General features: G+C 68.1%; 47 protein-coding genes, 4 tRNA genes and 1 pseudogene (2 of these 52 only partly in view). 28 read left to right on the top strand and 24 right to left on the bottom strand.

From position 1 onward, the window contains the following. The 7 genes from purF to purM all read left to right on the top strand — a co-directional run. Window positions 1–196, top strand: partial view of an amidophosphoribosyltransferase gene (gene purF, locus GPX89_RS18645; protein ID WP_328601979.1) — the final stretch only. It extends 1,370 nt beyond the left edge of the window; the window shows 196 of its 1,566 coding nt (coding positions 1,371–1,566); the start codon falls outside the window, past its left edge; its stop codon occupies window positions 194–196. A 269-nt stretch (window positions 197–465) separates the two neighbouring features. Further along, window positions 466–2,052, top strand: a complete 1,587-nt coding sequence (locus GPX89_RS18640; protein ID WP_157388857.1) for an ABC transporter substrate-binding protein — start codon at window positions 466–468, stop codon at window positions 2,050–2,052. Between the two features lie 308 nt (window positions 2,053–2,360). Beyond that, entirely contained in the window at window positions 2,361–3,914 is a 1,554-nt protein-coding gene (locus GPX89_RS18635) for an ABC transporter substrate-binding protein (protein WP_157389170.1), read from the top strand. A gap of 83 nt (window positions 3,915–3,997) precedes the next feature. Further along, window positions 3,998–5,008 (top strand): ABC transporter permease, encoded by a 1,011-nt coding sequence (locus tag GPX89_RS18630; protein WP_198347508.1) that lies wholly within the window; start codon window positions 3,998–4,000, stop codon window positions 5,006–5,008. Further along, a complete protein-coding gene (locus tag GPX89_RS18625; RefSeq protein ID WP_157388856.1) occupies window positions 5,008–6,015 on the top strand; it encodes an ABC transporter permease in 1,008 nt (335 codons plus the stop codon). Before GPX89_RS18630 ends, GPX89_RS18625 begins: the two co-directional genes overlap by 1 nt. Next, entirely contained in the window at window positions 6,008–7,726 is a 1,719-nt protein-coding gene (locus tag GPX89_RS18620; RefSeq protein WP_157388855.1) for an ABC transporter ATP-binding protein, read from the top strand. Before GPX89_RS18625 ends, GPX89_RS18620 begins: the two co-directional genes overlap by 8 nt. Before the next feature lie 100 nt (window positions 7,727–7,826). Beyond that, a complete protein-coding gene (gene purM, locus GPX89_RS18615) occupies window positions 7,827–8,906 on the top strand; it encodes a phosphoribosylformylglycinamidine cyclo-ligase (RefSeq protein ID WP_157388854.1) in 1,080 nt (359 codons plus the stop codon). 295 nt (window positions 8,907–9,201) lie between these two features. On the opposite strand, the gene GPX89_RS18610 is transcribed toward purM, so the two are convergent. From GPX89_RS18610 to ygfZ, 4 genes are all read right to left on the bottom strand, one after another. Next, window positions 9,202–9,414: a DUF3073 domain-containing protein gene (locus GPX89_RS18610; protein WP_157388853.1), complete on the bottom strand. Its 213-nt coding sequence runs from the start codon at window positions 9,412–9,414 to the stop codon at window positions 9,202–9,204. 187 nt (window positions 9,415–9,601) lie between these two features. After that, entirely contained in the window at window positions 9,602–10,564 is a 963-nt protein-coding gene (locus GPX89_RS18605) for an asparaginase (RefSeq protein WP_157388852.1), read from the bottom strand. Between the two features lie 26 nt (window positions 10,565–10,590). Continuing rightward, window positions 10,591–11,256 (bottom strand): MOSC domain-containing protein, encoded by a 666-nt coding sequence (locus tag GPX89_RS18600; RefSeq protein ID WP_157388851.1) that lies wholly within the window; start codon window positions 11,254–11,256, stop codon window positions 10,591–10,593. Continuing rightward, complete coding sequence (ygfZ, locus tag GPX89_RS18595) at window positions 11,253–12,371, bottom strand: CAF17-like 4Fe-4S cluster assembly/insertion protein YgfZ (protein WP_328601978.1); 1,119 nt, start codon at window positions 12,369–12,371, stop codon at window positions 11,253–11,255. Before ygfZ ends, GPX89_RS18600 begins: the two co-directional genes overlap by 4 nt. Window positions 12,372–12,637: 266 nt before the next feature. Here ygfZ and GPX89_RS18590 point away from each other — a divergent pair, with 266 nt between their 5' ends. The 5 genes and pseudogenes from GPX89_RS18590 (at window position 12,638) to GPX89_RS18570 (ending at window position 20,216) form a co-directional block, all read left to right on the top strand. Beyond that, window positions 12,638–13,564, top strand: coding sequence for an aminodeoxychorismate lyase (locus tag GPX89_RS18590; RefSeq protein ID WP_157388850.1), 927 nt, complete (start codon window positions 12,638–12,640; stop codon window positions 13,562–13,564). 185 nt (window positions 13,565–13,749) lie between these two features. Then, window positions 13,750–15,225 (top strand): cytochrome ubiquinol oxidase subunit I, encoded by a 1,476-nt coding sequence (locus GPX89_RS18585; protein ID WP_157388849.1) that lies wholly within the window; start codon window positions 13,750–13,752, stop codon window positions 15,223–15,225. A gap of 9 nt (window positions 15,226–15,234) precedes the next feature. Next, entirely contained in the window at window positions 15,235–16,284 is a 1,050-nt protein-coding gene (gene cydB / locus GPX89_RS18580) for a cytochrome d ubiquinol oxidase subunit II (RefSeq protein ID WP_157388848.1), read from the top strand. 135 nt (window positions 16,285–16,419) lie between these two features. After that, window positions 16,420–18,126 (top strand): annotated as a pseudogene (gene cydD / locus GPX89_RS18575) (thiol reductant ABC exporter subunit CydD); the annotation flags it as partial. Between the two features lie 455 nt (window positions 18,127–18,581). Next, window positions 18,582–20,216, top strand: a complete 1,635-nt coding sequence (locus GPX89_RS18570) for an ATP-binding cassette domain-containing protein (RefSeq protein WP_157388846.1) — start codon at window positions 18,582–18,584, stop codon at window positions 20,214–20,216. Window positions 20,217–20,549: 333 nt separating this feature from the next. Here the strand turns inward: GPX89_RS18570 and GPX89_RS18565 are convergent, their stop codons facing one another. The 6 genes from GPX89_RS18565 to GPX89_RS18540 all read right to left on the bottom strand — a co-directional run bounded on the left by GPX89_RS18565 (window position 20,550) and on the right by GPX89_RS18540 (window position 24,824). Further along, complete coding sequence (locus tag GPX89_RS18565) at window positions 20,550–21,224, bottom strand: FABP family protein (protein WP_328602069.1); 675 nt, start codon at window positions 21,222–21,224, stop codon at window positions 20,550–20,552. A gap of 284 nt (window positions 21,225–21,508) precedes the next feature. Continuing rightward, window positions 21,509–21,814 carry a DUF1416 domain-containing protein gene (locus GPX89_RS18560; RefSeq protein ID WP_157388845.1) on the bottom strand — a complete coding sequence of 102 codons (306 nt, stop codon included), beginning with the start codon at window positions 21,812–21,814 and terminating at the stop codon, window positions 21,509–21,511. 5 nt (window positions 21,815–21,819) lie between these two features. After that, window positions 21,820–22,653 carry a sulfurtransferase gene (locus GPX89_RS18555; protein WP_157388844.1) on the bottom strand — a complete coding sequence of 278 codons (834 nt, stop codon included), beginning with the start codon at window positions 22,651–22,653 and terminating at the stop codon, window positions 21,820–21,822. A 73-nt stretch (window positions 22,654–22,726) separates the two neighbouring features. Next, window positions 22,727–23,221, bottom strand: a complete 495-nt coding sequence (locus tag GPX89_RS18550) for a DUF4395 domain-containing protein (protein WP_157388842.1) — start codon at window positions 23,219–23,221, stop codon at window positions 22,727–22,729. Window positions 23,222–23,478: 257 nt separating this feature from the next. Beyond that, window positions 23,479–23,940, bottom strand: a complete 462-nt coding sequence (locus GPX89_RS18545) for a thioredoxin family protein (RefSeq protein ID WP_328601977.1) — start codon at window positions 23,938–23,940, stop codon at window positions 23,479–23,481. Continuing rightward, a complete protein-coding gene (locus GPX89_RS18540) occupies window positions 23,937–24,824 on the bottom strand; it encodes an LmeA family phospholipid-binding protein (protein ID WP_157388840.1) in 888 nt (295 codons plus the stop codon). Before GPX89_RS18540 ends, GPX89_RS18545 begins: the two co-directional genes overlap by 4 nt. Before the next feature lie 246 nt (window positions 24,825–25,070). Between GPX89_RS18540 and GPX89_RS18535 the strand changes: the two genes are divergently transcribed. The 7 genes from GPX89_RS18535 to GPX89_RS18505 all read left to right on the top strand — a co-directional run bounded on the left by GPX89_RS18535 (window position 25,071) and on the right by GPX89_RS18505 (window position 32,640). Then, the gene (locus tag GPX89_RS18535; RefSeq protein WP_157388838.1) at window positions 25,071–25,823 is read left to right on the top strand and encodes a winged helix-turn-helix transcriptional regulator; all 753 of its coding nucleotides are present in this window, start codon (window positions 25,071–25,073) and stop codon (window positions 25,821–25,823) included. Further along, entirely contained in the window at window positions 25,823–26,719 is an 897-nt protein-coding gene (gene mshD / locus GPX89_RS18530; protein WP_157388836.1) for a mycothiol synthase, read from the top strand. Before GPX89_RS18535 ends, mshD begins: the two co-directional genes overlap by 1 nt. A gap of 230 nt (window positions 26,720–26,949) precedes the next feature. Next, window positions 26,950–28,068: a phosphate ABC transporter substrate-binding protein PstS gene (gene pstS / locus GPX89_RS18525; protein WP_328601976.1), complete on the top strand. Its 1,119-nt coding sequence runs from the start codon at window positions 26,950–26,952 to the stop codon at window positions 28,066–28,068. A gap of 114 nt (window positions 28,069–28,182) precedes the next feature. After that, window positions 28,183–29,154, top strand: a complete 972-nt coding sequence (gene pstC, locus GPX89_RS18520; RefSeq protein ID WP_157388834.1) for a phosphate ABC transporter permease subunit PstC — start codon at window positions 28,183–28,185, stop codon at window positions 29,152–29,154. Then, entirely contained in the window at window positions 29,151–30,050 is a 900-nt protein-coding gene (gene pstA, locus GPX89_RS18515; RefSeq protein ID WP_157388832.1) for a phosphate ABC transporter permease PstA, read from the top strand. The genes pstC and pstA overlap by 4 nt, the downstream gene beginning before the upstream one ends. 12 nt (window positions 30,051–30,062) lie before the next feature. After that, window positions 30,063–30,839: a phosphate ABC transporter ATP-binding protein PstB gene (pstB, locus tag GPX89_RS18510; RefSeq protein ID WP_157388830.1), complete on the top strand. Its 777-nt coding sequence runs from the start codon at window positions 30,063–30,065 to the stop codon at window positions 30,837–30,839. A gap of 184 nt (window positions 30,840–31,023) precedes the next feature. Then, window positions 31,024–32,640 carry an MFS transporter gene (locus GPX89_RS18505; protein ID WP_157388828.1) on the top strand — a complete coding sequence of 539 codons (1,617 nt, stop codon included), beginning with the start codon at window positions 31,024–31,026 and terminating at the stop codon, window positions 32,638–32,640. Window positions 32,641–32,737: 97 nt separating this feature from the next. Here GPX89_RS18505 and phoU read toward each other — a convergent pair whose 3' ends face one another. The 8 genes from phoU to GPX89_RS18465 all read right to left on the bottom strand — a co-directional run bounded on the left by phoU (window position 32,738) and on the right by GPX89_RS18465 (window position 40,757). Continuing rightward, on the bottom strand, window positions 32,738–33,409 hold the full coding sequence (gene phoU, locus GPX89_RS18500) for a phosphate signaling complex protein PhoU (protein WP_157388827.1): 672 nt from the start codon (window positions 33,407–33,409) through the stop codon (window positions 32,738–32,740). Window positions 33,410–33,519: 110 nt separating this feature from the next. Beyond that, window positions 33,520–35,532: an LCP family protein gene (locus GPX89_RS18495; protein ID WP_328601975.1), complete on the bottom strand. Its 2,013-nt coding sequence runs from the start codon at window positions 35,530–35,532 to the stop codon at window positions 33,520–33,522. Between the two features lie 218 nt (window positions 35,533–35,750). Next, window positions 35,751–36,866, bottom strand: a complete 1,116-nt coding sequence (gene dusB, locus GPX89_RS18490) for a tRNA dihydrouridine synthase DusB (RefSeq protein ID WP_268893333.1) — start codon at window positions 36,864–36,866, stop codon at window positions 35,751–35,753. Between the two features lie 105 nt (window positions 36,867–36,971). Continuing rightward, window positions 36,972–37,850, bottom strand: coding sequence for a hypothetical protein (locus GPX89_RS18485; RefSeq protein WP_157388823.1), 879 nt, complete (start codon window positions 37,848–37,850; stop codon window positions 36,972–36,974). A gap of 4 nt (window positions 37,851–37,854) precedes the next feature. Further along, a complete protein-coding gene (locus tag GPX89_RS18480; protein ID WP_157388821.1) occupies window positions 37,855–38,628 on the bottom strand; it encodes an alpha/beta fold hydrolase in 774 nt (257 codons plus the stop codon). Between the two features lie 138 nt (window positions 38,629–38,766). After that, window positions 38,767–39,750 carry an acyl-ACP desaturase gene (locus tag GPX89_RS18475; RefSeq protein ID WP_157388819.1) on the bottom strand — a complete coding sequence of 328 codons (984 nt, stop codon included), beginning with the start codon at window positions 39,748–39,750 and terminating at the stop codon, window positions 38,767–38,769. 210 nt (window positions 39,751–39,960) lie between these two features. After that, complete coding sequence (locus GPX89_RS18470) at window positions 39,961–40,551, bottom strand: DUF937 domain-containing protein (protein ID WP_157388817.1); 591 nt, start codon at window positions 40,549–40,551, stop codon at window positions 39,961–39,963. 133 nt (window positions 40,552–40,684) lie between these two features. Further along, window positions 40,685–40,757 (bottom strand) — tRNA-Lys (locus tag GPX89_RS18465). 1,118 nt (window positions 40,758–41,875) lie between these two features. On the opposite strand from GPX89_RS18465, the gene GPX89_RS18460 reads away from it, so the two are divergent. From GPX89_RS18460 to GPX89_RS18440, 6 genes are all read left to right on the top strand, one after another. Then, the gene (locus GPX89_RS18460) at window positions 41,876–42,541 is read left to right on the top strand and encodes a TetR/AcrR family transcriptional regulator (RefSeq protein ID WP_157388815.1); all 666 of its coding nucleotides are present in this window, start codon (window positions 41,876–41,878) and stop codon (window positions 42,539–42,541) included. Window positions 42,542–42,635: 94 nt separating this feature from the next. Further along, window positions 42,636–42,708 (top strand) — tRNA-Glu (locus tag GPX89_RS18455). Between the two features lie 36 nt (window positions 42,709–42,744). Continuing rightward, window positions 42,745–42,818 (top strand) — tRNA-Asp (locus GPX89_RS18450). 37 nt (window positions 42,819–42,855) lie between these two features. Then, a tRNA-Phe gene (locus tag GPX89_RS18445) sits at window positions 42,856–42,932 on the top strand. Window positions 42,933–43,033: 101 nt separating this feature from the next. Next, window positions 43,034–43,204, top strand: a complete 171-nt coding sequence (locus tag GPX89_RS43880) for a hypothetical protein (protein ID WP_198347491.1) — start codon at window positions 43,034–43,036, stop codon at window positions 43,202–43,204. 123 nt (window positions 43,205–43,327) lie between these two features. Further along, a complete protein-coding gene (locus tag GPX89_RS18440; protein ID WP_328602068.1) occupies window positions 43,328–44,029 on the top strand; it encodes a polyprenol monophosphomannose synthase in 702 nt (233 codons plus the stop codon). Here GPX89_RS18440 and GPX89_RS18435 read toward each other — a convergent pair. Both GPX89_RS18435 and GPX89_RS18430 read right to left on the bottom strand, forming a co-directional pair. Further along, on the bottom strand, window positions 44,026–45,546 hold the full coding sequence (locus GPX89_RS18435) for an HAD-IB family hydrolase (RefSeq protein ID WP_235947495.1): 1,521 nt from the start codon (window positions 45,544–45,546) through the stop codon (window positions 44,026–44,028). The two genes, GPX89_RS18440 and GPX89_RS18435, sit on opposite strands and share 4 nt — an antisense overlap. Continuing rightward, a complete protein-coding gene (locus GPX89_RS18430; RefSeq protein ID WP_157388812.1) occupies window positions 45,543–47,912 on the bottom strand; it encodes a glycerol-3-phosphate 1-O-acyltransferase in 2,370 nt (789 codons plus the stop codon). Before GPX89_RS18430 ends, GPX89_RS18435 begins: the two co-directional genes overlap by 4 nt. A 197-nt stretch (window positions 47,913–48,109) precedes the next feature. On the opposite strand from GPX89_RS18430, the gene GPX89_RS18425 reads away from it, so the two are divergent. Further along, window positions 48,110–49,492 (top strand): salicylate synthase, encoded by a 1,383-nt coding sequence (locus GPX89_RS18425; protein WP_157388810.1) that lies wholly within the window; start codon window positions 48,110–48,112, stop codon window positions 49,490–49,492. A 25-nt stretch (window positions 49,493–49,517) separates the two neighbouring features. On the opposite strand, the gene GPX89_RS18420 is transcribed toward GPX89_RS18425, so the two are convergent. Together GPX89_RS18420 and GPX89_RS18415 are read right to left on the bottom strand one after the other, a co-directional pair. Next, window positions 49,518–50,387 carry an oxidoreductase gene (locus tag GPX89_RS18420; protein ID WP_157388809.1) on the bottom strand — a complete coding sequence of 290 codons (870 nt, stop codon included), beginning with the start codon at window positions 50,385–50,387 and terminating at the stop codon, window positions 49,518–49,520. 23 nt (window positions 50,388–50,410) lie between these two features. Next, window positions 50,411–52,027, bottom strand: a complete 1,617-nt coding sequence (locus tag GPX89_RS18415; protein WP_328601973.1) for a (2,3-dihydroxybenzoyl)adenylate synthase — start codon at window positions 52,025–52,027, stop codon at window positions 50,411–50,413. Between the two features lie 132 nt (window positions 52,028–52,159). On the opposite strand from GPX89_RS18415, the gene GPX89_RS44690 reads away from it, so the two are divergent. Continuing rightward, on the top strand, window positions 52,160–56,218 hold the full coding sequence (locus tag GPX89_RS44690) for a non-ribosomal peptide synthetase (protein WP_235947492.1): 4,059 nt from the start codon (window positions 52,160–52,162) through the stop codon (window positions 56,216–56,218). Window positions 56,219–56,270: 52 nt separating this feature from the next. Here GPX89_RS44690 and GPX89_RS18395 read toward each other — a convergent pair whose 3' ends face one another. Then, the gene (locus GPX89_RS18395) at window positions 56,271–56,939 is read right to left on the bottom strand and encodes a disulfide bond formation protein B (protein WP_198347490.1); all 669 of its coding nucleotides are present in this window, start codon (window positions 56,937–56,939) and stop codon (window positions 56,271–56,273) included. Further along, window positions 56,936–57,100, bottom strand: coding sequence for a DUF5993 family protein (locus tag GPX89_RS43875; protein WP_198347489.1), 165 nt, complete (start codon window positions 57,098–57,100; stop codon window positions 56,936–56,938). The genes GPX89_RS18395 and GPX89_RS43875 overlap by 4 nt, the downstream gene beginning before the upstream one ends. 158 nt (window positions 57,101–57,258) lie before the next feature. Here GPX89_RS43875 and GPX89_RS18390 point away from each other — a divergent pair, with 158 nt between their 5' ends. Then, window positions 57,259–57,671: the 5' end (the start) of an oxidoreductase gene (locus GPX89_RS18390; protein ID WP_328601972.1), read on the top strand. 469 nt of this gene lie beyond the right edge of the window; 413 of the gene's 882 nt are visible here — the first part of the coding sequence; its start codon is at window positions 57,259–57,261; the stop codon falls past the right edge of the window.

Below are 57,671 nucleotides of genomic sequence, written 5' to 3'. Positions count from 1 at the left end.
GCTCGACTCCATGATCGCCGCCACCGAGCAGCCGCGTTCGCGACTGTGCGCCGCCTGCTTCGACGGCGACTACCCGATCCCGCTGCCGGTCGAGTCGGCCATCGGCAAGAACGTGCTCGAGGGCATGCTCACCGGGTCCACCGAGGCCGAGCTGCTGGCCGACAACGCCAACGCCTCGGCGCTGAGCCGCCCCTAGGCGCAAACGCCCCGAGCGTAAGAACTTTCGGTGCCCGTCCGCGTATCGCGGACGGGCACCGCGCTTTTCCGGGCCGAGGGGGGAAATGTTGTGGCGCAGTTGCGCCATCGGCGTGTGCGCGCGTTTGGCGCAAAAAATGTACCGATTGTCCAGAAACGCAACGCGGCGGTTATAACCGGTCGATACTGTGCCCAGCCAAAGGATGTCCACCGCGGCGCGGCGGGCCTAGACCCGGCCGCTTGCGCTGCGTTTCGAGAGCAGGGCAGTACATGCGCGCGAAAAGAGTTGCGGCAGTCGGGTTCGCCGGACTAGCCGTCTTTGCCATAGCCGGATGCGGTTCCGGCAAGACCGGCGGAGGAGGTGGGGAAGCGGGAATCCTGGTCGGCACCACCGACAAGGTGACCTCACTGGATCCCGCCAAGGCCTACGACAATGGTTCACTGCTGGCCGAAACCCAGGTCTACCAGTTCCTTTTGAACTTCCCCGCCGGCGACGCCACCCCGAAGCCGGACGCGGCCGAGAAGTGCGCGTTCACTTCCCCGACCGTCTACAGCTGCACGATGAAGGCGGGACTGAAGTTCGTCAACGGTGACCCCCTCACCGCGCAGAGCGTGAAGTTCTCCTTCGACCGCATGGTCAAGATCGACGATCCCCAGGGCCCGAAGGCCCTGCTGGACAACCTCGATCACACCGACGCCCCGGACGACAAGACGGTCAACTTCACCCTGAAGAAGGCCAACGACCAGACGTTCCCGGCCATCCTGCCGACCCAGGCGGCGGCCATCGTGGACGAGAAGGTCTTCCCGGCCGACAAGGTGCTGGCCGACGAGGACATCGTGAAGGCCAAGCCCTTCTCGGGCCCCTACACGATCTCCAGCTACGACAAGAACAAGCTGGTCGAGTACAAGGCCAATCCGGATTACAACGGCCTGTTCGGCAAGCCCAAGACCGACACCGTCACGGTGAAGTACTACGCCGAGGCGTCGAACCTGAAACTCGATGTGCAGCAGGGCAATATCGACGTGGCCTGGCACACGCTGTCCCCGACGGACCTGGATTCGCTCAAGACCAGCGACAAGGTGACCGTGCATCAGGCGCCCGGTGGTGACACCCGCTACATCGTGTTCAATCTGAACACCCAGCCCGGCGGCAATCCTGCCCAGAAGCTGGCCATTCGCAAGGCCGTCGCCACCGCCGTCGATCGCGACGCGCTGGCCAACGACGTCTTCAAGGGCACCTGGTCGCCGCTGTATTCGCCGGTGCCCAAGGGTGTTCCGGGCGCGACCGAGGCGCTCAAGGACATCTACGGGGCCAAGCCGAACAAGGACGCGGCCGCCAAGTTCCTCGCCGACGCCGGCGTGGCGACTCCGGTCGAGCTGAGCCTGCAGTACACCACCGAGCACTATGGCGCGGCCAGCTCGGAGGAGTACGCCGCGATCAAGAACCAGCTCGAGGCCACCGGTCTGTTCAAGGTGAACCTGCAGTCCACCGAGTGGGTCGCCTATCAGAAGGCGCGGTCCTCCGACGGTTACCCGGCGTTCCAGTTCGGCTGGTTCCCGGACTACCCGGACGCCGACGACTACCTGCGGCCCTTCTTCACCGAGGACAACTTCCTGCGCAACCACTTCGGCGATCCGAAGATCACCGCCGAGCTGAACGCCGAACTGACCGAGGGTGATCCGGCCAAGCGGGCCGCGGTGCTGGCCACCCTGCAGCACGACCTGATGGCGGACTTCCTGCCCATCGTGCCGCTGCTCACCGGTAACCAGATCGCGGTCGCGGGCAAGAACGTGCAGGGTGTGGACTCGACCCTGGACCCGTCCTCGAAGTTCCGATTCGGGGTGCTCAGCAAATAGACGGCAGAAGGCCCGCTCGGCGAGAGGGGCGGGCCTTCTGTTGGTAGTTATGCACTGTCTCTGGAATCTATTCAGTAGACAGAAAAATTTGCCGAAGTTTTGCCTGGTTATAACCAGTTTCGGCGACGCTCGATTTATTCATGTGTCCAAAAGCAACACGCTGGCAACAAACCGTCATTACGGTGCGCCAGGACACATCAAGCTATGGCGGTGCATGTCCGCGATCCGGACCAACACCGCCCGAAGTTCGAGAGTTGAGCACTATGGGTTCGAAGACGAACCGGGCGAGGACCTTCGCCGCGGTCGGCATGGCAGGTATCGCACTCGTCGCCGCGGGTTGCGGCTCGGGACGAACCGGGGACGGGGGCAGCGGCGGGGGAATCACGGTCGGCACCACCGACAAGATCTTCTCGCTCGACCCGGCACTCGCCTATGACAACGGCTCGCTGCAGGCGGAGACCCAGATCTACCAGACCCTGCTGAACTTCGCGCCCGGCAAGACCGTGCCCGAGCCGGACGCCGCCGAGAAGTGTGGCTTCACCTCCCCGACGGTCTACAGCTGCACGGTCAAGGCCGGTCTGAAGTTCGCCAACGGGAACCCGCTCACCGCCAAGAGCGTGAAGTTCTCGTTCGACCGCATCCTGAAGATCAACGACCCCAACGGTCCCGCGTCGCTGCTGGGCAATCTGGCGAGCACCGACGCGCCCGATGACCGGACGGTCAACTTCACGCTGAAGGTCGCCAACGATCAGACCTTCGCCTCGGTGCTGCCCAGCCAGGCCGGAATCATCGTGGACGAGAAGAGCTTCCCGGCGGACAAGGTCCTCCAGGACGAGGACGTGGTCAAGACCAACGCCTTCTCCGGGCCGTACACCATCACCAGCTACGAGAAGAACAAGCTGGTCGATTACAAGGCCAACCCGGGATACAACGGGCTGTTCGGCAAGCCCAAGAACGACGGCGTCTCGGTGAAGTACTACGCCGAGATGTCCAACCTGAAACTCGATGTGCAGAACGGCAATATCGACGTCGCCTACCGGAGCCTGAGCCCCACCGACGTCGACTCGCTGCGGAACGACAGCAAGGTCACCGTGCATGAGGGGCCCGGTGGAGAGCTGCGCTACATCGTTTTCAACATGAACACCATGCCCGGCGGCACCCCCGCCCAGAAGCTGGCCGTGCGCAAGGCCGTCGCTTCCAGCGTGGACCGCGAGGCGCTGGCCACCGGCGTCTACAAGGGCACCTACAAGCCCGCCTACTCCTCGGTCGTGCCCGGCGCCACCGGCGCGACCGAGCCGTACAAGGACCTCTACGGTGCCAAGCCGAACAAGGACGCCGCCGCCAAGTTCCTCAGCGATGCCGGGGTCGCCACCCCCGTCACGCTGAACCTGCAGTACAACTCCGACCACTACGGCGGCTCCAGCTCCGAGGAGTACGCGGCCATCAAGAACCAGCTCGAAGCCACCGGGCTGTTCAAGGTGAATCTGCAGTCCACCGAATGGGTTTCGTATCAGGATGAACGGGTGAAGGACTCCTACCCGCTCTACCAGTTCGGCTGGTTCCCGGACTTCCCGGACGCCGACAACTACCTGACCCCGTTCTTCGCACCGAACAACACGCTGCAGAACCACTTCGAGGATCCGCAGATCAACGCGCTGCTCACCGCGGAGACCACCGAACCCGACGCCGCCAAGCGTGCCGAGATCCTGAAGAAGGTGCAGTTCTCGCTCGCCAACGACCACCTGCCGATGCTGCCGCTGCTGGCCGGAACCAATATCGCGGTCGCGGGCAAGAACGTCCAGGGCGTCGCCGACACCCTCGACCCCACCTTCAAGTTCCGCTTCGGTGTGCTGAGCAAGTGACGGCCATCGAGGAGAAGGGCGCGCTGGTTCCGGCGCGCCCCGAGGGAAAGCGATCGCGCGGCAGCAATTCCCGCTACGGCGCGCTGCTGCGCTACCTGGGGGTGAGGGCACTGCTCATCATCCCGACCACCTGGATCCTGGTCACCCTGGTGTTCTTCCTCATGCGCGTGATCGGCGACCCGATCAGCGCCGCCATGGGCGGACGCCTCAGCCCCGAGCAGATTCGGGAACGCAAGGAGGCGGCCGGGCTCAACCGGCCCATCCTGACCCAGTACTGGGAGTACCTGTCCGGGCTGCTGAAAGGCGATTTCGGCCGCTCCCAGGACAATCGGGCGATCAGCGACGTCATCGTCACCTATGGCGCGGCCACGCTCGAGCTCGTGTTCTGGTCGCTCATCGTGGCCTTCGCGGTCGGCGTGCCGCTGGGCAGATACGCGGCCACCAAACGGGATTCGGCTCGCGATGTGAGCCTGCGGCTGTTCGCCATCCTGGTGTACGCCGCACCCGTGTTCTTCGTCGGCCTGCTGCTGAAGCTGATCTTCTCGGTCAAGCTCGGCTGGCTGCCCGTTGCCGGACGGGCCAGCACCAATGTCGAGCTGCAACTGCAGCACGTGTCGCCGAAGACCAACATCATGATCGTGGACGCGATCCTGTACGGCGACACGAGTTACATCGTCGACGTGCTCAAACACGCTGTGCTGCCCGCGATCGCGCTCGGTCTGCTCACCGCGGGCGTGTTCCTGCGCCTGGTGCGGATCAACCTGATCCAGACCCTGCGCTCCGGATACGTCGAGGCCGCTCGCGCGCGCGGTCTGTCCGACCGCGTCGTCACCGGGCGACATGCCTTCCGCAATGCCCTGATTCCGGTCGTGACCGTGATGGGCATGCAGATCGCCATGATGCTCGGCGGCGCGGTGCTCACCGAAACCACCTTCGAATGGAAGGGATTGGGCTACCAGCTCGCCTCCTACCTGCAGGCGCGGGACTTCGTGGCGGTGCAGGGCATCGTCGCGTTCATCGCCATCGTGGTGGCGGTCATGAGCTTCCTGGTGGACCTGATCGTGGCAATGATCGACCCGAGGGTGAGGTTCTGATGACCGTCATCGAAACGGGCGTCGAAGCGCCCGTCCCGCCCACCCGCAACAAGTGGCGCATCCCCGGAATGGCGTTGGTGCGCATGACCTCCGGGCTGCAGCGGTTCACGTTGCTGCTGGGGCTCGCGCTGGTGGCGGGCTTCATCCTGGTCGCCGTGTTCGCGCCGCTCATCGCGCCCTACGGGTTCGCGCAGAGCACCGCCGACGGCGTCGATTTCGTGCGCCAGCAAGCGCCTTCGGCGGCGCACTGGTTCGGCACCTCGGTGCGCGGCGAGGACGTGTTCTCCCGCGTCATCTTCGGTGCGCGCACCGCGTTGTCGGTCATCGCCGTGTCGCTGGTGCTGTCGCTGTTCGTCGGCGTGCCACTGGGTTTGGTGTCCGGCTACCTCGGCAGCTGGGTGGACCGCATCCTGGTGCTGTTCATGGACGCCATGTACGCGTTCCCGTCGCTGCTGCTGGCCATCGTGGTCTCGATCGTGGTGTCGGGCGGGCAGTCGTCGAGCTTCGGCGGCATCCTGTCCGCGGCCATCGCGATCACGGTCATCTTCGTGCCGCAGTACTTCCGGGTGGTCCGCAATGCCACCATCTCGGTGAAACAGGAACCGTACGTGGACGCCGCGCGGGTCACCGGCGCGTCCACCGCGCGAATCCTCTACCGGCACATCCTCGCCAACGTCACCCAGTCGCTGCCCGTGCTGATCACGCTCAACGGCGCGGAAGCGATCCTGACGCTGGCGGGCCTGGGCTTCCTCGGTTTCGGCATCGAACCGACCCAGGCCGCCGAATGGGGCTACGACCTCAACAAGGCGCTTTCCGATGTGTCCAACGGGATCTGGTGGACCGGCGTGTGGCCCGGCGTCGCCATCGTGCTGGTCGTGCTCGGCATGACCTTGGTCGGCGAGAGCCTCAACGAGGTCCTCAACCCGCTGCTCCGTACCCGCCGCGCCGCCACCGCACCCGCGGCCGAACCCGCTCCCGAGACCGCGAAGGAGGCAGGCGATGCCTGATCCCGTGCTGTCCTTCGAGGCCCTGACCGTCACCTTCGCCACCGACGCCGGGGCGGTCACGGCCGTGAAAGACGTTTCCTACCAGGTGTATCCGGGCGAAGTGCTGGCCGTGGTCGGCGAATCCGGCTCCGGTAAATCGGTGAGCTCCCGCACCGCCATGGGACTGCTGCCGCCCACCGCCAGCGTGCGCGGCACCGTCGTGCTGGGCGCGAAGGCCGTCACCAAGATGAGCGAGCGCGAACTCACCGCCTTGCGCGGCGGGGCCATCTCCATGGTGTTCCAGGAGCCCGGCGCGGCGCTGGACCCGCTGTTCACCGTCGGCTTCCAGATCGGGGAGGCGCTGCGCGCGCACTCGGGCATGAAGCGGAAAGCGGCCCGCGCCAAGGCGATCGAGCTGCTGCGCGCGGTCGGGCTGCCCGATCCCGAGGCGCGGGTGGACTACTACCCGCACCAGCTCTCCGGCGGCCAGAAGCAGCGCGTGGTGATCGCCATCGCCATCGCCTGCGAGCCCAAGGTGATCATCGCCGATGAGCCCACCACCGCGCTCGACGTCACCGTGCAGGCCGAAATCCTGGAGCTGCTGCGGGATCTGCGCGACCGCATCGGCGCGGCCATCGTCCTCATCACCCACAATATGGGCGTCGTCGCCGACCTCGCCGACCGTGTGGTGGTGATGCGCGAGGGCCACATCGTCGAAGAGGCCACGGTCGACAAGCTCTTCGCCGACCCGCAGCACGAGTACACCCGCGCCCTGCTGGCGGCCGTGCCGAAACTGCATGTGCTGCCGGACAACTGGGAAGGCGACGAAGACAGTGCCTCGGTGGCCGGTGCAGCGCTGACGAAGACCATCGTCCGCGAACCCGTCCCGGCCGACGCCGAGACCGTGCTCGAGGTCTCGAACCTGGTCGTCGAATTCCCCGCCCCGCTGGGCCGCCCGTCCTTCCGGGCCGTCAACGAGGTGAGCCTGACCCTGCGCCGCGGCGAAACCCTCGGCCTGGTCGGCGAATCCGGCTCCGGCAAGTCCACCATCGGCCGCTGCGTGGCCGCCCTGCAACGCCCCACCGCGGGCAGCGTGCGGGTGCTCGGCACCGATATCGCCGGGCTCTCCGAACGCAAGCTGCGGCCCATCCGCCGCCGCTTCGGCTTCGTCTTCCAGGACCCGGCCACCTCCCTCAACCCGCGCCTCACCATCGGCGAGTGCGTGGCCGAACCGCTGCTGGTGCACGGCGAGGCCAAGGGCGCGGCCGCCCGCGACCGCGTCCGCCACCTCCTCGACGACGTGCAGCTCCCGGCCGGGGTGGAAAAGCGCTATCCGCACGAGCTTTCCGGCGGCCAGCGCCAGCGCGTCAGCCTGGCCCGGGCGCTGGTGCTGAATCCGGACCTGCTGGTGGCCGACGAACCGACCAGCGCCCTGGACGTCTCGGTCCAGGCGCGGGTGCTCGAGCTGTTCGCCGAACTCCAGCGTGAGTGCGGCTGGGCGTGCCTGTTCATCAGCCACGACCTCGCCGTGGTGGATCAGCTGGCGGACCGGATCGTGGTGCTGCGCAACGGGACAGTCGTCGAGCAGGGCGACAATGACGACATTCTGCGTCGTCCGCGCGAGGACTACACCCGTCGCCTGGTCGCGGCCGTTCCCGTCCCGGATCCGGTCGAGCAACGCCGACGCCGGACCGAAACCGCGACATTGTTCGCGGGGGCGGGCACGCCCTGACACCCGGCAGGCACCGTAGCGAGTGCAAGCGCGTTATGTCGTTCCGGTACCGTGAGCAGGCATCCTATCCACCCGATTCGGCTTGGAGCTCTCCCCGACAATGACTGAACAGACCCCCAGCGGCGCCGGTGCCTCGTACGCGGCGGCCGGTGTCGACATCGAAGCCGGTGACCGTGCGGTCGAGCTCTTCGCGCCGCTGGCGAAGAAGGCAAGCCGCCCCGAGGTACAGGGCGGACTCGGCGGCTTCGCAGGACTGTTCGCATTGAAGGGTGGCTACAAGGAGCCCCTGCTCGCGGCCTCCACCGACGGCGTCGGCACCAAGATCGCCGTCGCCCAGGCCCTCGACAAGCACGACACCATCGGCCTGGACCTGGTCGCCATGGTCGTGGACGACCTGGTCGTGTGCGGTGCCGAACCGCTGTTCCTGCAGGACTACATCGCCGTCGGCAAGGTGGTGCCCGAACGCGTCGCGCAGATCGTGTCCGGCATCGCCGAGGGCTGTGTCATCGCCGGGTGCGCGCTGCTCGGCGGCGAGACCGCCGAACACCCGGGCCTCATGGGCGCGGACGACTACGACATCTCCGGCACCGGCGTCGGCGTGGTCGAGGCCGACGCCGTGCTCGGCCCGGACCGGGTCCGCCCCGGCGACGTCGTCATCGGCATGGGCTCCTCGGGCCTGCACTCCAACGGCTACTCGCTGGCCCGCAAGGTGCTGCTCGACATCGACCGCATGTCCCTCACCGGACACGTCGAGGAATTCGGCCGCACCCTCGGCGAGGAGCTGCTCGAGCCCACCAAGATCTACGCCAAGGACTGCCTGGCCCTGATCGCCGAGACCGACGTGCGCACCTTCTGCCACGTGACGGGCGGCGGCCTGGCCGCCAACCTGGCCCGCGTCCTGCCCGCCGGCCTGGTCGCCGAGCTGGACCGCGGCACCTGGAACCCGGCTCCGGTCTTCAAGATGATCGCCCAGCGCGGCCGCGTCGATCGCCTCGAGATGGAGAAGACCTTCAACATGGGCGTCGGCATGGTCGCCGTCGTCGCCCCCGAGGACGCCGACCGCGCCCTCGCCGTCCTCACCGCCCGCCACATCGACTGCTGGACCCTCGGCACGGTGAAGAAGGCCAAGGACGCCGAGGCGGCCCGTGCGGTCCTCATGGGAGACCACCCGCGCTTCTGAGCGTCGAGAAACAAAGGGCCCCGGCCACTCTGGAGAGAGTGGCCGGGGCCCTTTGCTATGCCTTTGCGGCTGTTCGCCGCGAGCTGGAGATCTTTCGTCTCTCAACGCGACAACTGATTTCGTGCCGACCGGGGTAACTCATCGGGTACGTCCAAAATCGGATTGGCACTCGACCGCCGGCACGCATGCGAAGCTGACTACGGCTCCCAGCCGTGCGCTGAAGGCGCGGGGAGGCGGGGGAGACGTGCTAAAGGGGAAGCCCGTTGGCTCCCCCTGCAGTACGTCGAAATCCGAGTCAGCGACGCCAGTCGTCGTAGCTGTCTTCTTCTTCCCAGCTCGACCGCGAATCGCTCGCGTCATGCTCTTCGGAAAGCACACCACTCCGCTGTGAGTCGGAGGGACTCCCCGACAGCTCTCGCTGAAGGCTCGAGAAGTCGGTCGACGGCGAGCTGTACTTGAGCTCCCGTGCAACCTTGGTCTGCTTTGCCTTAGCCCGGCCACGGCCCATGGCTGACCCCCTCGCGTCACTGCGGGGCGGCCTGGGGTGGGTTTGGCGGCCCCGTTCGAATTAATACTCTTCCTGACGAACACTTTAGCGTGTGTCCGGCGGTCGCGCTTCCAGGAGTGGGGGATAAACGTCGGAGGGCCGGGCGCACCCGTGCGACCGGTGGTTGGAAAAGCCCGCCGACCGGGGGCTACAGGACGCCGGGAATGGCTCGGATGATGCCCACCCGGGCCGCTCCGCCGAGCACCGCGGGGGCCGCGAGTTCGGCGTGCGCGTCGGTCCATTCGACGCCCATACGCTGGAGAATGGCCAGCGTCAGGGGGAGTCGCGCGCGATCGGCGCCGTCGTCGATCTTGTAGGCGAAGGCCGATCCGTCGGGCAGCGCGCCGGCGTGGACGCCGTCCGCACCGATCTTGCAGACCAGACCTGCGGTCGCGGTCATCACCCGGAAATCTGGTCCGTCCGTGCCGGAAATCACTCGCGGATGGGTGCGAATCGCGTCCGCGACACGGCGTTCCGGGGTACCGGGGGCCGCGGTGGCGAAGGTCGAGTAGGCGCGGGCCAGGTTCACCAGCGAGACCGGGACGATGGGCAGGCCGCACCCGTCGATGCCCAGATCGGTCTCCGGCTCACCGGTCACGTCGGCGACGGTCTCGAGCACGGCCTGCTGCAGCGGGTGGCCGACCTCCAGGTAACCGCGGGTGGGCCAGCCGTTGATCTTGCAGGTGGCCAGCATGGCGGCATGTTTGCCGGAACAGTTCATGAAGACGCGGCGGGCGGCCTTCGCGCGGTCGCTGCCGGCCAGCACCTGGGCGCGGGCCTGCTCGTCGAACGGCAGGTCCGGCGGGCACTCCAGGTCGTCCTCGGACAGATCGAAGCGATCCAGCAGCCGCTGCACCAGCTCCACGTGATCGGGCTCGCCGAAATGCGAGGCGGTGGAGATGGCCAGCTCGCTGTCGTCGACCGGTTCGAAACCATTGCGCAGCAAGGTCAATGCCTGCATGGGCTTGTTGGTCGAGCGCGGGAAGATCGGGCCGTGCACCGCGCCGATCTCGACCAGCGGCTCGCCGTCGGGGCGCAGGACCACCGCTGATCCGCGATGCACGCACTCCCGGAACCCGGAGCGCACCACCTCGACGAGATCCACGCTCATGCTTGCGTTCCCTTCTGGAGTCGATGTCATCGGCGGGCCGCCCCGGCGTGGCGGCGGTGATGGCGGTCGATCTGCATGCGCACGTCGTCGGAGATCGTGGGCTCGGCGGCCAGCAGGGTGTCCAGTCGCTCCGGATCCGTGCCGGTGAACAGGTCGCGCACGGTGACGCCGTGCGCGGGCACGTGCACCACCCGCACCTGGTCGCCGATCCCGATCGCGCCCTCGGTGAGCACGCGCAGGTAGGCGCCCGTATTCGCTTGCGCCGTGAAGCGTTTCACCCACTGCGGCTCGCCCGTGCGCCACTGGAAGGTGGCGCAGGGAACGCGCGGGGCCGACACCTCGAGCAGGGTGTCGCCGATGGTCCAGTGTTCGCCGATCACGGCGTCGCTGACGGGAAGGCCGGACACGCGCAGGTTCTCGCCGAACCAGCCGGGTGCGAGTTCCCGGCCCAGCTCCTCGGCCCAGCGGGCGGCGTCCTCCTCGGCGTAGGCGTACACGGCCTGGTGCACCCCGCCGTGGTTCTTCGTGTCGCACACGTGGTCGCCGTCGAGGCCGAGCGCCTTGACCCGAACCCGGTGCGGCACCGGGCGTTTGTCGATGGCGGTGCGGCCCACCTTGGACGACTTGGCGGGCACCTCGAGCTCGGCGTGCACCACGCACACGGCCAGCACCTGGCCGGTGGCGGTGCTCATCGCCCGCGGAGCTTCTCGACGGCGAGCCGGCCGGCCTGCGGTTCGTCGTGCGCGGGCACCGAATCCGGGTCGATGGCCGCCGCGCACGGGCCCGCCACCAGCTCGGTGTCGACGGGAATGGTCCGCTTGATCAGCGCCAGGGCGATCGGGCCGAACTCGTAATGGTCGATCACGGTGCCGAGCGTCCCGACCGCGCGACCGCCCGCGGTCACCGGATCACCGGACGCCGGACGGGAATCCGCGGCGCCGTCCAGGTGCAGCAGCACCAGGTGCCGGGGCGGTTTGCCGAGATTGTGGACGCGGGCCACGGTCTCCTGGCCGCGGTAGCAGCCCTTGTTCAGGTGCACGGCGCCGTATTCCGCGGGACCGCCGATCCAGTTCACCTCGTGCGGGATGGTGCGGTCGTCGGTGTCGAGGCCGAGGCGGGGGCGCAGGGCCGCGGCGCGCAGCGCCTCGAAGGCCCACATGCCCGCGGCTTCCGCGCCCGCGGCGCGCAGCTTGGTCCACCAGGTGACCAGCTGGTCGCGGGGGACGATCAGGTCGAAGGAGTCGGCGGTGGGCCAGGGCATGCGGCGCAGGAAGCCGCCGCCGGGCAGCGGGACCGCGCGATTGGTCTCGGGAAGGGCCGGGACGCCCAAGGTTTCGGTGGTGAGTTCGGTCACGCCGGGGCCCAGCAGGCTCAGCACGGCATGGTCATCGGCCTCGACGGGCTTGGCGTCGGCCCAGAACACCATCTTCTGCAGGAAGCTCAGCAGGTCCGCTCCGCGCGCGCCCTCGGTGTCGATCCACACCGTGCCGTCGAGGTCGGTGAGGACGAAGTGATTGAGCACCCGGCCGTTCAGATCGAGGTCCAGATCCTCCGCGGAGTCGCCGTCGCGCAGGTCCGCGACGGCCTGGCTGGAGATGGTGTTCAGCCAGCTCAGCCGTTCTTTTCCGGTGATGGCGAGCACGAATCGGTGGGAGCGATCCACCACCGCGACCCGCTGTACCGCCGCGCGCTGCTCGCCGAAGGGGTCCCCGTAATGCCACGCGACCGCGGCATCCGGTGACTCCGGCAGCCCCGCGACAGCCCCTGGAACCTGCAAGATCGGACTGGGCGCAACCGAGGAGGACACACACCCACCCTATGCCAACCCGGGCCGCGGTCTCGTCTGCCTCTACGCGACCTTTGCGGGAACCGGCGAATCGCGACCCGGTGCGGGTGAACGTGTCACCGCGGGGCCGTGTGGCGTAAGAGGGTCACGGGGCCGGGTGCCGCGCCGGGCGCCGTTGGCACTTATGGGTCGCGGGCATGGGTTTACCGGGTGGTGGCAGGCGGGTTGACGGGGTAGGCGGCGCGGTATGGCCGCCGGGGCGCGCCATCTGTCATAGGGTCGATGACATGGTGGAACGGGTTCTGGTGACTCTCGACGGCGCGATCCAGGATCCGGATGCGCCTTTGCTGTACGCGGATGACATCGGTGCGCTGCGGGGCGACGGAATTTTCGAGACCGTATTGGTGCGTGACGGCGTACCCTGCGCGCTCGAATTGCATCTGGCCCGGCTGCGCCGCTCGGCCGAGGCCCTCGAATTGCCGACGCCGGATCTCGAGGCGTGGCGGTTCGCGGTGGAGATGGCGGCCGAGGAGTGGGGGAGCGAGCGCGAGGGGACGCTGCGCATGGTGCTCACGCGGGGGCGTGACAGCGACCACGGGCCGGTTAGCAAAGGTTCGGCAAACAAGAGTGGGGATCTGGCCGGCGCCGAACCCGCCACTACCGGTTACGTTTTGGTGGCCGAGGTGCCCGAGCGTGTGAGAACCGCTCGCACCGAGGGTGTTTCGGTGATCACGCTGTCGCGCGGCATTTCCGTCGATCTGGCGCAGAACGCGCCGTGGCTGCTGTTGGGCGCGAAGACCCTGTCGTATGCCACCAATATGGCGGCGCTGCGCTTCGCCCAGCGGATGGGCGCCGACGACGTCATCTTCACCAGCACCGAGCATCGGGTGCTGGAGGGGCCGCGCTCGACAGTCGTTGTGCAGCGCGACAATAAGCTGATCACCCCGCCCGCTCGCAATGGCGTGCTGCCCGGTACCACCCAGCGCGCGCTGTTCGCGCAGGCGGAGAAGGCGGGCTGGGACTGCGAGTACGAGCCGCTGTTCATCGCCGACCTGATCACGGCCGACGCGGTCTGGCTGCTGTCCTCGGTCACGCTGGCCGCGCGCGTCAATTCCCTGGACGGACTGCGCATGTCGCCGCCCGACAATGCCGGGGAGATCGTCGAGATGGTGAACCGCGGCATCGCGTTGCCGGGCAGTCTCGCGGACTGGTGATCCGGATTCAAGGGCCTTTTGCCTGAATCGGTCCCTGTTTCGGTGAGGCCCCCGGGGACCTTGGCAGTCAATCTGTCACATTGTGGCTAATTTTGGGCGCACTGTGGCGCGGCGCATGTTGATCTGAAGACCAGTCGGCGTAGGGTCTGTTACTACGTCATGTCGTAGAACGGCAGGGAGGTCGGATGAGCGTCGTAGATCTGGCGCGATGGCAATTTGGAATTACCACCGTCTATCACTTCATCCTGGTGCCACTCACCATCGGCCTCGCACCGCTCGTCGCGGGCATGCAGACCGCCTGGGTGATCACCGGCAAGGAGCACTGGCTCAGGCTCACAAAGTTTTTCGGCAAGCTGTTCCTGATCAACTTCGCCCTCGGCGTCGCCACCGGCATCGTGCAGGAATTCCAGTTCGGCATGGGCTGGAGCGAATACTCCCGCTTCGTCGGCGACGTGTTCGGCGCACCGCTGGCCATGGAGGCGCTGGTCGCCTTCTTCATGGAGTCGACCTTCCTGGGCCTGTGGATCTTCGGCTGGACCCGACTACCGCAGAAGGTGCACCTGGCCTGCATCTGGCTGGTCGCCATCGGCGTCAACGCGTCGGCGTACTTCATCATCGCGGCCAACTCGTTCATGCAGCACCCGGTCGGCGCGGAATACAACCCGGCCACCGGACGCGCTGAGCTGCACAGCATCTGGGCGGTGCTCAGCAACAACACCACCCTGGCGGCCTTCCCGCACGTGGTGGCCGGAGCCTTCCTCACCTCGGGCACCTTCGTCGCCGGCATCGCCGGCTGGTGGATGGTGCGCAACGCCCGCAAGGCCAAGGCCGAGGACAGCGAGGCTCCGCTCGAGGAGGCCCGCACCATGTGGCGGCCCAGTGCGCGCATGGGCTTGTACGTCATCCTCATCGCCTCGGTCGCGCTGATCTTCACCGGCGACATCCAGGGCAAGCTCATGTTCAAGCAGCAGCCCATGAAGATGGCGTCGGCGGAATCGCTGTGCCACACCGAGACCAACCCCGACTTCTCGGTGCTGACCATCGGTACCCACAACAACTGCGACAGCGTCGATCACGTCATCAAGGTGCCGTACGTGCTGCCGTTCCTGGCCGAGGGCAAGTTCAGCGACGTCACCCTGAAGGGCGTCAAGGACCTGCAGGTCGAATACAACGAGAAGTACGGCATCGGCGACTACCGGCCCAACCTGTTCGTCACCTACTGGTCCTTCCGCGCCATGATCACCTGGATGGCCGGCTCGATCCTGTTGGTGCTGGCTGGATTCTGGGTCACCCGCCGCGGTCGCATCCCGGACCAGACCTGGTTCGGCTGGCTGTCGCTGATCGCCATCGCCACCCCGTTCCTGGGCAATATCTCCGGTTGGATCTTCACCGAGATGGGCCGCCAACCCTGGGTGGTGGCGCCCAACCCGACCGGGGACCAGCACATTCGAATGACGGTGCAGCAGGGCGTCTCCGGGGTCTCGCCGGGCACGATCCTCACCTCGCTGATCGTGTTCACGGCGCTCTACGGGCTACTGGCCATCGGCTGGTTCTACCTGATGCGCCGGTACGTGATCGCCGGACCCGACACACCGGCCGCCGACTCCGACGCCCCGAAGATGACCGGGGACTCCGTCGAGAAGCTTTCCTTCGCCTACTAGGAGCCGAGGATGAGTCTCCCTGAATTCTGGTTTCTACTGATCGCGGTCCTGTTCACCGGCTACTTCGTGCTGGAGGGCTTCGACTTCGGCGTCGGCATGCTGCTGCCCATCATCGGCCGCGGCGACGAGGTGAAGAAGCGCGTGGTGCTCAACACCATCGGCCCGGTGTGGGACGGCAACGAGGTGTGGCTGCTCACCGGCGGCGGCGCCATGTTCGCGGCCTTCCCGGAGTGGTACGCCAGCCTGTTCTCCGGGTTCTACCTCGCGCTGCTGCTGATCCTGGTCGGGCTGATCGCGCGGGCCTGCGCCATCGAATGGCGGGGCAAGATCAACGACCCGCGCTGGCGCAACTGGTGCGACATCGGCATCGCGCTCGGCTCCTGGATCCCGGCACTGGCCTGGGGACTGGCCTTCGCGAACATCGTGCACGGCGTGAAGCTCAACCAGCACAAGCAGATCGAGGGCAATCTCCTCAACCTGCTCACCCCGTACGGCCTCCTCGGCGGGCTCACCACGCTGCTGCTGTTCATGCTGCACGGTGCGGTGTTCATCGCCCTCAAGACCGGCAACGAGGTGCGCGACGACGCCCAGCGGATCATCCGCCTGCTGTTCGTGCCCACCGCCGTGGTGGTGGCCGCCTTCGGCCTCTGGACCCAGCTCGCCTACGGCCAGGGCTGGACCTGGATTCCGTTGGTGCTGGCCGTGGTCGGGCTGGTGGTCGCGGGCTTGGCGGCGACCCAGGGCCGCGACGGCTGGGCCTTCACCGGCACCGCGGTCACCATCGCGGCGGCCACGGTACTGCTGTTCGGGTCGCTGTTCCCGAATGTGCTGCCCTCCACCATCAATGACGCGTACAGCCTCACCGTCGACGGGCGCGGCGGCACGGTGGCAGCGTCCTCGACCCACTACACACTGGTGGTGATGAGCTGGGTGGCGGTGGCGCTGGTCCCGGTCGTGCTGGTCTACCAGGCCTGGACGTACTGGGTGTTCCGCAAGCGGCTCACCATGGAACAGATCCCGGCCCCGATCGGGCTGCCCATGGAATCCGCCAAGAGCTGACCATGCACCGGCAGGCTTGAACAGGGACGGGCTGAGTTGAACAGGGACGGGCTGAGTTGAACAGGGACGGGCGTACCGGCGTGAAACCCGGTACGCCCGTTTCTTGAATTGGGCACTGCGTAGAGGAGATCGACCATGGCACGACCGGTGGACCCGCGACTGTGGCGGCACGCTCGCTCGGCGCGCAGGTATCTCGGACTCAGTGTGGGGCTGTCGCTGGTCACCACCGGGTGCATAGTCATCGCGGCGCTCGCGTTGGCGCGGGTGCTCGCGGGGGTGATCACCGAGCCGGAGCATCGCCGGATCGGCTCCTGGACAGTCGAATTGGTCATCTTCGCCGTGGCCGTCGGGTGCCGGGTCGCCGCCACCTGGTGGCAGTCCCGCCTCGCGCACCGCGCCGGAGCCCAGGTGGTCGCCGAACTCGAGACCGCCGCTCTCGACGCCGGGGCGCAGTTGCCGCCCCGCGAATTGGAAAGCCGCCGCACCGAACTCGCGGTGGTGGTCGGTTCCGGGCTCAGCGGCCTGCGCGCCTATCTCGCGGGCTACCTTCCCGCCCTGATCCTGGCCACGCTGGTGCCGCCGGTGGTGCTGGCCGTCATCGCCGCCCACGACTGGATCTCCGGCGTGATCATCCTGGTCACCCTGCCGCTGATTCCGATCTTCATGATCCTCATCGGCCTGCTCACCCAGGGCAAATCCGCCGACACCCTGGCCGCCACCACCCGGCTCTCGGATCAACTCCTCGATCTCTTCGCGGGCATGCCCACCTTGCGCGCCCTCGGCCGCGAAACCGGACGCGCCGACGCTGCGGCAGTGGGTGATTCACCCCGCAGCATGGCGGGCCGGGTCCGCGAGCTCGGCGACGTCCTGCACCGCCGCACCATGTCGGCCCTGCGCCTGGCCTTCCTGTCCTCCATGGTCCTGGAAATGCTCGCCACCCTGTGCGTGGCCCTGGTCGCCGTCTCCATCGGCATGCGCCTGGTCTTCGGCCACATGGGCCTGTACGCGGGCCTGCTCGCTCTCATCCTCGCCCCCGAGGTCTATCTCCCGCTGCGCGCCGTCGGCGAACGTTTCCACGCCGCCCAGGACGGAATGGCCGCCGCCGAACGAGCTTTCGCCATCATCGAGCCGGACGCCGATCCCGCCGCGAGCGCCGCACCGGCCGACCCGAACCGAGCCGGACACCGGAACATCCACGGCCACATCGACATCCGCAACCTCACCATCCGGTCCCGCGACGGCTACGCCCCCGACCGCCTGTCCGCCGATATCCGTCCCGGCCTGGTCACCGTGCTCACCGGCCCCAACGGCTGCGGCAAATCGACCGCGCTGCAGGCGATCCTGGGCCTGCTCACCCCCGACTCCGGAACCGTCCTCGTCGACGACGCCCCCGTCCCCGATCTGGATCTCGACGACTGGTGGTCGCACATCGCCTGGCTGCCCCAGCGGCCGGTCCTCGTCCCCGGCACCCTCCGCGCCAACCTCGAACTCCTCGGCCCCCCGGCGGGTCCCGCGCAGATCGAATCTGCCTGTGTCGCCACCGGATTCGACACCGTCCTGCGCGATCTCCCCGACCGCTGGGACACTATCGTCGGCACCGGCGGCCTGGGCCTCTCCCTGGGCCAGCGTCAACGCCTCGCCCTCACCCGCACCCTGGCCGCCCCCCGCTCGATCCTCCTCCTCGACGAACCCACCGCCCACCTCGACGACGCCTCGGAGGCAACAGTTCTCGCGGCCCTGACCGCCCGCGCCCGCGCCGGAGCCACGGTCGTCGTAATCGCCCACCGCCCGTCCGTTCTCGCCGTCGCCGACCACATAGTCGAGGTCCATGCAACCGCCCGGTCGGCATCGATCGACTCGGAATCGGTACATGAGAGCGGAATTCATGCGAGGACGGCAGAGCCACGCCGGACACTCCGCGACGCCGCGGACGCCTACCGCGGCGGCCCGCCGGACAGCGCCGCCGATCCGTCCGGCGAAGCCGCACCGGGGCGCGGTGACGGCGGCGACGCGGTGCTCGAACTGCCCCGGGCCGATACGGCCTGCCCGGTCGGCATCTGGGGCCCGGCCGGGGCTTCGCAGGGTCGGCCGCTTGTCGGTGATGGCGCTCGGACTGCCTCGGCACTCACTGCGGAGCAGGAGGTCGCCGCACCCGATCCGACCGGCGGCGAGACAGCGGCGATGGGAGACATTCCGGACGGTGCCATGTCCGCTCGGGTCGAGCATCACGGCGCCCGGTCGGGAGACTCGGCGGATCACGCTGTGGGAGAGTTCGATTCGGCGGAGGTGTCGGCGCGATGAGGGCGGTACTTGCTGATTTTCGGTGCATTCGGGAGCTGCTCGAGCTGTCGCGGGCGCGGATGGCGCTGTCGGTGGGGTGGGGGGTGCTGGCGCTCGGGAGCGGGCTCGGGCTGGCGGCCCTGGCGGCGTGGCTGATCGCGCGGGCCTGGCAGATGCCGCCCGTGCTGGATTTGAGCATCGCCGTGACAACCGTGCGGGCGCTGGGTATTTCGCGGGGGTTGTGCCGGTATCTGGAGCGGCTGGCCACGCATGATGTGGCACTGCGGTCCATGAGTACCGCGCGGACCACGACGTATCGAACGCTGGCGGGTGCGGATATCTGGCGGCTGCGTCGCACCGAAGCGAAAGACGAAGTCGGGTCCGGGGATCCGACTCGACTGCGGCGAGGTGAGCTGCTCGGGCGGGTGATGAGCGATATCGACGATCTGGGGGCCGTGGTGGTGCGGGCATTCGTGCCCATCGCGGTGGCGCTGATCCTGTCGCTGCTGGCCGTCGGGCTGCTGGCGAGCATTTCGGTGCTCGCGGCCGTGATCCTGGCCGTCGCACTGGCGATTTCGGGAATCATCGCGCCGTGGCTGTCGGCGCGGGCGGCCCGGGAGGCGGAGCTGGCGGTGCGGGCCGATCGGACCGAGTTCACCGCGGAGGCACTCACCGTGCTTGATCATGCGCCCGAATTGCGGGTCGCGGGAAGGCTTTCCGATGCGGTCGGCGCGGCGACCGCCGCCGGGCAGCGGGCGGTGGCGGCCGAGGATCGGGCGGCGAAGCACGGCGCGTGGGCGGCGGCGGTGCTGCCACTGTCGATCGGGGCCAGTGTGCTGGGGGCCTTGCTGATCGGGATCGTGCTGTACGGCAGCGGGACTCCCGTGCCGACCGCGGGCTTCCAGACTGTCGCGCCGGGCGGTATCTCGCCGATGGCGTTCACGGTGCTGGTGCTGGTACCGCTGTCTGCCTTCGAGGCGGTCGCGGTGCTTCCGGCCGCCGCGCAGGCGCTGACCACCGGCCGCGCCGCCCTGCATCGCCTGAACCGGCTCGAACACAGCGAATCCGAGACTCCTGCGCCGACTTTCCCGCCGCTGCCCGCAGGCCGTCGCATCGCGGTCGTCGGGCCCAGCGGCGCGGGCAAGACCACGCTGCTGATGGGCTGGGCGGGGCTGTTCGACACACCGCGCCCCGGTGTCACCTTCTTCGCCGAGGACGCGCACCTGTTCGGGACCACCGTGCTGGAGAATCTGCGGGTGGCGCGGGGCGACATCACCGCGGCGGAGGCCGAAACCGCCCTGCGCGCAGTCGGAGCGGGGGATTGGCTGGACTCCCTGCCCGAGGGCGTCGACACCGATCTGGTCGGTGGTGCTGCGGCGGTCTCGGGTGGTCAGCGCCGCCGCATCCTGCTGGCCCGCGCCCTGCTCTCGCCGGCCCGGGTGCTGCTGCTGGACGAGCCCACCGAGCACATGGAGGCCGAGGCGGGCGCGGAGTTGCAGCGTCGGCTGCTGGATGAATCCAGCGGGCTGGTGGATCGTGACCGCACGGTCGTGGTGGTCACCCACCAGCTGCCGCCGGACACCAAGGCCGACACCGTCGTTCACGTCGAGCCCGGCGGCAGCCTCTCGGTTGATCATTTTATTCCCGCCTGACCTGCTGTTTCGCGGTCCGAGAAAATACGTTGCCGCCTTTGACTCGAGCGACTAATTTCGTCGGTACACAGGAAGGAGGTGGTTCGAGAATGATTTCTAGGACGCGTGAGGTGGCTGCCAGCTAGGCGCTACCGCTGCAATCGGATTCCGATCGCGCGAGCCCTCGCGAATCCAAGGCAGCCACCCGGCCCCCGAGTTACGGCCTGTCCGGCCGGACCGACGTGAGAATGTTGCATCCTCCGTCGGTACAACTCGGGGGCCGTACCCTTTTCTGGACCAAGACATGAAAAAGCCCCGTACGACCAATCGGCCGACGGGGCTTCGTTGAATCTGTCAACCGATGTAGCGCTGCAGGCGGGCCGAGAGTCGCGGCTCCAGGGCGCCGTCCGCCGCGATGCGCTCCTCGACGTAGCCCAGATCGCCGCCCTCGACAATGCCGTAGAGCCGCTTCGCGCCGCCGACCACGATGCCGGACTGGCTGCGGATCACCACGTCGGTGGCCAGCTCCCAGGAGGACTGGGTGAGCGCCTGGCCGTAGAACAGCTCGACGATGCCGGTCGAGTGGGTGAGCAGCAGCTCGAGCACCTCGTCGTCACCGTCGATGCCGACCCGCCAGAAACCGCTCTCGCGCAGATCCGGGCCGGTGTACTCGCCCTGAGCGTCCAGCTTCCAGGAGCGGGCCTCCCAGGTCAGGTAGTCGCCGCCGTCGTGCGAGACGACGATCTGCTGACCGAAGCGGTAGTCGCCGGTCTCGGGCTCGTTGCCCTCGCCCTCACCGCGCCACACGCCGACCAGCGGTAGCAGCGCGAGCATGGAGGAACTCAGATCCGGGCCCAACCGCAGGTTCGCGGTGTCCACGGGCAACGGAAGACCGGGAAGCGTCGGAACATTCATCGCTCCGGTCGACTTGGCACGCTCGGCAGCCTCGGCGACCGCCTGGTCGCCGCTGCGCCTAGCGCCCTCGTCGTGGCGAACGATCGGCGTCGTCGACGACGATCCGTTGGCCACTCCGTTTTCGATGTTCTCGTGGGCCGGATCTGTCACGACTCGGTGAACAGCCGGTAGAGGACGTACAGACCGAACCAAGCGATCAGCACGGAGACGAGAACCAGCAGAATCTCGAAGGTAAGCACCACGTCTCGGAGTCTAATCCCACCGCCGAGATCACGTGAAAACGACCCCGGGAAAATCTTTCGCACAATCGGTAAGACGCGGGGGTGAAGACGAGAACGGCCCCGGGATCATGAATCCCGGGGCCGTTCTTGATGTTTCGTCAGTTCGAAACCGCGCTCCTACTTGGCGACGGTGACGTCCACGTTGTGGATGCCCGCGCCCTCCGGCGACACCACGACGGTGCCGTTGCCCGAGGAGGACAGCGCGCGCACGGTCCACTTGCCCGGCGCCGCGAAGAAGCGGAAGTCGCCGGTGCCCGAGGCCACGACCTCGGCGGTGAAGTCGCCGTTCTCGTCCAGCAGGCGGACGAACGCGCCACCGACGGTCTGACCGTCAGCGGTCAGGACACGGCCGGTGATGACCGTCTCCTTCTCGACATCGACATTGGCCGGGATGGCCTGACCCTGGGTAGGTGCTGCACACATGTTGATTACGCTCCCAACTCGATCGGTGCACCGACGAGGGACCCGTACTCGGTCCAGGACCCGTCGTAGTTCTTGACGTTCTGGTGGCCCAGCAGCTCCTGCAGCACGAACCAGGTGTGCGAGGAACGCTCGCCGATACGGCAGTAGGCGATGGTCTGCTTCTCGCCGTCCAGACCGGCATCCTTGTAGATCTCGGCCAGCTCGGCGTCGCTCTTGAAGGTGCCGTCCTCGTTCGCGGCCTTCGACCACGGAACGTTGATCGCGCCGGGGATGTGGCCCGGACGCTGCGACTGCTCCTGCGGCAGGTGGGCCGGGGCCAGGATCTTGCCGGAGAACTCGTCGGGGGAGCGCACGTCGACCAGGTTCTTGGCGCCGATGGCGTCGATGACCTCGTCGCGGAAGGCGCGGATGGACAGGTCCTGCGCGGCGGCCTTGTACTCGGTGGCCGGGCGGACCCGGACCTCCTTGGTCAGCTCGCGGCCGTCCAGCTCCCACTTCTTGCGGCCGCCGTCGAGCAGCTTCACGTCCTGGTGGCCGTAGAGCTTGAAGTACCAGTAGGCGTAGGCCGCGAACCAGTTGTTGTTGCCGCCGTAGAGCACCACGGTGTCGTCGTTGCCGATGCCGCGCTCGGACAGGAGAGCCGAGAACTGCTCCTGGTTCACGAAGTCGCGGCGGACCTGGTCCTGCAGGTCCTTCTTCCAGTCGAGACGCACGGCGCCCTCGATGTGCCCCAGGTCGTAGGCCGAGGTGTCCTCGTCCACCTCGACCAGGACGACGCCCGGGGTGTTCAGGTTCTCTTCGACCCAGTCTGCGGAGACCAGGACATCGGAGCGAGCCATGTTGTTCCTTTCGATGCGGTGCCAGGAGGCGGCGTTGCGTTCGTGTGGTTGAGGGTTGGACAGAGTCAGGGGGCTAGACGGAGGTGGGGGTCGACACCGGATCGTTCGAGGTGGTCCGGAACCGGGCGACGAGCGGATAGATCTTGCAGCCCAGGCAGATTCCGAAGGCCGCGTTGAGGAAGGCCGCGAACAGCGCGAATCCGGTGAAGATCGCGCCGACCACGGTGCTGCCCGCCGCGAACCCGACCACGCCCAGCACCGCGAAGGCCAGACCCACCAGCTGCGCGAACCGCAGCGGCGCAACGGGTTCCAGCTCGGTGGGCGCGCCGATGCGCGGCGCGATGGCGGTGGCGTAGATCCGGCCGTACGGGCTACGGCGCGGACCGTAGGCGGCGCTCAATCCGAACACGATGGCCTGCAGGGCCAGCAGCACGGTGGCGGCGGGAACGGAGAAGACGGCGACGATCAGAACGAGGGCCAGCACGGCGGTGGTGATCCAGGCCGCGAAACGCGGGCCGCGGACATCTACCTGCCCGGCGGGCGGTGTGCCTATCTGAGGGTTCGACATGGGAGTACTCCTGCGCTGAAGGTGTATTGGCCAGATCGCCGGAGGATCGATGTGATCTCTCGACAGCGGGGGACAAATCCGGTCGGCGACAGAGGAATACGAAAGGCCGACCGGCTAGCGGCACAGGCAGCAACAACCACCGAGCCGGCACAGGTCTACCGTGCGGCGTCGGGTGAGCATCAGCTCGCGGTTGGATTGCACGAGAGGGAGTTTACCCAATTTTCGGGGGAAATTGGACCCGGGGTCCGTAATGCTGGTCACTCAGCGGAGCCGGAGACCGTTAAAGGTGCCAGTGACGTGCGCAGATCCGCCGTCTTCGGAACGCCGGAGATGCGGAAGCGTTCCAATCCTCGAGAATCGAACACGAAAGTGGTGGGCAGCGAGAGCACATTCAGCTCGCGCGCCAGCACCGGATTCGCGTCGATGTCGACCTCGAGATCCAGCGGCGCCAGCTCGGCATCGGCCAGTTCGGTCACCACTCCCGCGACCACCCGGCGCACCGCCGCGCACGGGCCGCACCAGTCGGCGGAGAAATGCAGCACGGCGGGACGGCCGGGCAGCACCCCGGCGTCTCGCAACAGGGCGGCCCGATTCGATTCGGGTTCGGGCGGACTCGCCGGCTCGGCGCTGACCCGCACCCGGCCCTCGTTGCGGCGCACCAGGATTCCCACGACCAGCGCCGCGACCAGGAAACCGAGCAGAATCCAGACGGCGGTCACGGCTGTAGCCGATGCAGGTCGACGGTCACGTCGCGGGCCTTGCCCTCCACCAGGATCTGCCCGCCGCTGGCCTTGACCTTGGTGGGCGTGATGCCGAACGGCATGTTCTTGATGTCGATGGTGCGGGTGAAATGGGCCAGCACCGCGGGCTTGTCCTGCTCGGTGATGACGGGCCGCTGCTGCTGGCCCGGCAGCACGGAATCGGGGTCGTTCTGCAGATCCCGGCCGGCGATCGCGGTGGCGGTGATGCGGATCTGATTGCCGTCCAGGCGCATCTCGGCGAGCACGTGGACCTTGGCCGAGTTCGTCTTCTTGGTGGTCTTGTCCCCGGCGATGCCGTGCGGGTCGGTGACCGCCGTCGCGTCGGCGTCCGGACCGATCGGCACGGTGCCGTACAGGATGACCGAGCCCACGGTGGTCGCGGTGGCGGTTCCGGCATCGCTGGACTCGTCGGAGTTGTCCATCTCGGGGCCGAAGACCTCGAGATCCGGAATCTGGAACATGCGGCCGAGCTCGGCCGGTTCGATGCGCATCCGGCCCTGCACCTCGTCCACCGGCACCTTGCCGACATTGCCGTCGACGAGATCGCCCATCGGCAGGTGCATGCCGTTCAGATCGGCCTCGACGGTGATCTGGCCCGGGATGTCTGGCCGCACGGCGCGCCCGCGGATCTCCATGAAGGTGAACTCGCCGTCGAGCGCCTGCAGCACGAACGGGTGCCGCGGCGACTCGTGGAAGCTGACGGCCGGATCGGCACTCAGCTCGGAACCGGCGCGCAGCATCCGGGAGACGCGGTACTCGGAGTAAGCCGCGACTCCGAAATCGAGTAGCACGGCCAGCCCCGCCAAGCAGAGCAATCCGATGAGCAGCCTCCGGAAACGCATAGCTGCACCCTAGTAGGGAGTGGTCGTGTTATCGGCTCCAGTACGGGGACACGGGCAGGTCGCGGGCCGGTGAAAAGGAGATGAAGGGCGAGTGGACCAGACCAGTTGGTTGCGACGATGGCCGCAGATACGAGCCTGTCGGTCCCGACACGCTAATGTAGGCAGCGATTACCTGTGATGACCTGCATGGGGTTGTGGCGGACAGTGCGGTAGCCACACACATGCCAGATGGGATGGAGGGCCCCCATGGAGCTGCTCCTGCTGACCTCCGACCCCAACCCCGAGGCGGTGCTGCCTTCGCTCGCGTTGCTGCCGCACCACGTGCGACCCGCACCGACCGAGGTGGCGTCCCTGCTCGAGGCGGGGTCCGCCGACGTGGCGCTGGTGGACGCCCGCACCGACCTGGCCGCCGCGCGCGGCCTGTGCCGTTTGCTGGGCAGCACCGGATCGTCGGTGCCGGTGGTGGCCGTGCTGACCGAAGGCGGTCTGGTCGCCGTCAACGCGGACTGGGGACTGGACGACATCCTGCTGCCCGGCACCGGACCCGCCGAACTGGACGCCCGGCTACGCCTGCTGGTGGCCCGCAACGGCGGCGTGGCCAGCCCGGAGAACACCGGCAAGATCACCCTGGGTGAGCTGGTGATCGACGAGGGCACCTACACCGCCCGGCTGCGCGGCCGCCCGCTCGACCTCACCTACAAGGAGTTCGAACTCCTCAAGTACCTGGCGCAGCACGCGGGCCGGGTGTTCACCCGCGCGCAGCTGCTGCAGGAGGTCTGGGGCTACGACTTCTTCGGTGGCACCCGGACCGTGGACGTGCACGTGCGACGCCTGCGCGCCAAGCTCGGCAGCGAATACGAGTCGCTCATCGGCACGGTCCGCAATGTCGGCTACAAGGCGGTGCGCCCGGCGCGCGCGACCGGTAAGGGCGACGCGGTCACCTTCCCCGAGTCCGACGGCGACGACTCCGAACTGACGACGGCGAACGGCACGCTCTGATGACCTCGTGGGCCGACCGGCCGTCTCCCGAGACGGCCGCGCAGGTGAAGGCCGTGCTGCGGCGGGCCACGGACGCCGATGGAGTGGCCCCTGTCTCCGAACAGGCGGTGCTGTCGCTCGAAAACGATTCGCCCGCACGCCATCTGGTGGCCGTCGACGACGGCGTGGTGACCGGGTACGCGAATCTCGTTCCCGCGCACGGGGAACACCCCGCCATGGCGGAGGTGGCGGTCGATCCTCGGGCTCGTGGAAATGGAATCGGCGCAGGTCTGGTGGCTGCGGCCCTGTCCGCCGGGGGTCCCGGCGCCCGGGTCTGGGCGCACGGTGATCTGCCGCCCGCGCGGGCCGTGGCGGCCCGTTTGAAGCTGTCCGTTTCGCGCGAATTGTGGCAAATGCGGCGAGAGTTGGCGAACTCTGAGCTACCAGAGCTGGTCGTACCCGACGGTCTGGAATTGCGCACGTACGCGGGGCCTTCCGACGATGCCGAACTGCTCCGCGTCAACAATGCGGCCTTCTCCTGGCATCCCGAGCAGGGCGGTTGGACCGAGCGCGATATCGCCGCCCGCCGCGCCGAATCCTGGTTCGATCCCAAGGGTCTTTTCATCGCCGTCGACCCGGCCCGCCCGGATCGCATTCTCGGATTCCACTGGACGAAGGTGCATTCCGACGAGACCCCGCCGATCGGTGAGGTCTATGTGGTCGGCATCGACCCCGAGGCGCAGGGCCGCGGCCTCGGCCGGCTGCTCACCCTGGCCGGTCTGCGCTATCTGAAGGACCGCGGTCTGGACGCGGTTCTGCTCTACACGGAGGGCGACAACACGGCCGCCGTCCACACCTACACCCGGCTCGATTTCACTCGATTCCACGTCGACGTGGCCTACTCCGTGGGGTCGTAAATTCCGATCGGCAACAGTGCGGCTAATGTCACACAACTTGCGGCGCAATCGGGGCGGGTTGTTCATCTGCCGTTCACCTGCCCTGGTCCAACTGTCAACCAGCCGCCCCTACGTTGCAAGTGGGCCGCATTCCGCTGCCCGGTGCGCTAGTTCGCAGCGAACAGCCGCCAGATCGCGCCCGTCCGGCCGTTGAGGGGTTGGACGTGCAATCGTGATTCCCGGAGGAATAGGTGAATCTCAAGCGCAGCAGCGCCCTGCTCGGTGTGTTGGCCGCGGCCGGTGCCCTGACTCTGTCCGCCTGTGGCAGTGACAACAACACCAGCAGCAACGGCGCCGCCAAGATCGACGTCGCCTGCGGCGGCAAGAGCTCGCTGAAGTCCAGCGGTTCCACTGCTCAGAAGAACGCGATGGACCTGTTCGTCGCCGCCTACCAGACCAACTGCAGCGGCGCCAAGCTCGACTACACCGGGTCCGGTTCGGGTGCGGGTGTGAACGAGTTCATCGGCAACCAGACCGATTTCGCCGGTTCGGACTCGCCGCTGGACGCCAAGAAGGGTGAGACCGACAAGGCCGCCGCCCGTTGTGGCAGCCCGGCCTGGAACCTGCCGATGGTCTTCGGCCCGATCGCCGTCGCCTACAACATCGACGGCATCACCGACCTGGTGCTCGACCCGCCGACCATCGCCAAGATCTTCTCCGGCGAGATCACCATGTGGAACGACACCGCGATCAAGGCCCTGAACACCAACAAGGCCGACAAGCTGCCGAACGAGAAGATCGGCGTGATCTACCGTTCCGACGAGTCGGGCACCACCGACAACTTCCAGAAGTACCTGACCGCCGCGGGCGGCTACACCAAGGGCGCCGGCAAGACGTTCAACGGTGGCGTCGGCGAGGGCGTGAAGGGCTCCGACGGCATGGCCGCCGCGGTCCAGGGCACCAAGAACACCATCACCTACGTCGAGTGGTCCTTCGCTCAGGCGCAGAAGCTGTCCAGCGTGCACGTGCTGACCACCGCCACCTCCAACGACCCGAAGCCGGTCGAGCTGACCGCGGAGTCCGCGGGCAAGGCCGTCGACGCCGCCAAGGTCGCCGGTGAGGGCAACGACATGGTGCTGGACAACTCCTCGATCTACAAGCCCACCGCGGGTGGCGCGTACCCGATCATGCTGGCCACCTACGAGATCGTCTGCTCGAAGTACAGCGACGCCGACACCGCCAAGGCGGTCAAGGCGTTCCTGACCTCGGCGGTCGGCAATGGCCAGAGCGGTCTGGCCGCGGCCGGCTACGTGCCGCTCCCGGACGCGTTCAAGACCAAGCTGACCACCGCGATCAACGCCATTCAGTGATCGCCTGATCGAAAAACCACGATGACCGTGCACGACGAAGCTGCTTCTCCGGGTCTGTCCGTTTCGACCGACCCGGGGAAGGACCGTGCCCAACTGCCGGGGGATACTGCGCTGATGCCGACCGAACCCAGCACCAAACCGGCCGCCGGGCGCGGCGCACCAAAGAAGTTCGGCGCGGAGTTCGCATTCCGCTCGGCGGCCACGGCCGCCGGCGGAATCATTGTCGCCGCCATTGCCCTGATCGCGTTGTTCCTGCTGATCAGGGCATGGCCCTCGATCATGGCGAACAAGGCGAACTTCTTCACAACCACCGAGTTCAACGTCAAGGACGAGAACAACCTTCGCTTCGGCATCAAGGACATGTTCATGGTCACGGTGCTGAGCTCGTTGTTCGCGCTCGTGATCGCGGTGCCGATCGGGGTGGGCATCGCGCTGTTCCTGACGCAATATTCGCCGAAGGCGCTGGCGCGGCCGTTCTCGATCATCGTGGACCTGCTGGCGGCGGTGCCGTCCATTGTGTTCGGTCTGTGGGGCTTCCTGGTGGTGGCGCCTCGGCTGAGCCCCCTCCAGGATTTCCTGAACAAGAACCTGAGCTGGTTGTTCCTGTTCTCCGACGGCAATGTCACCATCGCCGGTGGCGGCACCATCTTCACCGCGGGCGTGGTGCTCGCGGTGATGATCCTGCCGATCATCACCTCGGTCAGCCGAGAGGTCTTCGGTCTGACCCCGCGCACTCAGATCGAGGCGGCGCAGGCGCTGGGCGCCACCAAGTGGGAAGTGGTCCGCCTGACCGTGCTGCCGTTCGGCCGCTCGGGCATGATCGCCGGTTCCATGCTGGGCCTGGGCCGCGCGCTCGGTGAGACCATCGCGGTCCTGATCGTGCTGCGCACCTCGCCCAAGGCAGGGCACTGGTCGCTGTTCGACGGCGGTTACACCTTCGCCTCGAAGATCGCCTCGGCCGCTTCGGAATTCAGCTCGAAGTTGCCGACCGGCGCCTATATCGCCGCCGGTTTCGTGTTGTTCGCTCTGACGTTCGTCGTCAACGCACTGGCTCGGCTCGCCGCGGGCGGGAAGGTGAACGGATGACCGCCACACTGGACAAACCGGTCAAGGCGCCGACCTTCCGGCATGTCAGCGTCGCCCGGCGCGTCAAGAACAACGTCGCCACCGCGCTGGTGTGGCTGTGCTTCGGCATCGCGCTGGTGCCGCTGCTGTGGGTGCTCTACATCGTGCTCCAGAAGGGCGCGGTCGCCGTGACCCGCACGGGGTGGTTCACCAAGTCGCAGAACGGCGTGCTGCCCAGTTCGACCTCCGGTGGTGTGTACCACGCCATCTACGGCACCATCGTGCAGTCGGGCATGGCCGCGATCATCGCGGTGCCGCTGGGCGTCATGGCCGCGGTCTATCTGGTCGAGTACGGGCGCGGCTGGCTGGCCAAGACCACCACGTTCATGGTGGACATCCTGGCCGGTGTGCCCTCGATCGTGGCCGCGCTGTTCATCTTCGCGCTGTGGATCGCGACCTTCGGAAACCCGCAGAGCGCCTTCGCGGTGTCACTGGCCCTGGTGCTGCTCATGCTGCCCGTGGTGGTGCGCAGCACCGAGGAGATGCTCAAGCTGGTGCCCGACGAATTGCGTGAGGCCTCCTACGCGCTCGGTATTCCGAAGTGGAAAACGATTGTGCGGATCGTCATTCCGACCGCCGCCCCGGGCATGATCTCGGGCATGCTGCTGGCCGTCGCCCGCGTCATGGGTGAGACCGCGCCGGTGCTGGTGCTGGTCGGCTATTCGAAGGCGATCAACTTCGATGTCTTCCACGGCAATATGGCCTCGCTGCCGCTGCTGATGTACCAGGAGTTGCAGAACCCGCAGGCCGCCGGCCGCGAGCGCGTCTGGGGTGCGGCGCTGACCCTGATCCTGATCATCGCGCTGCTGTATGCCGCCGCCGCAGCGGTCAACAAGCTGCTGACGCGGAACCGATAGAAGGAAAGACTGATGGCCAAGCGAATTGACGTCAAAGACCTCAATATCTTCTACGGCAAGTTCCATGCCGTCGCCAATGTCGGTCTGACGGTGCTGCCGCGCAGCGTGACCGCCTTCATCGGCCCGTCCGGCTGCGGCAAGTCGACCGTGCTGCGCGCGCTCAACCGCATGCACGAGGTGACCCCGGAGGCTCGCGTCGAGGGTGCGGTGCTGCTCGACGGCGAGGACATCTACGGCGCCCAGGTCGATCCGGTCGGCGTGCGCCGCACCATCGGCATGGTGTTCCAGCGGCCGAACCCGTTCCCCACCATGTCGATTCGCGACAATGTGGTGGCCGGGCTGAAGCTGCAGGGCGTGCGCAACAAGGCTCAGCTGGACGAGGTGGCCGAGCAGTCGCTGCGCGGGGCCAACCTCTGGAACGAGGTCAAGGACCGGCTGGACAAGCCGGGCGGCGGCCTCTCCGGTGGTCAGCAGCAGCGTCTGTGCATCGCCCGCGCCATCGCGGTGTCGCCGGACGTGCTGCTCATGGACGAGCCGTGTTCGGCCCTGGACCCCATCTCCACGCTCGCGATCGAGGATCTGATCACCGAGCTGAAGAAGGAGTTCACCATCGTCATCGTCACCCACAACATGCAGCAGGCCGCGCGGGTGAGCGACCAGACGGCGTTCTTCAACCTCGAGGCGCAGGGCAAGCCCGGCAAGCTCATCGAGATCGACGAGACCGAGAAGATCTTCTCGAACCCCTCCCAGAAGCAGACCGAGGACTACATCTCCGGCCGCTTCGGCTAAAGACTCTCCGGCGTCTACGACCCCTGCCATCCGGCAGGGGTCGTTTCATTTGCGCAGGTGAAGGTCGCGTAAGCGGTCGCTGTGTGGCATCGGTCACATAAAGCCGAGGTGGTTGTGTGCAACTCTGAGTAACGTTTACTCTGACCTTGCTGGTAAACCGATCGGTTTAGTAAGGAGGTGTCGGATGACCGTCTCAACGGCGAGCCTGGGATCCGGACAGGCCGCGACAGGGTTGTCGCAGCGTGCGAAGGCGGCCGCGCTGGCCGCCATCTGTGTCGCGGAACTGCTTGTGGTTCTTGATAATACGCTGGTCAACGTCGCTCTGCCGTCCATGGCGGTGCAGCTCCAGGCCGATATGAGCGGCCTGCAGTGGATCGTCGACGCGTTCACCCTCGCCTTCTCCGGGCTGCTGCTCGCCATGGGGCACCTCGGCGACCGGTACGGGCGGCGACGGTTCATGATCATCGGCCTCATCGGTGTCGCCGTCATGTCCGCGGCGGGCGCGCTGTCCAGCGGGCTCGGGCAGGTCATCGCGGCCCGCGCGGGCATGGGCGTGTTCGCGGCCGTGGTCTTCCCGGCCACGCTGGCGCTGATCACCAATATCTTCACCGCCCGGCGCGAACGGGCCGCGGCCATCGCGCTGTGGACCGCCATGGCCGGCATCGCCGTGGCGATCGGGCCGACCGTGGGCGGCTGGCTGCTCGAGTACTTCTCGTGGCACTCGGTGTTCTGGATCAATGTTCCGGTGGCGCTGGTGGCCATCGCTGCCGTGCTGGCGGCGGTGCCGGAATCCCGGGCCGACCATGTGGATCGGCTCGACCGGTTCGGCATCGTGCTCTCGCTGGCCGGTGTGACCGCCCTGGTGTGGTCCATCATCGAGGCCCCCAAGCACGGCTGGCTCGCGGCCGAAAGCATTGCGGGGTACCTGGTTTCGCTGGTCCTGCTGGCCGCGTTCGTGGCCTGGGAGCTGCGGGTGCCCACGCCGGTGCTGAACATGCGGCTGTTCCGCAATCGCCGCTTCGCACTGCCGTCGCTGGCGATCACCGTGTCCTACTTCTCGGCCTTCGGCTTCCTGTTCCTGATCACCCAGTACTTCCAGGGTGTGAAGGAGATGTCCCCGCTCGAATTCGGCATCCACTCACTGCCTTTCGCGGTGGCGGTCGGCTTCGGCGCGCCCATCGCGACCCTGCTGGCGCAGCGGCTGGGCACCACGGCCATGGTGGTGTCCGGGCTGCTGATCCTGGCGGTGGCGATGTACATCGCGGGACAGGCCAAGGTCGAGACCCCTTATCTGGGCCCGGTCGTGATCGCCATGATCCTGATGGGCCTGGGGTTCGCGGTGGTTCAGGGCCCGGCGACCGAATCCATCATGGGCGCGGTGCCTTTGGACGAGGCGGGCGCGGGTTCGGCGGTCAACGACACCACGCGTGAGGTCGGCGGCGCGCTCGGCGTGGCGGTGCTGGGCTCGGTCATGACCTCGATCTACGCCAACCGCATCGGCGGCCGGATCGACGCGATTCCGAGCCAGATCATGACCTCGCAGCAGAAGGACCTGGCGAGCAATACGCCGATCAGCGTGCTCGAGGTCGTGAAGGCTGCGGTGAATCCGATCTTCGCGCCGGCGAAGGCGGATCTCGTCCACGCCATGAAGGTCGCGGCCATGCAGGGCGCCGAATCCGCGTCCTATATCGCGGTCGGCACCCTGGTCGTGTGCGCGGTCATCGTGGCCGCGACACTTCCGTGGCGAGTGGAGAAGGGCAACTCGGTACTCATGGGCTGGCGAGAGTCCGACGAGGACTGACACCGCCGACGGGGCCCGGGATCATCCCGGGCCCTTGGCTTTTCAGGGCTTCGCCCTGGGCCCTGGGAGAGGGGTTTCAGGGTCTTGCCCCGGAGAGCTAGATGCTCTCCTTCTCCGAATCCGGGTCCGGGGGCAGCACGCCGGTGACGAGGAAGACGACGCGGCGGCCGATTTCGACGGCGTGGTCGGCGAAGCGCTCGTAGTAGCGCCCGAGCAGCGCCACGTCGACGGCCGCCGCCACACCGAACTGCCAATCACGGTCCATGATCAGCGTGAACAGGTGCTTGTGCAGGTCGTCCATCGCCTCGTCGTCGTCGGTGAGCTTGGCGGCCCGCTCGGGATCGCGGGACTCCAGCACCTCCTTGGCGGTGGCGCCCATCTTCACCGCGACCCGGCCCATTTCGGCGAAGTAGCTGTTGACGGCCTCCGGCACGGCGTGCGCGGGGAAGCGGCGACGGGTCATCTTGGCCACGTGCAGCGAGAGCACGCCCATCCGGTTCACATCGGAGACGATCTGGATGGCGCTGACCACCTGCCGCAAATCTCCGGCGACCGGAGCCTGCAGGGCCAGCAGCGCGAAGGCCTTCTCCTCGGCGAGCGTGATCATCTCGGCGATCCGGTCGTACTCGCTGATCACCTGCTCCGCGAGCTCGAGATCGGCGGTGAGCAGGGACTGGGTGGCCCGCTCCATCGCCGATCCGGCGAGCCCGGCCATGCCGCCCAGCAGATCGGCGAGCTCGGCCATTTGTTCGTTGTAGATGACACGCATGAGTCAAGACATTAGTGCGCGGCGCTGACCAAGTCACCAACGGTGGGTTAACCGTCGGTGCCGGTCTGTTTCAGCAAAGTCACCGCAGTTCCGGCCCACCGGACGACCGCTCACTTACATAGGTCGTCAGCGGCGTTCACGTGCTCCAGGTCGGAGGGGAGTGTGACCGGTGCCGCACTGGGGCCGCCGGTATCGCTCGGTGTGTCGGGCAGTGTCTGGCCGAAGGTGGTGGGCGCCTTCACCGTGCCCGCGAAATCGGTGCCCACCACGACCTCGACAATGCTGCCCAGCCCGCTCGCGGGCTCCAGCACCGCGCCCGGAAGGGCGCTGGCCACGGTGGCGGCCTCGGCCTCGTGACCGCTGGAGTAGCGGACCTTGGTCTTGGCCGAGGTGCCGTCGGCGTAGTTGCCGGTGCTGTAGATCCCGAAGCCCTGATTGGCGAGTTTGGTCGCGGTGGTGCCGGCGATGCCCGCCTGGCCCGAGCCGTTGGACACCTGCAGCGACACGGTGCTCGGATCCACGGCCGTCAGCTTGGGTTTGGCGGTGGGCGCCGCGCCGGTGGTGGTCGCCGGGCTGTCGGTCTTCTTCTCGCCCGGCAGGGGCTGGTCGTCGATGACGGCCCGGAAGATGGCCTTGATGTCGGACTCGCGCGGAATCTCGTTGCCGTAGGAGGTGGTGCCCGCGGTCGGGACGGTCAGGAAGGTGATGTTCCCGGCCTGCATCTTCTGCAGTGAACGGCCCAGTGTCAGCAGGTCTTTGGTGCTGACGTTGTCCATGAAGGAGTGCTGGGCGAAGGCGTTGATGAACCCGTTGAGCTTGCCCGGGTCGAAGAGCACCTTGCTCGACAGCGCGCTGCGCAGCAGCGAGGACAGGAAGCGCTGCTGCCGGTTGATGCGGTCGTAGTCGCTGCGCTCCTCGCCGTAGACGTGGCGGGCGCGCACGTAGTCCAGTGCGGTGGAGCCGTTCACGACCTGCTTGCCCGGCGTGGTGAGCACGGTGCCGAGGATCTCGTCGACCAGCGGCTTGGTGGTGCACACCTCGACGCCGCCGACCACGTCGACCATGGACTCGAACCCGGAGAAGTCGATGCCGACGAAGTGGTTGATCTTGAGACCGGAGAGTTTGGTGATCACCTTGGTCAGGCATTTGGGCCCGCCGAGGGCATAGGTCGCATTGAGCTTGTCGCCCGCCGCGCCGACGAACTTCTGGCCGGTGTAGGCGGCCTTTCCGTTGTCCCAGCCCTCGCAGTCCGGGCGGGTGACGTCCAGGTCGCGTGGGAACGACACGGCCACCACCCGCGCCCGGTTGGCCGGAATGTTGACCAGCATGACGGTGTCGGAGCGCGCGCCATCGGCATCGGCCTCCGTGCCCGCGCCGAGTTGGCCGTTCGCGCCCGCCCGGGTGTCGGTGCCGACGATGAGGAAGTTCTCGTCGCCGGTCTGACCGTCGGCGTCGACCACGTCGGGGGAGTTGTCGTCGAGGGCGGAAACCTGTTGGAAATTGTTGTCTTTGGCGCGCAGGTAGCTCCAGCCGCCGCCGGTGATGATCAGCGCGACGACGGCGACCACGGCGAGGGCGGCGCGTCCGGCCAGCCGTGCGCGGCGATTGCGGCGCCGCTGCGCCGGTGAAATCCGTTTGGCCGGTTCGGCTCCCACCGCGGCGGGCAGTGCGGTGGTCGGATAGTCGGCGGGGGACTTGACCTTTCTCGCGAGCAGCGCCTTGACCCGCTCGGAGGGCGGGGGCGAGGGCGGCGGGGTGCTCTCGGTGATCGGGGGAAGTTCCTCGGTGACCGGATCGGCGGTGGGATCGGGCCGCGGCACCGCGCGATTGCTTCCGGTGCCGGGCGCGTTCACCACCCGGCGTAGGTGACTGGTGTCGCGGACGGTCCGCTGGGATCCGGTGATCGCGGTGGGCGGTGCGGGCTCGGCGGGCGGCGCGGGCTCGGCGCCGACCGGTTCGCCGGTGCTCTCGGCCTCGGCCTTGTGGCGGCGGCGGGTCTGGCGCTCGCTGTCCACCCGATCGACGAGATCCTGTACCGAAATGGGCTGTGCGTCCGCGGAATAGCGCTCCCAGGGGGCGGGTCCGCCGGGTCGTGGCGTGCGCCCGTACCGATCGTCACCCACCAACGAACCTCACTTTGCTCTTGGTACCGAGGGCCATGATAACGATTTCGCCACGATGGACCACTCGAACGTATGTCCATCGCAGGTGGGTGCGCTTTTTCCGTTATGTCCGAGTGCTCCGGGAGTCCCGAGGCGTGCCTCGGAAAGTGTGCCAGGGTCGCGCCGCAGGACCGGGTAGCGCGCCGGGCGTTATCCAGATCGAGCCGAAGCGGTGTGGTTCAGCCGCCCGAATGCATGACGTCGGCCGCGGTCGGCACGGTCGCGTCCTCGGGATCGTCGAGCCAGCCGTCGGGCAGGGCCACCTTGGTCTGCGGCGACCCCTGCCGCCCGCGCGGGCCGAGCGCGTCCTCCGGGAACGGCACGTCCGGATCGAGCTGCCCGACCAGATCGCCGATCTGCGCCAGGCTGGTGACGGTGGCGAACTGCCGGCGCAACGCCGACCCCACCGGGAAACCCATCAGATACCAGGCCATGTGCTTGCGGATATCGCGCATGGCCTTGTCCTCGCCGTCGTGCTCGACGAGCAGCGCGGCGTGGCGGTAGAGGATCTCGCCGACCTTGCCGAGGGTGGGGCCCGCGGGAATCGGCTCGCCGCGCAGGGCGGCGCTCAGCTCGCCGAACAGCCATGGCCGGCCCAGGCAGCCGCGGCCGACGACCACGCCGTCGCAACCGGTTTCGGCCATCATGCGCAGCGCGTCGTCGGCGGTGAAGATGTCGCCGTTGCCGAGCACCGGGATGCCGGTGACGGTCTCCTTGAGCCGGGCGATGGCGCTCCAGTCGGCCTGCCCGGAGTAGAGCTGGGCGGCCGTGCGGGCATGCAGCGAAACCGCCGCCGCCCCTTCGTCTTCGGCGATCCGGCCGGTGTCGAGGTAGGTGTGGTGCTCGTCGTCGATGCCGATGCGGAATTTGAACGTGACGGGCACATCGCCCGCGGCGCTCACCATTTCGCGCACGATCTCGCGGAACAGCCGCCGCTTGTACGGCAGCGCGGAGCCGCCGCCGAGCCGGGTCACCTTGCGGACCGGGCAGCCCAGGTTCATGTCGATGTGATCGGCCCAGCCCTCGCCCACCACGATGCGCACGGCCTCGCCGAGCGTCTTGGGATCGACGCCGTAGAGCTGCATGGACCGCGGCGACTCATCGGGCCCGAAGGCCATCATGTTGAGCGTCTTCTCGTTGCGCTCCACGATGGCCCGCGCGGTGATCATCTCGCAGACGTACAGCGAAGTGGCGCTGCCGAACTCGCGGCACAGGGTGCGGAACGCGACATTGGTGATGCCCGCCATCGGCGCCAGCACCACCGGCGGATCGAGCGGGTAGGGCCCGATCCGCAACTCGGTCTTGGGCGCTTGGATCGAGGCAGTCACGCCGTCCAGTGTCTCATCCGGGCGCGGCCGCCCAGAGCCGCGTACCCCGCACAGTGCCCCCGGTCACAGGCGTCACCACACGCGCAGCCCGCGCCGGCGCACCACGGCGACGGCGATCACGGTGCCGAGCAGCCACACCGAGAGCCCGACGCCGAGGTGGATCGCGGCGCGTGTATCGCCCGTCATCGAGCGGCCGAGGTGGTAGCCGAGGATGGCGCGTTGCTCGCCGTCGATCGGTCTGACGAAGTAGTAGAGCCCGTACGGCAGCGCCAGGTGGGTCAGCCAGGGCAGGGTGGTGCGCCGATCACGGCGCGCGGCCCAACGCTGCCCGAGCGCGCGGGGGCGCACCGCGAGCAGGACGGAGACGATGTTGCCGACGCCGAGCCACACCAGGATCGGCAGCGCCACATCGGCGACCGTCACTCCCGTCCGCTGCATCAGCGCGTGCGAGGCGGCGGCGCTCGCGTGCGTGCCGGTCGCGGTGTGCGTGCCGGTGGTGCGCGTGCCGGTGGTCGCGGTGAGCACGGCCGTGGCCAGCAGGGTCGGCAGTCCCACGATGACCAGCAGCACGAGGTTCTTGACCAGGAGGATCCGATGCAGCGGCAACCCGGCGGCCAGGCTGAGCCGGGTCCGGTCGGCGTCCACGCCGAGCACATTGGTGGTGGTCACGTCGGCCAGCACGAAGGTCGCGAAGTAGACGCCGACCAGCACCACCCAGCCGTGCCGGTGCAGGGTCAGCGGCGAGACGAGCAGAAACAGCCCCGACAGCACCACATTCGCGCCGACGCCCTCGAGCCAGAGCGCGGGTGGTGTGAACGACCACCGGACCTCGCCGGCGACCTGCCGCCACAGCGGCAGCCCGGGATCGATCGGCCGGGGCGCGGGATGCCGGCGTTCGGTGTGGAACTGGGTCAGCGCGCGTTCGCGCACCGCGACCAGGGTGCCGCGCATCGGGTCAGTCCAGCGAGTCGACAAAGGCGCCAATCCGGGCGGCCACGACGCCGGGCAGCCGTCGCGGGAGGTGGTGGCCACCCCCGCTGACCAGTTCGATTCGGGCACAGGGCAATTGCGAGCCCAGGGCGTGGGTGGTGGAGATCGGCACGACCCTATCGGCCGGGTCGGCGAGGATCAAGGCCGGAACGCGGATCTCGGAGAGTCGCGCGGTCCACTGTTCCAGCGTTTCGAACATTTCGCGCTGTTCGGTCAGGAAGCTGCGCCAGAGCTGCCCGTGCCGGTAGTGGATTCCGGCGAGGTGGCCCAGCACCGCGGGCACCCCGATCCAGGAGGGATTGTGGTCCAAGCCCTTCCGCGCCAGCCACGGCAGCACCGACCAGGCCGTCAGAGCGAGTGCCGCGCCCGCGACCGGTGCGGCGAGTACTTCGTCCCAGGTGTTGAGACAGCCGGGCCCGACACTGGCGACCAGCACCAGCCCGCGCACCCGCCGGGGGGCCAGCGCCGCGACCGCCAGCGCGACGGCCCCGCCGTACGAATGCCCCACCAGCACGGCGCTTTCCACGCCGGCCTCGTCGAGCCGGGCGAGCAGCCAGCGGGCATTGTCCTCGATGGATCCGGCCGGATCCGGATTGTCGCCGTACCCCGGGCGATCCAGCGCCATGGGCGTCACCGAGCCGGGCAGCCGGGCGGTCACCGCGTCCCAGTCGGTGCGGTCACCCGGTTGCCCGTGCAGCAGCACCACATTCGCGGCGCCGACCCGGGTCTCGAGGCTCATGTCTCCATGTTCGGTTTCCCGCCCCGGACCGGACTGGGTAATTCCGGGGAGCTTCCTGTGAGTCGTGCGCGACGGCCCCTCGGGATCGAAATCCGGAGGGGCCGTGCGGTGTTCCGGCGAGGAGGCGGCACGCAGGCGCTAGCTGCCGGTGGCAGCCAGTTCCTTCTCGCGCTTGGCGGCCTCGCGGGCCAGCATGCGATCGCGCTGTTCCTCGAACTTCACGACGTCCTTGCCCAGCTTCTCGAGGAACAGGCCCAGACGCTCGCGGGTCTGTTCGCCGCGCGCGGTGAAGTCGTCGCGCTCGAAGATCCGCCACTTCTTCAGGACCGGGTTGACCACCTCTTCGAGGTGCTGACGCAGGTCGTAGATGCCGTGCTTGGCCATCAGCACGCCATTGCGGCGGAAGTTGGGCATTCCGGCGCCGGGCATCTGGAAGTTCTCCAGGATCAGGGTGATGGCCTCGAGGGTCTGGTCGGGCGAGAGATCCAGCGCCGCACCGCACATGTTGCGGTAGAAGATCATGTGCAGGTTCTCGTCGGCGGCGATGCGCTGCAGCATGCGGTCGGCGATGGGGTCGTCGCAGACCCGGCCGGTGTTGCGGTGGCTGACGCGGGTGGCCAGCTCCTGGAAGGTCACGTACGCCACCGAGTAGAGGAACCCGGCGTTGCCGAGGTGCTCGAGTTGGTCGGTGGGAGAGGCGAATCCGTTGGTCATGTGAACCATGCGGGCCTGCTCGAGGGCGACCGGGTCGACGCCGCGGGTGACGACCAGGTAGTCGCGCATCACGATGCCGTGCCGGTTCTCCTCGGCGGTCCAGCGACCGACCCAGGTGCCCCAGGCGCCGTCCTGCGAGAAGTTCTCGGCGATCTCGCGGTGGTAGGAGGGCAGGTTGTCCTCGGTGAGCAGGTTGGTGATCATGGACGCCTTGGCGACCTCGCTCAGCTTCGACTGCTCGGGATCCCAGTCAATGCCGCCCATGGCGGCGAAGTTGCGCCCTTCGTCCCACGGCACGTAATCGTGCGGGTGCCATTCCTTGGCCAGGGAGAGGTGGCGGTTGACGTTCTCCGCGGCAACCGGCTCCAACTCCCGCAGTAGCTCGAGTTGAGTCAGATCCTTTGCCATATATGTGCCCTTCGTATCGTGCGTCGTGCTGTCGTACCCTCGCCGGCCTGCCGCCGCGGCCCATACCTTACGTGACCGTAGGGTGATGTGAAACTCACATGCGCAGCATTGCGGTCTAGGTGAGAGATGTCATAAGACAACGGCCCACAGCGAGGGGTGTATCGCCATGGGCCGTCGTTCGTTAGCCGCGCATCACCATTCGATGCGCGATCACTTCTTGCCGAGCAGACCGCCCAGCACATTGCCGAGCACGCTGCCCGCGTTCTGGCCCACGGCCTTGCCGAGGATGTCGCCGAGACCGCCGCTCTTGTTTCCGCCGGTGGCCCCTCCGAGCAGGCTACCGAGAATGTCGCCGATGCCGCCGCCACCGGATTCGGCGGCCGCGCCGCCGCCTCCGCCGCCGAGGGCCTTCTTGCCGAGATATGCCAACACGATCGGCGCGAGCATCGGGAGCAGCTTGGACATCAGGTCCTGGCTGATGCCACTGCCGCCGACATTGCCGAGAGCGCTGATCACCGTGTTCTTTTCGGCGCCGAAGGTCTGATCGACGATCTGGCTGCCGTTGTTCGTGTCCACCTGATCGATGTCGACACCGCCGTCGAGTAGAGCGTGCGGCTGGTTGGCGACTTCGTTCTCCAGGTTGAGACCGGTCTCAGGGTTGCCGGCCTGTGCCTGGAATCCACCGAGTAGTACGGGGACGGCCGCGGTCACCGCCGTCTTGGCGGTCGCCTCGTCGACGCCGAGCTTCTCGGCGATCTGACCGATGGGGACTTGGGAGAGCAGGTCATCGAAGGAAGTCATGAACTCCGCCTGTGGTGATGGATCCCGGGAAAAGCTCTACTCAGGTCACGGTAGGTGAAATCCGGACAGATTGCCACAGATTCGCGGATGTGGCGAGGGGCCCGGCGGTATGATTCCGGGCCCCTCGCAGATGTGCCCCCACCAGGGCTCGAACCTGGGACCTGCGGATTAAAAGTCCGTAGCTCTACCAACTGAGCTATAGGGGCTTGCGGGACGTCAGTTTACGGTGCGGACCCCGCAACTGTTAAACGAGTATCCGATTGTGCTCTGGCAGACGATATTTGCGCAGGTCGCGACGGTTTCTCCGATGCTCGCGCGGAGCGGCGCGAGCCCCGGTCGCGGCGCCGGGGGCGCGATGGGGGTTCGAGTAGGGGATGACGCGATGTGCCGTTGGGGTGACCGGTCGTGCCGATCGGACGGTCTCGTTGACCGACGGGGTCCGGTTGGGGAGACGATGTAGGGCTGTGAGGGTGCGGACCGGTCGGTGCGGCATCGCGAGAAAGTGGACCCGGGGGTTTGTAGGGGTCGGCGCGGAGTGTGGATGGGGCGGAGTGGTAGTGGGGTCTCGTCGTACCCACCCTCCGATGGATCCGGAGTCTCACGGTAAGCGTCCGCTGATCGCCGCTGTCGCCGGTCCGGGCAATCGCCTTGCCACTCAGTTTGTTTCGTGGCGATGGGGTGTGAATATCATCCAATGGTGATGCGTGGCAACCTTTTTGGGGAGGGGGACAGGAACCGGTCGGAGCGGCCGCGGGGAGACGGGCGGCGGCTCGGCGGCGATGCGGCGTCGATGGGGATGTCGCGCGCGGTCGAGATCGGTAGGCCGAACATCGGTGGCATATGGGCGAATTCGTCTATTCGGACCAATCGTCCATACGATTGCTGGGAAATTGCGGTTTTAGATAGGGGGTCCCCTGGCTAACTGACTTTCCGGTACACCTCACGCTGGGTGCGCTTTCCGGGTACGGTGACCGACTGGTGAATTCCCGAAGAACCGGGATTGCCCCGGCGGCACGGGATTCGGCTTATCGTTGAAGTGCCCGAACGTGTCGCGACCGGTCTGGCCGATCGCGGCTCCACACGATGAAGCTGCGGGGAGGCGGACCGAAACGACGTGATCGCCCGGGTGCGCACCCCCTGCGGTGCACCCGGGCGGGAAAAACTATACCAGTTGGTGTGTTTCAAGTTTTTCGCGCTTTTTCGTACCAAAGGTTTGGTAATTCCGGGCGTAGCCCGATTTGAAGTATTTGAAAGACACGTAACTTTGCGTCGAGGCCGGGGAACCGGTCGGCGACGGTTAGCTAGCTTCGGAGGCGTTTCGAGCATGGCACGGCAGCAAGAGCGGGCCCGCCGGACACGCGCGGCGATCATCAGGTCCGCCGCCGTTGAGTTCGGGAAGAGCGGCTATGCCGCTGCATCGCTCAACCGCATATTGGAAGGCTCCCGGGCGACCAAGGGGGCCATGTACTTTCACTTCGACTCCAAGGAGGACTTGGCGCGCGCGGTGCTGGAGGCGGCGGTCGACCGCTATCGGGTATCCACCGAAAGGTGGCTCGCCAGAACCGATCTCGGTCCACTCGACGTGCTGCACGGCATGATCGACGAGATCGCGCTGCGGCTGGAGAACGACATCATCATCCAGGCCGAGTTCCGGCTCATCATCGAGCCGGAGTTCTACCGCGACATCCAGGCCGGTGGCGGCCGCATCCTCGGGCGGGCCATCCGGCAGCTCGCGGTGCGCGCCATCGAGCACAAGCAGTTGCGCTCGGACGCCGACCCGGACCGCTTCACCCGCACCTTGGCGGCGGCGCTGGCCGGCCAGCGTTATATCGCCGATGTGCTGGCGGGTCCGGTGGATCTGCGGTCCCGGTTCGCCGAGGCGCTCGAGGTGATCGTGGACGCCACCGCGACACCGGAGTGGACCGAGGAGTTCCGCCGCACCGGCTGGCGGGTGTCCGCGAAGCTCGAAGATCTCAACTTGGGACTCTGACCAGCTGATTTGGGAATAACGCGGAGCCTGTCATAAGCTATCTCCGCTCCCAACGGAAGCCGTTGCAAGCAAACGGTCCGGAGAGATCCGGCGGGCCCCCTTCGTCTAGCGGCCTAGGACGCCGCCCTTTCAAGGCGGTAGCGCGGGTTCGAATCCCGTAGGGGGTACAACCATGGAAACATGGTTGTCGGAGCAAGTAGCAAGGCCCTGTGGCGCAGTTGGTTAGCGCGCCGCCCTGTCACGGCGGAGGTCGCGGGTTCGAGTCCCGTCAGGGTCGCAGTAACAACGCTTGGCATTCGTATCGGGTGCCTTTCGGCCAGGTAGCTCAGTTGGTACGAGCGTCCGCCTGAAAAGCGGAAGGTCGCCGGTTCGATCCCGGCCTTGGCCACCAGTTCTGGGAGACCCCGTCCATCGGACGGGGTCTTTCGGCGTTCCGGGGCTTCTTCGCGTGTTCGCACCTTCGGTGCTGATCTTGGTGGGATGCTGGGATTCATGGCTGATGACCAGTGGTATTACTGCCTCAAACACAATCGGGCCGAGCAGGGGAAGCAGCATTGGTTCGCGGAGGTGATGGGTCCCTACCCCGATAAGGCGACAGCGGAGCGGGCGTTGGATATTGTGCGGGAGCGGAATCGGGCCGCCGACCAGAAGGACGGCGACTGACGCCGGAGTGATGGGGGTGACGCACGTGCTGGTGCGCTCACGGGACACTCAGGCGGACCAGGTACGGTTTCGTAGCCAGAAAACGACCAAGCGGGAGGGTAAACCTTGAAGGTCACCGTGGTGGTGCCGACCTACAACGAGCGGGAGAACCTGCCGGTGGCGGTGGAGCGGCTGACCGCGCTACCGGTGGCCGACCTGCACGTGCTGGTGGTGGACGACAATTCGCCCGACGGTACGGGTGAGGTGGCCGACAAGCTGGCCGCCGACCTGCCGAACGTGGTGAGCGTGCTGCACCGCACCGAGAAGGACGGTCTGGGCCGGGCCTACATCGCCGGCATCACCAAGGCGCTGGACGAGGGCGCCGACGTCGTCATCCAGATGGACGCCGATCTGTCGCATCCGGCCGAGGTCATCCCGGCCATGCTGGACAAGCTGGAGTCCACCGACGCGGGCGTGGTCCTCGGATCCCGTTACGTCCCCGGCGGTTCCACCGCCGCGGAGTGGAAGTGGTACCGCAAGGCGCTCTCGGCGTGGGCCAACTTCTACGTGAATACGATTCTGCGCCTGGGCGTCAAGGACGCCACCGCCGGTTTCAAGGCGTGGAAGGCGGATACGCTGCGCGCCATCGACGTGGCCTCGATCAAGTCGAACGGCTACTCGTTCCAGGTGGAGATGAACTACCGGACGGTCAAGCAGGGCATCAGCATTGCCGAGGTGCCGATCCGCTTCGAGGAGCGCACCAAGGGCGCGTCCAAGATGAGCCTCAAGGTGCAGCTGGAGTCCGCGGCCATGCCGTGGAAGCTGCTGTTCGGCCGCGCGGTCTAGCTCTCCGGCCAGTGCAGCAGGGTGTCCACGAAAAGCTGACGGACACCCTCCACTTCGGCGTCCATATGGCTCGGATCCCAGCCGCTGACATCGATCGGCGGCAGGACGGCCACGTCCACGATGCCCTTGCGGACGACCGCTGAATTGCGCCAGGCGATTTCACCGGCGTTCCGGATCACCACCGGAATGACCGGGACCCCGGCCTGGATGGCGATGTGGAAGGCCCCCTTCTTGAAGGGGCCGACGCGCGGGGTCAGTGAGCGGGTGCCCTCCGGGGCGATGACGACCGACAGCCCGCCGCGCAGGGTGTCGACGACCGGCGCCAGCTCGGCCTTGGCGACGGCGGTGTTCGCGCGGTCGATGAAGGTCACCTCGACGAATCGCATGAGGGGGCCGAAGACCGGGTTCTTGGTGATCTCCCGCTTGGCGACCCCGGTGAATCCGGTGCCCAATACCTCGGCCACCACCACGATGTCGAACTGGCTCTGGTGGTTGAAGATGAACACGGCCGGGCGCGGGGCCCGGGCGTGCTCGGCGCCGACGACCCGAACCTTGACCCCTGTGCTGCGCAGGGTCGAGTCCGCGGCGTAGGTCATCATCGAATCCGCCATCTGGCGGCGCTGTTTGGTGTGCGCCTTGGCGGCGACGCCGAACAGGGCGCCGCCCAGCAGTCCGGTGAAGCCGGCCAGGGTGCGGGCGTAGTCGAGGGTGCCGGGGGACTGCCGGGGCCGGAAATGCAGGACCGGCCAATCCTTTTCGGCCGCCTCCAGCACCACCCGGGGGTCCGGGTTCACCGCTACCGGGTACCCGGCGAGCTGTAGCAGGGGCAGGTCGGCGGCGCTGTCGGCGTAGACCCGGCTGCGGGTGAGATCGAGGTCGCGGGCGATGGCGAAGCGGCGGACGGCGTCGGCTTTGCCGTTGCGCCAGAGCGGCTTTCCCGCCACGTGCCCGGTGAGCACGCCGTCCTGCACGGCCATGTCGGTGCACAGCACGTTCGGAATGCCGAGCTCCTCGGCCACCGGCGCGACCTGGTAGCGGGTGACCGAACTGACCAGCAGCAGGGTGTGCCCCGCGGCCTCGTGCTCGCGGACCAGCCGCCATGCCTCCGGATAGATGTGCCCGTACACGTCGTGCGCGAAGATCTGCCGGCCGAGTTCTTCCAGCTCGGATTCGGGCACCCCGGCCCAGGCGTACATGACGTACTGCAGGAATCGCTCGTACTCGCCTTCGCTGCGCGCCCCGCGAATACTGCCCAGCAGTCCGGCGGTGAGCGCGCCCCGGGTGCTGCCGCGCCGCAGCAGCAGTCGGCGCGGCAGCGGCGGCGGGTTGAAGCCGTTCACCACGGTGCCGCCGAAGTCGAAGACGGCCGCGATGCGCGGGCCCTGCGGTCCGGTGCGCACCGTCGCCAGGGCCTGGGCGAGATCCATTGCGCCGATGGGCCGTTGGGTGACGCCGACCCCGGGCCGGAGCGGGAGCGTGGGTCTGCCCGCCGCGATTCCCCGGACCCGGTGTGTCATAGCGTTTCCAGCCGGTTGGAGGGGTCGAGGGTGGCGGCGCGGGAGATGCGTCCGCTGATGGCGCGCAGTTCCCCGGCGAAGCGGACCCGGCGGGCGGCCAGCTCGGCGGGTTCCTCGTCGGAGGCGAGCAGGCCGTGGTTGTCGGCGAGTTTGAGAGCGCTGCCGAACAATTCGGAGGACACCGATTCGGGGCTGTGCAGGCGCTGCTGCAGCAGCATCTGCTTGCCGACATGCAGGCACTCGTCGACGAAAGCCTTCCTGTCGACCGGCAGTACGGGATCGCGGGCCGCGAGGCGTTCGGCGACCACCAGTTGCGCGTCGATGAAGGAGCGCAGCACCCGGTGCGCCATCATGAACCCGGATTCGGCCAGCCGGGCCAGGATTTCGGTGCCGACGGTGCCCGCGGCGGTGCGGCGGTGCCATTCGGGGTCCACGAGCAGCATCTCCGCGGTCAGCTGGCTGGTGAACTCGGCCCGTTCGGGGAAGAAGAACTCGAACTTGAGCAGGTCCCGCAGCCGGTAGGCGGCCTCCCAGCCGACCCGCAGCTGATCGCCCTCGGGGGCCTCCATGGCGGTGAGGATGGCCAGTTCGAGAATGGCGCGATTGACGAACCAGTGCACGGCGCTGTTGCGGTAGAACGCGGCCTCGAGGTGCGCTCCGGCGTGAATGGCGTACACCGGTTCCAGCCCGCCGCGGTACACGGTCACCACCTTGGCGATGGCCAGCTGCTCGAGCACCACGGCCAGCCGGTGATCGTCACGCAGCGTGGCGAGTTCGCCGCGCGGCAGGTCCCGGTTCTCGATGTAGCCGAGCACGGGCGCGATGGCGGCGCGCAGTTCGTGGCGGGTCAGGGCGCGTTCGTGCACGCCCAGCAACACCAGGGTGGTGAGGGCGTTGACGGTGATCGGGGTGACGTCGTTGATGCCGACCGCGACCTCGAAGGCCAGCCGCTGCACGGCCCGGTGCTCGAGTTCGACGATCTGCTCGGGGGCCGGATTCGGGTGTGCCGCCAGCGGATCCCCGAGTGCGGCCAGCCGGTCGCGGGCCGAGAGCGGGGTCCCGAAGCGCACGTACACGTGCCCGGCCGAGTGCTGCTGGTTGCGCACGTAGCGGGCCAGCCAGGCCAGGCCCTCGGCCTGCTTGCTGCCGCCGGTCTGTTCGTCGGCGATGGCCCCGATCTCGTTGAGCCGCTCGTAGGTGATGGAGACCGGCACCAGCATGACGTCGTCGATGCGTTTCGAACGCAGTGCCGCCGCAAGGTAGTTCAGCAGTCCGTAGCGGGGCGGGCGGAGTTTCCCGGTGCGGGTGCGCCCGCCCTCGAAGTACCACTCCAGGTTGAAGCGCTTGGTGAGCAGGTAGGCGAAGTACTCCTCGACGACGGCCTTGTAGACCTCGTCGTCGCCGAAGCTGCGGCGGATGAACACGGTTCCGGTGCGTCGCGCGATCGGGCCGATCGGCCAGAACTTCAGGTTGGCCCCGCCGACCACGTGATTGGGCGGGAAGTCGTTGCGCGCCAGGATGTCTCCGAGCACGAAGGCGTCCACATAGGAGCGGTGCGAGGGCAGGAAGACCAGCGGGTAGCGCCGGTTCAGGGTGCGCAGCCGGTCCAGTCCGGACTCGTCGGAGTCCACCTTCCAGGTGGAGGCGTGCACGGGCCGCATGGCCTGGGTGAACAGGTCCGACACCAGGCGCGACTGGGCGGCGACGAGTTCCCGCAGTCCCCGCTCGGCCCGCCGGTAGGCCTCGCGCGCGGGCACCCCGGTCTCCTCGGCGATGGCGTCGAGCCGCCGCAGGAATTCGGGCGAGTCGAGGATTTCCTCGACCACCAGCCGCGGCACCTTGTACCGGTCGCCGATGACGGCGCGTTCGGCGCGTTCGAGCGCGACGATGCCCGCGCGCACGATGGCGCGCCCGAAAGCGTCGGGGGCCGCGGCGGATCCGGGATTGTTGGCCCGCAGCGCGCTGAGCCGGGCGGGTGCGCCGGTCAGCACCAGGTGTCGGTCGGGGGCCTTGCTCAGCAATCGGCGCTGCACGAGCCGATTGGGCTTGCGGGGGTTGGTCATGGTGAGCAGGTCGCTGAAGGTGGTGCGCCGCACGCCGTCTCGCTCGGGCGGCAGCCACAGCACCCGCACCGGCACCACCAGCGGATCGTCGCTGCGTCCGACCAGCCGATCGGTGACCGCGGCGGGGTCGAGGTCGATCTGGGTGACGGGCGCGGCGGTGCCGAATTCCTGCGCGATGCCGCCCTCGGCGAGCCAGTGCCCGACCAGTTCGCGTTCCACCTGGGAGGCCGCGTCGACCAGTGCCACGACGGAGTGCGGAGCGGTGAGCGCGGCTTCGGGGAGCCGGCTGTCATGATCGAGCATCTTCGTTCCCTCCGCATGAGCCGCTGCGATCGGTATTTTATTGCCCTCCGCTCCGCTGCGGGCGCGTTCGCGGCCCTGTTACCTCGGCCTTCCCTCCTCCGCTCCTCCGCTTCGCTCCCCCGCTCCGTCAGTCCAGGCCGAGGCGGGCCGCGAACCTTCAGCGTTCCGAAGTTCGGCGCTCCACTTTTAGGAAGGTAATGCTAACCTCGGCACGTAAGTTAGGTAAGCATAACCTTGGAGGTCTAGTGTCGGTCGCTGACGAACGGGTACGGGTCGCGGGGGCGCAGCGGTGGGGCGAATACGTCACCGATCCGGTCGCGGCGGTCTCCGCGCTCGCGGCGGCGGATCGCTTCGGGGAATATGTCGTCTACGAACGGCCGGGCGAATGGGTATTCGCGGCCGACCCCCTCGGCGGGGTCGAGCTGGACGCGAATGAGCTGCGGGTGAGCTGGGACGGGAAGACCACCGCCGGAGCCTGGTCCGGCAGTCCCGCGCGGGCCGTGGACCGCGCGCTGGCCGGACTGCCCCTGGACGGCCGGAATGCGTTCGGCTGGATCGGATTCGAGTTCTGCGCCTGGTCGCTGGCCGTCACCGAGCATGTGCATCCGCGGGCGACGCTGGCGCACTTGATGATTCCGCGCATCGAGGTGCGCATCGACGCGACCGGGGTCCGGGTGTCGGGTGCGACGCCCGCCGAGACCGGGGACATCCACGCGCTGATCGCGGCCGCGCAGCGGACCGATCCGCCGGTGCCGCATCCGGTGGACGTCACCGTGGATCCCACCGGGTATCGGGACCGGGTGGCCGCGGGAGTCGCCGAGATCGGCGCGGGCCGGTATCAGAAGGTGATCCTGTCGCGGAAGGTGGATCTGCCCTTCGCGGTGAACATTCCGGCGACCTACCGGCTCGGCCGCCTGCACAACACGCCCGCACGCTCGTTCCTGCTGCGGCTGGGCGGACTGGAGGCCGCGGGGTTCAGCCCGGAGCTGGTGGCCTCGGTGGACCGGGATCGGGTGGTCACCACCGAGCCGCTGGCCGGGACGCGCGCCTTCGGCCGGGGCGGCGACCTCGATGTCGCGGCCCGCGCCGAGCTGGTCCGCGACCCCAAAGAGATTGTCGAGCACGCCATCTCGGTGCAGACCTCGTTCGCGGAGATCGCGGCCGTGGCCGAGCCGGACACCACCGCGGTCTCCGATTTCATGGCGGTGCGCGAACGCGGCAGCGTGCAGCATCTGGCGTCCACCGTGCGCGGGCGGCTGGCGGCCGACCGCAGCCCGTGGGACGCGCTGGAGACGCTGTTCCCGTCCGTCACCGCCTCCGGCATCCCCAAGGCGGAGGGCGTCGACGCGGTCTTCCGCCTCGATCACGATCCGCGCGGGCTGTATTCCGGTGCCGTGGTGACGGTTTCACCCGACGGCGAGTTGGAGGCGACGCTGGTGCTGCGCGCGGTCTACCAGACCGGCGCGGGCGCGTGGCTGCGCGCGGGCGCGGGCGTGGTCGGACAGTCCCGCCCCGAGCGTGAATTCGAGGAGACCTGCGAAAAGCTGGGCAGCGTCGCGCCGTACGTCGTGCGCGCCTGACCGGCCCCGTACCGCCGGCGCGGAGTCAGACGCGGAACTCCACGCCGGTCAACCGCTCGGACAGCTCCCAGAGCTGCCGGGCGGTTTTCTCGTCGTGGGAGGCCGCGGTGGAGCCCACCTTGGTCGGATGTCCACGCCAGTTGAACCAGTCCGGTCCGTAGTAGCCGCCGGGCTCGACCTCGGCGGTGGCGGCGTACAGCGTTGGCAGCGCGCCCATCTCGGCGCTCTGCGCCACGAGCCGGTTGCCGAGCCCGACGATCTGCTCGAGCAGGTTCTGGGTCTCGGAACTGATCTCGGTGGCGGCGTAGCCGGGGTGCGCGGCCACCGAGAGTTTCGGCGAGCCGGTGACGGCCAGCCGACGCTGCAGCTCGTAGGTGAACAGCAACAGCGCCAGCTTGGACTGCGCGTACGCGCCGAAGCGGGAGTAGGCGCGCCGCTCCCAGTTCAGGTCCTCGAGATCGATGCGGCCGATGAAGTGGGTGATGCTGGAGGTGTTCACCACCCGCTCCGAAATCCGGTCCAGCAGCAGGCCGGTCAGCGCGAAGTGACCGAGATAGTTGGTGCCGATCTGCAATTCGAAGCCGTCGGCGGTCTTGCGCTGGGGCACCGCCATCACGCCCGCGTTGTTGATCAGCACGTCCGCCCGCTCGACCGTGTCGGCGAAGGCGCGCACCGAGGACAGGTCGGCCAGATCCAACTGGCGGATCTGCACGTCGCCGGGCATGGTCCGGGCCGCCGCCTGGGCCTTGATCTCGTTGCGGCAGGCCATGATCACCTGGGCCCCGGCGCCGGCCAGGGCACGTGCGGTGGCCTCGCCCAGGCCGCTGGTGGCCCCGGTGACGATGATGATCCGGCCGGTCTGGTCCGGCATGTCCGCTGTATTCCACCCGCCCATAGATGAACTCTATGACGGCCGGGTCAGATGTGCGCGGCGAGGGCCTTCTTGTCGATCTTGCCCACGGCCGTGACCGGCAGGAAGTCGGCCTGCCGCAACACATCCGGGAGCTTGTAGGTGGCCAGGCCGCGGTCGGTGAGGAAGGTCTTGATCTCGGGGAGGGTAGGTAGTTCGCCGGCGGTCACCAGGACGACGCAGACCTTCTCGCCCAGCGCCGGGTCGGGCAGACCGACGGCGGCGGCGTGACGGACGCCGGGATACGCGAGCAGGTGCTCCTCGAGCTCGTCGCAGGAGATGTTCTCGCCGCCGCGGTTGATGACGTCCTTGATGCGGCCGGAGACGATCAGGTGCCCGCTGGGCAGGCGGCGGACCAGGTCGCCGCTGCGGTAGAAGCCGTCGGGGGTGAAGGCGCGCGAATTGTGCTCGGGGGCACGGTAGTAGCCGCGCAGCGTGTAGGGACCGCGGGTGAGGAGTTCGCCCTCCTCGCCGTCGGGGACGTCATGGCCGTGTTCGTCGACCACCCGTACCTCGTCGGCGGGGGAGAGCGGGCGGCCCTGGGTGGTGTCGACCAGGTCCTCGGGGTCCTCGGCGCGGGTGTAGTTGAGCAGGCCCTCGGCCATGCCGAAGACCTGCTGCAGCCGGACGTTCAGGGCCGGTGCGACATCGCGGGCGTTCACCTCGGCGAGCTTCGCCCCGCCGACCTGGAGCAGGCGCAACGAGGACAGGTCGGCGTCCTCCCAATCGACTGCCGCGCACCACAGTTGGGCCAGCGGCGGGACCACCGCGGTGACGGTGACGCGGTGGCGTTCGATGGCGGCGAAGGCGCTCTCCGGGCTGGGATCGGTCACGAAGGCCATGGCTCCGCCGGTCGCGACGGTGCCGAGGACACCGGGGCAGGCCAGCGGGAAGTTGTGGGCGACCGGAAGTGTCGCGAGGTAGACGTCGCCCGGGCCGAGCTCGCAGACCTCGGCGCTGGCCTTCGCGTTGTAGGCGTAGTCGTCGTGGGTGCGGGCGATGAGCTTCGGCAGGCCGGTGGTGCCGCCGGAGACCAGCATGAGCGCGATGTCCGACGCGTCGATCGCGGGCAGCGAATCACCCTCGGCGGGAACCGAATCCAGAGCGGTGAAGGGGCCGGGATCGCCGAGGATCAGGACGTGCCGCAGCGCCGGCGCGTTCGCGCTCACCTCGGCGGCCAGGACGCGGTAGTCGAAGTCGCCGAGCCGGTCGGCGGCCACGTAGGCGACCGCGCCGGAAAGCTTTGTCAAGTGCTCGATTTCGGCGCGGCGATGCGCGGGGAGCGTGAGCACCGGGATGATCCCGGCGCGCAGGAGGCCGAACAGCACCGCGATGAACTCGGGCACGTTGGGCAGCTGCACCACGGCCCGGTCGCCGGGCCGGATGCCGAGTTCGAGCAGGCCGTGTGCCATGCGGTCCGCCGCGTGATCCAGCTCCGCGTAGGTGGCCGTGACATCGCCGAGCAGCGCGGGGCGTTCGGGCCATTGCCTGCCCGCGTCGCGCAGCAGTTCGCCCAGCGGCCGACCCGCCCAGTACCCGGCCTCCCGGTACCGCTCGGCCAGGTCGGCGGGGAAGGGGACGAAGCCGTCGCGATGGTCCGTGGCGGCGGATGCGGGGGATGTCACAGCTCTGACCTCTAGCTAGTTAGGGTGGCCTTGCATAGGTTAGGCAACCCTATCTCAATCAGTTACGCTGCTGTCGAACGACATCCGAATCCGGGATGGGCAGCGCCCCGAGCACAAGGAGAACCAGCGGAAATGGAGTCACCCCAGGGGTCGGCGAGCATCGCCCGAGACGAGATCCGCACCGCCATCGCCGGACACCTCGGCCTCGACCCGGCCGCCATCGGCGACCACGACGACCTCATCCAGCTCGGCTTGGACTCCATCCGCACCATGAAACTCGCCGGCGCCTGGCGCAAACGCGGCCTCGCTGTCAACTTCGCCCAACTCGCCGCCGAACCCACCCTCGCCGCCTGGCACCGCCTCCTCGGCGCTGTCGACCCGGCGGATGCCGGTGCCGTCGTAGCCGATTCGCCACGCCCGGCCGCAGGCGCCGCGCCGCGTGCCGAGTCCGACGCTCCTCGGGCGACGGGCGATTCCGTTCGGGCGACGAATCCACTCGCCGCCGCGACCGGTTCGCACCGCCGGGCCGCGGGCGACGCGCACGGTGCCGTAGCCGAGCCGAATCCGGGGGCGGCCGAGGCCAGCCCCGAGGCGAATCCTCCGGCTGTCCAGGATGGTTCGGGTGCCCCCGAACCCGAGCCCGCGGCACTGGCCGGCGCGAACCGGGCAGCGGTCGTGGACGGCGCGCACTCGACCACGGGAGTGCAAGGCGAGTCCGGCGGCATCGCCCGAGGGTCCGGCGCGGACGCGGACGTCTGGGCCGACGACGGGAGCCCCTTCGCGCTCGCACCGATGCAGCACGCGTACTGGGTCGGGCGGTCGGATGGGCAGGAACTGGGGGCGGTCGCGGCGCACCTTTATGTCGAGTTCGATGGGGACGGTGTGGATCCTGGGCGGTTGGGGGCGGCGGTCGAGGCGCTGGTGCGGCGGCATCCGATGTTGCGGACTCGATTCCTCGCGGACGGGACGCAGCAGACGTTGGCGCGGCCGGGGCGCGAGGTGTGGAGCGTCACCGATCTGCGGGATGCGGACGCGGAGTCGGTGGAGCGGGTGCTGGAGGAGTTGCGGGACAGGCGGACCCACCAGCTCATGGCGGTCGAAGACGGGCAGGTCGTCGATGTCGCGCTGACGCTGCTGCCGGGCGGGCGGACGCGGCTGCATCTGGATGTGGACATGCTCGCGGCCGACGCCATGAGCTACCGGATCCTGGTGGCCGACCTCGCTCGGCTCTACCGGGGCGCGCAGCTGCCGCCGCAGACCTACACCTTCCGGCGGTACCTGGCCGAACATGCCGGTCCCACACCGGAACACGCGGCCGACCGCGAGTGGTGGCAGCGCCGCCTGGCCGAGCTGCCCGGAGCCCCCGAGTTGCCCCGCGCCGAGACCGCTCACCGCTCGATCGCCGGGCCGGGGCCGGATATCGCGAGCGAATCGGGTCCAGCTGCGGCGTCTGCCTCGCCCCAGCCCGCCGGACTTCCGGAGACCGACGGCGGCGCGCGGACGGTGCGGCTGCACCGGTGGCTGTCGCCCGAGGCGAAGGCGACCATGTTCGCGGCCGCGCATGCCCGGGGGATCACCCCGGCCATGGCATTGGCGTCGGTGTTCGCCGAGACCATCGGCGGGTGGTCGACGCAGCGCCGGTTCCTGCTGAATCTGCCGCTGTTCCACCGGGAACCGGTGCACCCGCAGGTGGACTGGGTGGTCGGTGACTTCACGTCCTCGGTGCTGCTGGAGGTCGACGTCACCGAACCGGCTACCGTCACCGAGCGTGCCCGCGCCCTGCAGCGCGAATTGCATGCCGCCGGAGCGCATTCCGGCTACACCGGGCTCGAGGTGCTGCGCGATCTGGGGCGGCTGCGCGGCGAGCCGGTGCTGGCCCCGATCGTGTACACCAGCGCCATCAACCTCGGTGAGCTGTTCGCCGACGAGGTCACCGCCACCTTCGGCGATCCGGTGTGGATCATTTCCCAAGGCCCCCAGGTGCTCTTGGACGCGCAGGTCACCGAGGTCCGCGGCGGTCTCCTGCTGAACTGGGACGTCCGCGCCGACGCCTTCCCGTCCGGCATGGTCGAGACCATGTTCACCCGCTACATCGACGCCGTCGTGCGCCTGGCGGGCCTCGAGGAGCATGGTGCGCCGGGCAGCGGTGAGACCGCTCCTGCGGCGGGCGAAATAACGGGCGGGCCCGGACTCCACGCCGGGACCGACGCGACGGCGACGCGTCATGCCCGCGCGGCCACACCCGGAGGCGCCGGATGGGATGCCGAGGCGGTGGTGCGAATTCCGGTGGAGCAGGCTGTGATTCGTGCCCGGGTGAACGCCACCGACGGTGTGATCAGTGGGCGGTCCCTGCACAGCGGGCTGTTCGAATTCGCCGCCGCGAAGCCGGACGCGCCCGCGGTGATCTGGGAGGTCGATCGAGCGGAAAGCGACTGTGAGGTACGGACTCTCAGCTATCGCGAGCTCGCCGACCAGGCGCTCGCTATCGCGGGTGCGTTGCAGGTCGCGGGTGTTCGGCCGGGTGACGCCGTTGCGGTGCAGTTGCCGAAGGGGCCGGATCAGATCCTGGCTACCGCCGGAGTGCTGGCGGCGGGTGCCGTGTATGTACCGATCGGGTTCGATCAACCGGCGGCGCGGCGGGCCGAGATCCTGCGGACCGGAGGCGTGGTCGCGGCGCTGACCGCGGGTGCCGAGGTGCCCGAGGTGCGGACGCTGGTGCTGGACCGGGCGCGACGGCATCCGGAACCGTTGGCGGAGGCGGTGATTCCGGATCCGGAGGCGATCGCCTACGTGCTGTTCACGTCGGGCTCGACGGGTAAGCCGAAGGGCGTGGAAGTGCCGCATCGGGCGGCCATGAACACCATCGACGATCTCAACGAGCGGTTCGGGATCGGGGTGGCGGATCGAGCGCTCGCGTTGTCGGCGTTGGAGTTCGACCTGTCCGTGTACGACATCTTCGGGCTGTTGAGTGCCGGGGGTGCGGTGGTCGCGCTGGATGAGGGACAGCGCGGTGAACCGGCACGGTGGGTCGAACTTGTGCGGCGGCACCGGATTTCGGTGGTCAACTGCGTCCCGAGCCTGCTGGACATGCTGCTGGAGGCCGCCGCCGGGAAGCCTGTGGACAGTTTGCGCATGGTCGTTCTCGGCGGCGACTGGGTCGATGTGGCGCTGCCGGGGCGGCTCGCGGCGGTGGCTCCGGACTGCCGGTTCGCCGGGCTGGGCGGCGCGACCGAGACGGCCGTTCACTCCACCATCTGCGAAGTCGTGAATGCCGAAGTGTCGCAGGACTGGTCGGCGATCCCGTACGGCACGCCGCTGCGCAATGTGCGGTGCCGGGTGGTCGGGCCGGCGGGGCAGGACTGCCCGGACTGGGTGACCGGTGAACTGTGGATCGGTGGGGCGGGCGTGGCCGCCGGATATCGCGGCGATGCCGAGCGCACCGCGGATCGGTTCGTCACGCACGAGGGTCTGCGGTGGTACCGGACCGGGGATCTCGCGCGGTATCGGCCGGACGGCTGCCTGGAATTCCTGGGGCGCGCCGACCATCAGGTGAAGATTCGCGGTTACCGCGTCGAACTCGGGGAAGTGGAGAGCGCGCTGCGCGCCCTGCCGGGTGTGCGGCACGCGATCGCCGCCGTGATCGGCTCGGCCGCACCGAAACTCGCGGCGGTCGTGGTCGGCGCCGACGGCGTGGTCCCGGATGTGCCCGGGCTGCTCGCGGCCGCGGCGGACCTGCTGCCCGGCTACATGATTCCCGGCCGGGTCGTACCGCTCGCCGAACTGCCCTTCACCTCGAACGGCAAACCCGATCGCAAGGCCATCGCGGCGGTGCTCGCCGATGGCGAGTCGGAGGGTGTATTCCTCGCTCCGCGAACCGATGTCGAGCGCGCGGTGGCCGATATCGTCGCCACGGTCCTGGGCCGTGACCGCGTCGGGGTGACCGACGACTTCTTCGCTCTCGGCGGCGATTCGGTGCTGGCGACCGCCGTCGTCGCGCGGGTCCGGGAGTGGCTGGATTCACCGGACACGGTGGTGGCCGACTTCTTCGCCGCCCGCACGGTCGAGGGCCTGAGCCGGCGGCTGCTGGATCGCGAGCAGCGCGCCGGTGCCACCGGCCGCCTCGACGCGGTGGCTCGTCTCTACCTGGAGGTCGCCGCTCTGTCCGACGAGGAGATCCTCGCGCTGTCCTGACAAGCGCGATCCCCGCGCCCTTTTCGCGAGGCGCGGGGATCGGCGGGACGGCTCAGTGCGAGGCGGGCAGGACGCAGCCGCCGTGCAGGATGCCCAGATCGTGCAGCAGTCGGTAGCACGACGGGTCGTCCGGCAGCACCGGGTGGAAGCCTTCCAGGAAGAACGTCGCCACCAGGTTGATGACGATCACCACCGCGAGGAAGCCGATGGCCAGCAGGCCGAGGGTGCGATGCGGTCCGGTCGCCGGAATGGTCTCCGAGGCCGTCTCGTACGAAAACGCCAGCACCACACCGATTGTCGCGATCGCCGCGATGAACAGGACGAAGGCCCACACGTACAGGTGCAGGCCGAGCACCGCGCCGCCGTACCCCTTGTCGCCGGGCAGGATGTGCAGCATGGTCTGCCGCCACGCGGTGAACCCGCCGCCGAAGCAGGCCACGATGGCCAGGCCCCAGCCGACCATGTAGTCGCGTCGGACAATGGTTCCCGTCATGCCTTTGCGCACGATGTACGCGCCACCGAGCGCGGCCAGCATCATGAAGTAGCGCTGCAGCATGCACAGCGGACACGGGTAATCCCAGGTGCCGAACTGGACGCCGAGGCCGCCGCAGACGACGCCGGTCCAGCCGACGATGAAGATGACCGCCAGCCAGTATTGGACCTGGCCGAGGATCCCACCGCCGCTTCCGGTTCCGGTGGTCTCGCTCTCGGTGGCGGTCACCACGTCAGCCCCAGTCCGAGGCCGCTGGTGATGTGGTACTTCAGCAGGCCGGCGCACAGGAGGATGACAATCCACCAGGCCGCCAGAACGCGCGTGCGAGAACTCTGTTTCCAGATCAGATACACGATGCCCAGCAAACCTGCGAGTATCAGCGTGTCCATAGTCGCGGACGCTACCGCTTGCGCAGGTCGAACCTATTGAAGGCGAGTCGGACACGCCGTGTTCGGTCGATCGTGATGTGTGCTGGCAAATTTCTGCTCCAGGGCCGGTTCCCGCCGACGCCGGACGGCGGTGCCTCCGCGCCCCTAGACTCGACCCCGTGAGCGGTTGGGACATCTCCGACATCCCCGATCAAGCGGGTCGAACGATCATCGTCACCGGAGCCAATAGCGGCTTGGGTGCGGTCACCGCGCGGGCGCTCGCCGGCGCCGGGGCGCGCGTGATCATGGCGTGCCGCAATGAACTCAAGGGCCGGGCGGTCGCCGACGAGATCGGGCCCAATGCCCAGGTGCGGCGGCTGGATCTGGCCGACCTGTCCTCGATTCACGACTTCGCCGACTCCATCGACGGCGCCGACGTGCTGATCAACAATGCGGGCGTGATGGCGGTGCCGCTCAAGCGCACCGCTGACGGCTTCGAAATGCAGATCGGCACAAACCATCTCGGCCATTTCGCGCTGACGGGGCTGCTGCTGGACAAGATTCGCGACCGGGTGGTCACGCTGACGAGCGG

Source organism: Nocardia terrae (assembly GCF_009760405.1).
In the GTDB taxonomy this organism is placed as follows: Bacteria; Actinomycetota; Actinomycetes; order Mycobacteriales; family Mycobacteriaceae; genus Nocardia; species Nocardia terrae.
This window is presented reverse-complemented; position numbering and strand designations above follow the sequence as displayed.

Bases quoted from the DNA above. Each gene is read 5' to 3' on its own strand.
- GPX89_RS18640 (WP_157388857.1), top strand. From the start codon at position 466: ATGCGCGCGAAAAGAGTTGCGGCAGTCGGGTTCGCCGGACTAGCCGTC.
- GPX89_RS18635 (WP_157389170.1), top strand. From the start codon at position 2,361: ATGGCAGGTATCGCACTCGTCGCCGCGGGTTGCGGCTCGGGACGAACC.
- GPX89_RS18625 (WP_157388856.1), top strand. From the start codon at position 5,008: ATGACCGTCATCGAAACGGGCGTCGAAGCGCCCGTCCCGCCCACCCGC.
- GPX89_RS18620 (WP_157388855.1), top strand. From the start codon at position 6,008: ATGCCTGATCCCGTGCTGTCCTTCGAGGCCCTGACCGTCACCTTCGCC.
- purM (WP_157388854.1), top strand. From the start codon at position 7,827: ATGACTGAACAGACCCCCAGCGGCGCCGGTGCCTCGTACGCGGCGGCC.
- GPX89_RS18610 (WP_157388853.1), bottom strand. From the start codon at position 9,414: ATGGGCCGTGGCCGGGCTAAGGCAAAGCAGACCAAGGTTGCACGGGAG.
- GPX89_RS18605 (WP_157388852.1), bottom strand. From the start codon at position 10,564: ATGAGCGTGGATCTCGTCGAGGTGGTGCGCTCCGGGTTCCGGGAGTGC.
- GPX89_RS18600 (WP_157388851.1), bottom strand. From the start codon at position 11,256: ATGAGCACCGCCACCGGCCAGGTGCTGGCCGTGTGCGTGGTGCACGCC.
- GPX89_RS18590 (WP_157388850.1), top strand. From the start codon at position 12,638: ATGGTGGAACGGGTTCTGGTGACTCTCGACGGCGCGATCCAGGATCCG.
- GPX89_RS18585 (WP_157388849.1), top strand. From the start codon at position 13,750: ATGAGCGTCGTAGATCTGGCGCGATGGCAATTTGGAATTACCACCGTC.
- cydB (WP_157388848.1), top strand. From the start codon at position 15,235: ATGAGTCTCCCTGAATTCTGGTTTCTACTGATCGCGGTCCTGTTCACC.
- GPX89_RS18570 (WP_157388846.1), top strand. From the start codon at position 18,582: ATGAGGGCGGTACTTGCTGATTTTCGGTGCATTCGGGAGCTGCTCGAG.
- GPX89_RS18560 (WP_157388845.1), bottom strand. From the start codon at position 21,814: ATGTGTGCAGCACCTACCCAGGGTCAGGCCATCCCGGCCAATGTCGAT.
- GPX89_RS18555 (WP_157388844.1), bottom strand. From the start codon at position 22,653: ATGGCTCGCTCCGATGTCCTGGTCTCCGCAGACTGGGTCGAAGAGAAC.
- GPX89_RS18550 (WP_157388842.1), bottom strand. From the start codon at position 23,221: ATGTCGAACCCTCAGATAGGCACACCGCCCGCCGGGCAGGTAGATGTC.
- GPX89_RS18540 (WP_157388840.1), bottom strand. From the start codon at position 24,824: ATGCGTTTCCGGAGGCTGCTCATCGGATTGCTCTGCTTGGCGGGGCTG.
- GPX89_RS18535 (WP_157388838.1), top strand. From the start codon at position 25,071: ATGGAGCTGCTCCTGCTGACCTCCGACCCCAACCCCGAGGCGGTGCTG.
- mshD (WP_157388836.1), top strand. From the start codon at position 25,823: ATGACCTCGTGGGCCGACCGGCCGTCTCCCGAGACGGCCGCGCAGGTG.
- pstC (WP_157388834.1), top strand. From the start codon at position 28,183: ATGCCGACCGAACCCAGCACCAAACCGGCCGCCGGGCGCGGCGCACCA.
- pstA (WP_157388832.1), top strand. From the start codon at position 29,151: ATGACCGCCACACTGGACAAACCGGTCAAGGCGCCGACCTTCCGGCAT.
- pstB (WP_157388830.1), top strand. From the start codon at position 30,063: ATGGCCAAGCGAATTGACGTCAAAGACCTCAATATCTTCTACGGCAAG.
- GPX89_RS18505 (WP_157388828.1), top strand. From the start codon at position 31,024: ATGACCGTCTCAACGGCGAGCCTGGGATCCGGACAGGCCGCGACAGGG.
- phoU (WP_157388827.1), bottom strand. From the start codon at position 33,409: ATGCGTGTCATCTACAACGAACAAATGGCCGAGCTCGCCGATCTGCTG.
- GPX89_RS18485 (WP_157388823.1), bottom strand. From the start codon at position 37,850: ATGCGCGGCACCCTGGTCGCGGTGCGCGAACGCGCGCTGACCCAGTTC.
- GPX89_RS18480 (WP_157388821.1), bottom strand. From the start codon at position 38,628: ATGAGCCTCGAGACCCGGGTCGGCGCCGCGAATGTGGTGCTGCTGCAC.
- GPX89_RS18475 (WP_157388819.1), bottom strand. From the start codon at position 39,750: ATGGCAAAGGATCTGACTCAACTCGAGCTACTGCGGGAGTTGGAGCCG.
- GPX89_RS18470 (WP_157388817.1), bottom strand. From the start codon at position 40,551: ATGACTTCCTTCGATGACCTGCTCTCCCAAGTCCCCATCGGTCAGATC.
- GPX89_RS18460 (WP_157388815.1), top strand. From the start codon at position 41,876: ATGGCACGGCAGCAAGAGCGGGCCCGCCGGACACGCGCGGCGATCATC.
- GPX89_RS43880 (WP_198347491.1), top strand. From the start codon at position 43,034: ATGGCTGATGACCAGTGGTATTACTGCCTCAAACACAATCGGGCCGAG.
- GPX89_RS18435 (WP_235947495.1), bottom strand. From the start codon at position 45,546: ATGACACACCGGGTCCGGGGAATCGCGGCGGGCAGACCCACGCTCCCG.
- GPX89_RS18430 (WP_157388812.1), bottom strand. From the start codon at position 47,912: ATGCTCGATCATGACAGCCGGCTCCCCGAAGCCGCGCTCACCGCTCCG.
- GPX89_RS18425 (WP_157388810.1), top strand. From the start codon at position 48,110: ATGCTAACCTCGGCACGTAAGTTAGGTAAGCATAACCTTGGAGGTCTA.
- GPX89_RS18420 (WP_157388809.1), bottom strand. From the start codon at position 50,387: ATGGGCGGGTGGAATACAGCGGACATGCCGGACCAGACCGGCCGGATC.
- GPX89_RS44690 (WP_235947492.1), top strand. From the start codon at position 52,160: ATGGAGTCACCCCAGGGGTCGGCGAGCATCGCCCGAGACGAGATCCGC.
- GPX89_RS43875 (WP_198347489.1), bottom strand. From the start codon at position 57,100: ATGGACACGCTGATACTCGCAGGTTTGCTGGGCATCGTGTATCTGATC.